The sequence below is a fragment of the Candidatus Thiothrix putei genome (genome assembly GCA_029972225.1).
GTDB lineage: Bacteria > Pseudomonadota > Gammaproteobacteria > Thiotrichales > Thiotrichaceae > Thiothrix > Thiothrix putei.
On sequence record CP124756.1, the window covers coordinates 850001 to 907671 of the forward strand.

Annotated in this window: 54 protein-coding genes, 2 rRNA genes and 2 pseudogenes (2 of these 58 running past the window's edge); 31 read left to right on the forward strand and 27 right to left on the reverse strand. The window is 50.8% G+C overall.

What is annotated here, in order from left to right; all coding sequences use genetic code 11:
- Together QJT81_04405 and rrf are read left to right on the forward strand one after the other, a co-directional pair.
- Nucleotides 1-2261: ribosomal RNA gene (locus QJT81_04405) — 23S ribosomal RNA — on the forward strand (it extends 570 nt beyond the left edge of the window).
- Between the two features lie 122 nt (nt 2262-2383).
- A 5S ribosomal RNA gene (rrf, locus tag QJT81_04410) occupies nt 2384-2499 on the forward strand.
- A 147-nt stretch (nt 2500-2646) separates the two neighbouring features.
- On the opposite strand, the gene lptG is transcribed toward rrf, so the two are convergent.
- From lptG to QJT81_04435, 5 genes are read right to left on the reverse strand one after another with little or no spacing between them, the layout of a single operon-like run.
- Nucleotides 2647-3714, reverse strand: coding sequence for an LPS export ABC transporter permease LptG (gene lptG / locus QJT81_04415; GenBank protein ID WGZ95235.1), 1068 nt, complete (start codon nt 3712-3714; stop codon nt 2647-2649).
- Complete coding sequence (gene lptF, locus QJT81_04420) at nt 3711-4778, reverse strand: LPS export ABC transporter permease LptF (GenBank protein ID WGZ95236.1); 1068 nt, start codon at nt 4776-4778, stop codon at nt 3711-3713. Before lptF ends, lptG begins: the two co-directional genes overlap by 4 nt.
- 6 nt (nt 4779-4784) lie before the next feature.
- The gene (locus QJT81_04425; GenBank protein ID WGZ95237.1) at nt 4785-5540 is read right to left on the reverse strand and encodes a phosphatase PAP2 family protein; all 756 of its coding nucleotides are present in this window, start codon (nt 5538-5540) and stop codon (nt 4785-4787) included.
- A complete protein-coding gene (locus tag QJT81_04430; GenBank protein WGZ95238.1) occupies nt 5537-7075 on the reverse strand; it encodes a glycosyltransferase family 39 protein in 1539 nt (512 codons plus the stop codon). The genes QJT81_04425 and QJT81_04430 overlap by 4 nt, the downstream gene beginning before the upstream one ends.
- 14 nt (nt 7076-7089) lie before the next feature.
- Nucleotides 7090-8094 (reverse strand): glycosyltransferase family 2 protein, encoded by a 1005-nt coding sequence (locus tag QJT81_04435; GenBank protein WGZ95239.1) that lies wholly within the window; start codon nt 8092-8094, stop codon nt 7090-7092.
- A 57-nt stretch (nt 8095-8151) separates the two neighbouring features.
- Here QJT81_04435 and QJT81_04440 point away from each other — a divergent pair, with 57 nt between their 5' ends.
- The 3 genes from QJT81_04440 to QJT81_04450 are packed head-to-tail and all read left to right on the forward strand — an operon-like array spanning nt 8152 to nt 11197.
- The gene (locus QJT81_04440) at nt 8152-9087 is read left to right on the forward strand and encodes a lysylphosphatidylglycerol synthase domain-containing protein (GenBank protein WGZ95240.1); all 936 of its coding nucleotides are present in this window, start codon (nt 8152-8154) and stop codon (nt 9085-9087) included.
- Nucleotides 9084-10514 (forward strand): glycosyltransferase family 39 protein, encoded by a 1431-nt coding sequence (locus QJT81_04445; GenBank protein ID WGZ95241.1) that lies wholly within the window; start codon nt 9084-9086, stop codon nt 10512-10514. Before QJT81_04440 ends, QJT81_04445 begins: the two co-directional genes overlap by 4 nt.
- Nucleotides 10511-11197 (forward strand): phosphatase PAP2 family protein, encoded by a 687-nt coding sequence (locus QJT81_04450; protein WGZ95242.1) that lies wholly within the window; start codon nt 10511-10513, stop codon nt 11195-11197. Before QJT81_04445 ends, QJT81_04450 begins: the two co-directional genes overlap by 4 nt.
- 2 nt (nt 11198-11199) lie before the next feature.
- Here QJT81_04450 and QJT81_04455 read toward each other — a convergent pair whose 3' ends face one another.
- From QJT81_04455 to QJT81_04475, 5 genes are all read right to left on the reverse strand, one after another.
- Nucleotides 11200-11397 (reverse strand): CPXCG motif-containing cysteine-rich protein, encoded by a 198-nt coding sequence (locus QJT81_04455; GenBank protein ID WGZ95243.1) that lies wholly within the window; start codon nt 11395-11397, stop codon nt 11200-11202.
- A 5-nt stretch (nt 11398-11402) separates the two neighbouring features.
- Complete coding sequence (gene hemW / locus QJT81_04460) at nt 11403-12551, reverse strand: radical SAM family heme chaperone HemW (protein ID WGZ95244.1); 1149 nt, start codon at nt 12549-12551, stop codon at nt 11403-11405.
- Between the two features lie 12 nt (nt 12552-12563).
- Nucleotides 12564-13196: an ATP-binding protein gene (locus QJT81_04465; GenBank protein WGZ95245.1), complete on the reverse strand. Its 633-nt coding sequence runs from the start codon at nt 13194-13196 to the stop codon at nt 12564-12566.
- 3 nt (nt 13197-13199) lie between these two features.
- Nucleotides 13200-13763 carry a Uma2 family endonuclease gene (locus tag QJT81_04470; GenBank protein WGZ95246.1) on the reverse strand — a complete coding sequence of 188 codons (564 nt, stop codon included), beginning with the start codon at nt 13761-13763 and terminating at the stop codon, nt 13200-13202.
- A 70-nt stretch (nt 13764-13833) separates the two neighbouring features.
- Complete coding sequence (locus QJT81_04475; GenBank protein ID WGZ95247.1) at nt 13834-15921, reverse strand: molybdopterin-dependent oxidoreductase; 2088 nt, start codon at nt 15919-15921, stop codon at nt 13834-13836.
- Nucleotides 15922-16042: 121 nt separating this feature from the next.
- On the opposite strand from QJT81_04475, the gene msrB reads away from it, so the two are divergent.
- Genes msrB through QJT81_04490 form a run of 3 tightly spaced genes read left to right on the forward strand, consistent with a single transcriptional unit; the run spans nt 16043 to nt 18234 of the window.
- Complete coding sequence (gene msrB, locus QJT81_04480) at nt 16043-16492, forward strand: peptide-methionine (R)-S-oxide reductase MsrB (protein ID WGZ95248.1); 450 nt, start codon at nt 16043-16045, stop codon at nt 16490-16492.
- Nucleotides 16493-16495: 3 nt separating this feature from the next.
- Nucleotides 16496-17269 (forward strand): EcsC family protein, encoded by a 774-nt coding sequence (locus QJT81_04485; GenBank protein ID WGZ95249.1) that lies wholly within the window; start codon nt 16496-16498, stop codon nt 17267-17269.
- Between the two features lie 20 nt (nt 17270-17289).
- Nucleotides 17290-18234, forward strand: coding sequence for a pseudouridine synthase (locus QJT81_04490; protein ID WGZ95250.1), 945 nt, complete (start codon nt 17290-17292; stop codon nt 18232-18234).
- A 586-nt stretch (nt 18235-18820) separates the two neighbouring features.
- Here the strand turns inward: QJT81_04490 and QJT81_04495 are convergent.
- The gene (locus QJT81_04495) at nt 18821-19327 is read right to left on the reverse strand and encodes a PaaI family thioesterase (GenBank protein ID WGZ95251.1); all 507 of its coding nucleotides are present in this window, start codon (nt 19325-19327) and stop codon (nt 18821-18823) included.
- On the reverse strand, nt 19327-19947 hold the full coding sequence (gene gmk / locus QJT81_04500; protein WGZ95252.1) for a guanylate kinase: 621 nt from the start codon (nt 19945-19947) through the stop codon (nt 19327-19329). The genes QJT81_04495 and gmk overlap by 1 nt, the downstream gene beginning before the upstream one ends.
- Before the next feature lie 94 nt (nt 19948-20041).
- Here gmk and gloB point away from each other — a divergent pair, with 94 nt between their 5' ends.
- Nucleotides 20042-20821, forward strand: coding sequence for a hydroxyacylglutathione hydrolase (gene gloB / locus QJT81_04505; protein WGZ95253.1), 780 nt, complete (start codon nt 20042-20044; stop codon nt 20819-20821).
- Here gloB and yjgA read toward each other — a convergent pair.
- Nucleotides 20818-21336 (reverse strand): ribosome biogenesis factor YjgA, encoded by a 519-nt coding sequence (gene yjgA, locus QJT81_04510; protein WGZ95254.1) that lies wholly within the window; start codon nt 21334-21336, stop codon nt 20818-20820. The two genes, gloB and yjgA, sit on opposite strands and share 4 nt — an antisense overlap.
- 7 nt (nt 21337-21343) lie before the next feature.
- The gene (locus tag QJT81_04515) at nt 21344-22219 is read right to left on the reverse strand and encodes an SDR family oxidoreductase (protein ID WGZ95255.1); all 876 of its coding nucleotides are present in this window, start codon (nt 22217-22219) and stop codon (nt 21344-21346) included.
- Here QJT81_04515 and QJT81_04520 point away from each other — a divergent pair.
- The 5 genes from QJT81_04520 (at nt 22218) to QJT81_04540 (ending at nt 25581) form a co-directional block, all read left to right on the forward strand.
- Complete coding sequence (locus QJT81_04520) at nt 22218-22532, forward strand: non-heme iron oxygenase ferredoxin subunit (GenBank protein WGZ95256.1); 315 nt, start codon at nt 22218-22220, stop codon at nt 22530-22532. The two genes, QJT81_04515 and QJT81_04520, sit on opposite strands and share 2 nt — an antisense overlap.
- Nucleotides 22533-22539: 7 nt before the next feature.
- On the forward strand, nt 22540-23265 hold the full coding sequence (locus tag QJT81_04525) for a DUF1287 domain-containing protein (protein ID WGZ95257.1): 726 nt from the start codon (nt 22540-22542) through the stop codon (nt 23263-23265).
- 47 nt (nt 23266-23312) lie between these two features.
- The gene (locus tag QJT81_04530; protein WGZ95258.1) at nt 23313-23567 is read left to right on the forward strand and encodes a hypothetical protein; all 255 of its coding nucleotides are present in this window, start codon (nt 23313-23315) and stop codon (nt 23565-23567) included.
- 148 nt (nt 23568-23715) lie between these two features.
- Nucleotides 23716-24924 carry an RNA-guided endonuclease TnpB family protein gene (locus QJT81_04535; protein ID WGZ95259.1) on the forward strand — a complete coding sequence of 403 codons (1209 nt, stop codon included), beginning with the start codon at nt 23716-23718 and terminating at the stop codon, nt 24922-24924.
- Nucleotides 24925-24966: 42 nt separating this feature from the next.
- A complete protein-coding gene (locus QJT81_04540; GenBank protein WGZ95260.1) occupies nt 24967-25581 on the forward strand; it encodes a hypothetical protein in 615 nt (204 codons plus the stop codon).
- 20 nt (nt 25582-25601) lie between these two features.
- Here QJT81_04540 and QJT81_04545 read toward each other — a convergent pair whose 3' ends face one another.
- The 3 genes from QJT81_04545 to QJT81_04555 form a co-directional block, all read right to left on the reverse strand.
- Entirely contained in the window at nt 25602-26297 is a 696-nt protein-coding gene (locus tag QJT81_04545; GenBank protein WGZ95261.1) for a hypothetical protein, read from the reverse strand.
- Between the two features lie 293 nt (nt 26298-26590).
- Nucleotides 26591-27532 carry an ISAzo13 family transposase gene (locus QJT81_04550; GenBank protein ID WGZ95262.1) on the reverse strand — a complete coding sequence of 314 codons (942 nt, stop codon included), beginning with the start codon at nt 27530-27532 and terminating at the stop codon, nt 26591-26593.
- A gap of 17 nt (nt 27533-27549) precedes the next feature.
- A complete protein-coding gene (locus QJT81_04555) occupies nt 27550-27822 on the reverse strand; it encodes a hypothetical protein (GenBank protein WGZ95263.1) in 273 nt (90 codons plus the stop codon).
- A 312-nt stretch (nt 27823-28134) separates the two neighbouring features.
- On the opposite strand from QJT81_04555, the gene QJT81_04560 reads away from it, so the two are divergent.
- The gene (locus QJT81_04560; protein WGZ95264.1) at nt 28135-29190 is read left to right on the forward strand and encodes a transposase; all 1056 of its coding nucleotides are present in this window, start codon (nt 28135-28137) and stop codon (nt 29188-29190) included.
- A gap of 220 nt (nt 29191-29410) precedes the next feature.
- Here QJT81_04560 and QJT81_04565 read toward each other — a convergent pair whose 3' ends face one another.
- Nucleotides 29411-29920 carry an anti-sigma factor gene (locus QJT81_04565; protein ID WGZ95265.1) on the reverse strand — a complete coding sequence of 170 codons (510 nt, stop codon included), beginning with the start codon at nt 29918-29920 and terminating at the stop codon, nt 29411-29413.
- 154 nt (nt 29921-30074) lie between these two features.
- On the opposite strand from QJT81_04565, the gene ycaO reads away from it, so the two are divergent.
- A complete protein-coding gene (gene ycaO / locus QJT81_04570; protein WGZ95266.1) occupies nt 30075-31802 on the forward strand; it encodes a 30S ribosomal protein S12 methylthiotransferase accessory factor YcaO in 1728 nt (575 codons plus the stop codon).
- A 1-nt stretch (nt 31803) separates the two neighbouring features.
- Here ycaO and QJT81_04575 read toward each other — a convergent pair whose 3' ends face one another.
- Nucleotides 31804-32232: a CBS domain-containing protein gene (locus QJT81_04575; GenBank protein WGZ95267.1), complete on the reverse strand. Its 429-nt coding sequence runs from the start codon at nt 32230-32232 to the stop codon at nt 31804-31806.
- 93 nt (nt 32233-32325) lie between these two features.
- On the opposite strand from QJT81_04575, the gene truC reads away from it, so the two are divergent.
- Both truC and QJT81_04585 read left to right on the forward strand, forming a co-directional pair.
- Nucleotides 32326-33120, forward strand: a complete 795-nt coding sequence (gene truC / locus QJT81_04580; protein ID WGZ95268.1) for a tRNA pseudouridine(65) synthase TruC — start codon at nt 32326-32328, stop codon at nt 33118-33120.
- Complete coding sequence (locus tag QJT81_04585; GenBank protein WGZ95269.1) at nt 33104-33496, forward strand: DUF4388 domain-containing protein; 393 nt, start codon at nt 33104-33106, stop codon at nt 33494-33496. The genes truC and QJT81_04585 overlap by 17 nt, the downstream gene beginning before the upstream one ends.
- On the opposite strand, the gene QJT81_04590 is transcribed toward QJT81_04585, so the two are convergent.
- Nucleotides 33465-34385 (reverse strand): ROK family protein, encoded by a 921-nt coding sequence (locus QJT81_04590; protein ID WGZ95270.1) that lies wholly within the window; start codon nt 34383-34385, stop codon nt 33465-33467. The genes QJT81_04585 and QJT81_04590 overlap by 32 nt on opposite strands.
- A 111-nt stretch (nt 34386-34496) precedes the next feature.
- Here QJT81_04590 and QJT81_04595 point away from each other — a divergent pair, with 111 nt between their 5' ends.
- From QJT81_04595 to QJT81_04615, 5 genes and pseudogenes are all read left to right on the forward strand, one after another.
- Nucleotides 34497-35444, forward strand: coding sequence for a sigma 54-interacting transcriptional regulator (locus QJT81_04595; protein WGZ95271.1), 948 nt, complete (start codon nt 34497-34499; stop codon nt 35442-35444).
- 121 nt (nt 35445-35565) lie between these two features.
- Nucleotides 35566-36015 carry an NlpC/P60 family protein gene (locus tag QJT81_04600; GenBank protein WGZ95272.1) on the forward strand — a complete coding sequence of 150 codons (450 nt, stop codon included), beginning with the start codon at nt 35566-35568 and terminating at the stop codon, nt 36013-36015.
- 65 nt (nt 36016-36080) lie between these two features.
- Nucleotides 36081-37406 (forward strand): annotated as a pseudogene (locus QJT81_04605) (UPF0236 family protein).
- Between the two features lie 37 nt (nt 37407-37443).
- On the forward strand, nt 37444-37620 hold the full coding sequence (locus tag QJT81_04610) for an NlpC/P60 family protein (GenBank protein WGZ95273.1): 177 nt from the start codon (nt 37444-37446) through the stop codon (nt 37618-37620).
- A gap of 43 nt (nt 37621-37663) precedes the next feature.
- Nucleotides 37664-38988, forward strand: a pseudogene (locus QJT81_04615) (UPF0236 family protein).
- Nucleotides 38989-39150: 162 nt separating this feature from the next.
- Here the strand turns inward: QJT81_04615 and QJT81_04620 are convergent.
- Nucleotides 39151-39672 carry a copper chaperone PCu(A)C gene (locus QJT81_04620; protein ID WGZ95274.1) on the reverse strand — a complete coding sequence of 174 codons (522 nt, stop codon included), beginning with the start codon at nt 39670-39672 and terminating at the stop codon, nt 39151-39153.
- A gap of 19 nt (nt 39673-39691) precedes the next feature.
- On the reverse strand, nt 39692-41728 hold the full coding sequence (locus QJT81_04625) for a TonB-dependent copper receptor (protein ID WGZ95275.1): 2037 nt from the start codon (nt 41726-41728) through the stop codon (nt 39692-39694).
- 186 nt (nt 41729-41914) lie between these two features.
- Here QJT81_04625 and QJT81_04630 point away from each other — a divergent pair, with 186 nt between their 5' ends.
- A complete protein-coding gene (locus tag QJT81_04630; protein WGZ96447.1) occupies nt 41915-43693 on the forward strand; it encodes an ABC transporter ATP-binding protein/permease in 1779 nt (592 codons plus the stop codon).
- A 10-nt stretch (nt 43694-43703) separates the two neighbouring features.
- Here the strand turns inward: QJT81_04630 and QJT81_04635 are convergent, their stop codons facing one another.
- Together QJT81_04635 and QJT81_04640 are read right to left on the reverse strand one after the other, a co-directional pair.
- Nucleotides 43704-44945, reverse strand: coding sequence for a hypothetical protein (locus tag QJT81_04635; protein ID WGZ95276.1), 1242 nt, complete (start codon nt 44943-44945; stop codon nt 43704-43706).
- Between the two features lie 206 nt (nt 44946-45151).
- Nucleotides 45152-46294 (reverse strand): MltA domain-containing protein, encoded by a 1143-nt coding sequence (locus QJT81_04640; GenBank protein ID WGZ95277.1) that lies wholly within the window; start codon nt 46292-46294, stop codon nt 45152-45154.
- 216 nt (nt 46295-46510) lie between these two features.
- Between QJT81_04640 and QJT81_04645 the strand changes: the two genes are divergently transcribed.
- From QJT81_04645 to QJT81_04675, 7 genes are all read left to right on the forward strand, one after another.
- Nucleotides 46511-49522: a choice-of-anchor L domain-containing protein gene (locus tag QJT81_04645; GenBank protein WGZ95278.1), complete on the forward strand. Its 3012-nt coding sequence runs from the start codon at nt 46511-46513 to the stop codon at nt 49520-49522.
- An 82-nt stretch (nt 49523-49604) separates the two neighbouring features.
- Nucleotides 49605-51083 (forward strand): Asp-tRNA(Asn)/Glu-tRNA(Gln) amidotransferase subunit GatA, encoded by a 1479-nt coding sequence (gene gatA / locus QJT81_04650; GenBank protein ID WGZ95279.1) that lies wholly within the window; start codon nt 49605-49607, stop codon nt 51081-51083.
- A gap of 12 nt (nt 51084-51095) precedes the next feature.
- On the forward strand, nt 51096-52526 hold the full coding sequence (gatB, locus tag QJT81_04655; GenBank protein ID WGZ95280.1) for an Asp-tRNA(Asn)/Glu-tRNA(Gln) amidotransferase subunit GatB: 1431 nt from the start codon (nt 51096-51098) through the stop codon (nt 52524-52526).
- A 2-nt stretch (nt 52527-52528) separates the two neighbouring features.
- Complete coding sequence (gatC, locus tag QJT81_04660) at nt 52529-52816, forward strand: Asp-tRNA(Asn)/Glu-tRNA(Gln) amidotransferase subunit GatC (protein ID WGZ95281.1); 288 nt, start codon at nt 52529-52531, stop codon at nt 52814-52816.
- A gap of 50 nt (nt 52817-52866) precedes the next feature.
- Nucleotides 52867-53646, forward strand: a complete 780-nt coding sequence (locus QJT81_04665; GenBank protein ID WGZ95282.1) for a BPSS1780 family membrane protein — start codon at nt 52867-52869, stop codon at nt 53644-53646.
- Nucleotides 53647-53814: 168 nt separating this feature from the next.
- Nucleotides 53815-54798, forward strand: coding sequence for a hypothetical protein (locus QJT81_04670; GenBank protein WGZ95283.1), 984 nt, complete (start codon nt 53815-53817; stop codon nt 54796-54798).
- A gap of 93 nt (nt 54799-54891) precedes the next feature.
- Nucleotides 54892-55848 carry a hypothetical protein gene (locus tag QJT81_04675; protein WGZ95284.1) on the forward strand — a complete coding sequence of 319 codons (957 nt, stop codon included), beginning with the start codon at nt 54892-54894 and terminating at the stop codon, nt 55846-55848.
- On the opposite strand, the gene QJT81_04680 is transcribed toward QJT81_04675, so the two are convergent.
- The 3 genes in view from QJT81_04680 to hslO are tightly spaced (at most 44 nt apart) and all read right to left on the reverse strand, a layout consistent with a single transcriptional unit that may run on beyond the window.
- Nucleotides 55845-56561, reverse strand: coding sequence for an alpha/beta fold hydrolase (locus tag QJT81_04680; protein ID WGZ96448.1), 717 nt, complete (start codon nt 56559-56561; stop codon nt 55845-55847). The genes QJT81_04675 and QJT81_04680 overlap by 4 nt on opposite strands.
- A 44-nt stretch (nt 56562-56605) precedes the next feature.
- A complete protein-coding gene (locus tag QJT81_04685; protein ID WGZ95285.1) occupies nt 56606-57190 on the reverse strand; it encodes an NAD(P)H-dependent oxidoreductase in 585 nt (194 codons plus the stop codon).
- 30 nt (nt 57191-57220) lie between these two features.
- Nucleotides 57221-57671, reverse strand: partial view of an Hsp33 family molecular chaperone HslO gene (gene hslO, locus QJT81_04690; protein WGZ95286.1) — the 3' portion only. Its footprint extends 386 nt past the window's final position; only the last 451 of its 837 coding nucleotides appear in the window; the start codon falls outside the window, past its right edge; the stop codon is at nt 57221-57223.

Consider the following 57671-nt stretch of genomic DNA (forward strand, 5'->3'; position numbering starts at 1 on the left):
AACCGATAGGGGAGGCGTAGCGAAAGCGAGTCTGAACAGGGCGTTCAGTCGCTGGGAGTAGACCCGAAACCGAGCGATCTATCCATGGCCAGGTTGAAGGTGCCGTAACAGGTACTGGAGGACCGAACCCACTCCCGTTGAAAAGGTAGGGGATGAGCTGTGGATAGGAGTGAAAGGCTAATCAAGCTCGGAGATAGCTGGTTCTCCTCGAAAGCTATTTAGGTAGCGCCTCGTGTATCACTCCTAGGGGTAGAGCACTGTTATGGCTAGGGGGCCCTGACCGGCTTACCAACCCATTGCAAACTCCGAATACTAGGAAGTGCGAGCACGGGAGACAGACAGCGGGTGCTAACGTCCGTTGTCAAAAGGGAAACAACCCAGACCGCCAGCTAAGGTCCCCAAATGGTGGCTCAGTGGGAAACGATGTGGGAAGGCACAGACAGCCAGGAGGTTGGCTTAGAAGCAGCCATCCTTTAAAGAAAGCGTAATAGCTCACTGGTCGAGTCGGCCTGCGCGGAAGATTCAACGGGGCTTAAGCCACCTACCGAAGCTGCGGACTTGAATTTATTCAAGTGGTAGAGGAGCGTTCTGTACGCCTGTGAAGGTGAACTGGAAAGTTTGCTGGAGGTATCAGAAGTGCGAATGCTGACATAAGTAACGACAAGACGGGTGAAAAACCCGTCCGCCGAAAGCCCAAGGTTTCCTGCGCAACGTTAATCGGCGCAGGGTTAGTCGGCCCCTAAGGCGAGGCAGAAATGCGTAGTCGATGGGAAACAGGTCAATATTCCTGTACTAATTTATACTGCGATGGGGGGACGGAGAAGGCTAGGACAGCAACCTATTGGATGGTTGTTTAAGCGTTTAGGTGGAATTCTTAGGCAAATCCGGGAATTCTTAACACTGAGGCGTAATGACGAAGTACCACGGTACTGAAGTGTTCGATGCCCTGCTTCCAAGAAAAGCCTCTAAGCTTCAGGTATAAATTAACCGTACCCCAAACCGACACAGGTGGGCTGGATGAGAATTCCAAGGCGCTTGAGAGAACTCGGATGAAGGAACTAGGCAAAATGGTACCGTAACTTCGGGAGAAGGTACGCCCACGCAAGTGGGCCGCAGAGACCAGGCCGCTGCGACTGTTTATCAAAAACACAGCACTCTGCAAACTCGAAAGAGGACGTATAGGGTGTGACGCCTGCCCGGTGCCGGAAGGTTAATTGATGGGGTTAGCGCAAGCGAAGCTCTTGATCGAAGCCCCGGTAAACGGCGGCCGTAACTATAACGGTCCTAAGGTAGCGAAATTCCTTGTCGGGTAAGTTCCGACCTGCACGAATGGCGTAACGATGGCGGCACTGTCTCCATCCGAGACTCAGTGAAATTGAAATCGCTGTGAAGATGCAGTGTACCCGCGGCTAGACGGAAAGACCCCGTGAACCTTTACTATAGCTTTGTATTGAACTTTGAACCTACTTGTGTAGGATAGGTGGGAGACTATGAAACCGGAACGCCAGTTCTGGTGGAGTCGTCCTTGAAATACCACCCTGGTATGTTCGGAGTTCTAACCCAGGCATCACAATGCCGGGGACAATACATGGTGGGTAGTTTGACTGGGGCGGTCTCCTCCTAAAGAGTAACGGAGGAGCGCGAAGGTGTGCTAATCACGGTCGGAAATCGTGAGGTTTGTGTAAAGGCATAAGCACGCTTGACTGCGAGACAGACAAGTCGAGCAGGTACGAAAGTAGGTCTTAGTGATCCGGTGGCTCTGAATGGAAGGGCCATCGCTCAACGGATAAAAGGTACTCCGGGGATAACAGGCTGATTCCTCCCAAGAGTCCATATCGACGGGGGAGTTTGGCACCTCGATGTCGGCTCATCACATCCTGGGGCTGAAGCAGGTCCCAAGGGTATGGCTGTTCGCCATTTAAAGTGGTACGCGAGCTGGGTTCAGAACGTCGTGAGACAGTTCGGTCCCTATCTGCCGTGGGCGTTGGAGATTTGAGGGAAGCTGACCTTAGTACGAGAGGACCGGGTTGGACGAACCTCTGGTGTTCCTGTTGTCACGCCAGTGGCATTGCAGGGTAGCTATGTTCGGACGGGATAACCGCTGAAAGCATCTAAGCGGGAAGCCCCTCCCAAGATGAGATCTCCCTGACCCCTTGAGGGTCCTAAAGGGCCGTTGGAGACTACGACGTTGATAGGCTGGGTGTGGAAGTGCAGTAATGTATGTAGCTAACCAGTACTAATTGCCCGTGAGGCTTGATCCTATAACCCAAAACGGTCTACGAGAGATATAAAATTAGACCTCAGTTATTAAGTATCCCTGATATTTTTCCAGATTAGGTCGAGAAGGCAGCCTAGGCATTCCCTTCTCAACCTTGCCAGTTTGCTTGGTGTCCATAGAGCTGTGGAACCACCTGATCCCATCCCGAACTCAGAAGTGAAACGCAGCATCGCCGATGGTAGTGTGGGGTCTCCCCATGTGAGAGTAGGTCAACGCCAAGCATCAATCCTAAAAGCCCCGTTAACGGTTTCCGTTGCGGGGCTTTTTTTATGCCTAATTTTGGGATTTTATCCGTTTCGTTGCCGTTATCCACTACCAGTGAACAGTTTAGAGCTACGAATATGATTGGTTATATGGTTTTGCAATGTTTAACGTAAACGCTGCAACATCCACACCCCACCTACTAGAAATACTAACAATGGTAAAGCGGCTGAAAGCAAAGGTGGAATACCGTAAACAATGCCTACGCTTCCAAACATACGGTTAAACAAGAAGAAGACGATACCAATGAGAATGCCAATAAATATGCGTTGCCCTGCACCCGCATTGCGCTGAAAGCTGAAGACGAAAGGCGCTGCAATGATCAGCATAACCAGTGTTGAGAGTGGCGTAGTGAAGTGCTGCCAGAATGCTTGCTCGAAGCGTTTGCTGTTTAACTCGTTGTCACGCTGATGCTTAATGAAATCCGCCAACTCACTTGCCGCCAACTGATTGGGTTTTACTGCTGCAATGCTCAGTACTTGTTCTGGAATGAGTTTGTCTTCATGGACTTGAGCTAATGTTTCTTGCCGAACGCCATCAGTTTGAATCACTTTACGAGTTAGCTCGTATAAGACCCAACCTGTTGCATCGCGTTCAGCACGAGCAGCGTGAGTGATGGTGTCAATGCGTCCTGCTTCCGGGTTGATTGTGTAGATAGCCAGCCCTTCCATTTTCTTTTCTGACCATAATTTAGAAATATTGATAATGCGGTTGCCATCTTTAATCCAGATCCCTTGATTACCGATCGCTAACTGCTTTTGCTGCATTCGTAATTTAAAGCTACTGGCTGCCAGTTCAGTATGGGGAGCAACCCATTCACCTAATACAAAAACCATTACTACTAGTACCAGCCCCAGTTTTAGTGTCATTCCCACAATTTGGTGTATGGAAATACCGGCTGCCCGCATGGCAGTAAGTTCGCTGTTAGCAGCAAGATTGCCCAATCCTAGCAAGCTGCCAATCAACGTAGCCGTTGGAAAGTAATCGTAGAGAAGTTTAGGCGTTCCCATGAGGATGTAATAAAGTGCTTGCACATTACCGTATTGCGTATCAGGGCTGACATCCCCTAGTTCAGCGAGAAACGCAAAAAACCTATCGAGCAGAGTCAGTGACAACCAAGTGAGTAAAATGCTCGAAAGGACGCTTTTCCACAAATAGCGTTCTAAATGATTCATGCAGGTTTTCCGTAATATTTGTGCAGCAGCCAGAAGGCTAATCCCAGTACTAACAGGTGTATCCACCACAGACCGGGCAATAAGGGGAAATCCCCGCGTTCCATCATGCCCCGCACGGTGGCTAACAAACTGGCATAGAGGGCGTAGATAAGAATAGCCACTGCAATTTTGCCGTAACGCCCTTGACGAGGCGCGGTATAACTCAATGGAAATGCCAATAAAGCCAACAACGGTGCTGAAATGATTACCGCAACACGCCATTGCAATTCTGCTTGCGATGCATTATCCGTTTGTGGCCACAATTCCAAAATAGGAACGGCTGCCAAGCTGTTACTGGCGCTGTAATTGCGTAAGGGAATGCGGATGCTGTGTTCGCCGAAACGGATAATCGTCATGCCGCCTTGTTCTGGATCCGATTCATAACGGTAGCCATCACTGATTTGTAAAACACGCTCACCACTACCGGAATCAATGAATAACACCGCCGATTTAGCCCAGATCAGCACCTCTTTAGCACCATCTTGAGCGCGGATGAAAAAGCGTTCCATGACCGTGCGGCTGGGGTCAATGCTTTCAGCGAGTGCAGTATAATTGCGTTCAGCCGTGCCAGAGCTGACAAATTCACCGGGGGGAATACCGGCTGCTTCTGGACGCTCATTAATTTCACGACGTAAGTCAGCATTATTGCTTTCTAGCCAAGGCGATACCACGATAACTAGCACGGCTAACAACAGTGTTAAGGGCAATACAAAACTAAAAATAGCACGGTAAAAATGCCGGGGAGCAAACCCAGCAGCCCGCAATGCCGCCATTTCTGAATCGCGGTACAAGCGACTGAATGCCAGCATCATACCGATCAGCAGCGCAACCGGAATCAAGCGAATCAGTTGTTTCAACGAGCCAAACCACAACAAATTACCCACCAAATCCGCCGGTAAGTTGCCGCTGCTGGCATCCGCTAACAACCGTACAAAGGTGTTACCCACAATAATCAACGTTAACACCAGCAGGGTGGCAGCAAAGCTGAGTGCAATTTCTTTGAACAGGTAACGGTTAATAATCATGTTGGTTTAGGCCGTGTTGTGGAAGGTTCGCCACAGGGTTACGAGGCTCATCGCTGTCATGAGACTGGCAATACTCATTTGCAACCAGAATGCTTGTGGGTAGCGGGTATTCAATAGAAAAAGCAGCAGAGAAAATAACAAAAATAATAAAGCCAGTGTGCGTTGCCCCAGCGATGACTGACTCCAGCGCCAGTACAAAGCCAGCCTCCAACCCGCCCAAGCCGAAAACCAGCCGAATGCCGCACCTGCCAATACATCCATTGGCCAGTGTGCTCCCACAGCAATGCGGCTGAATCCCACCAGCAAGGCTAAGCAAAACAGTACCGCAGTCAGGCGTTCGCGTTGCAGGATCAGTGCATATACCCCCGCCAAGACGAAAGCGGCAGTGGTATGACCAGAGGGGAAACTAAAATTTTGTAAATCAACGCCGATCACCTGCACTTGTGCACCTAACACGCTCAATGGGCGCTCAATTTCTAACAAGGTTTTCAAGCTGCGGGTCAACAAGGTGGCGATTAGCCCTGCCAATAATCCAGCAGGCAGCAATAGGGGGTAACGCCATGCCAGCCCATTCAGTAGCACTAGTGCAACCAGCGCATCCCCCAAAATGGTCAAATTTGCCCAAAGTGTGTCAGGTAGTAATGCCGTGAAATGCTGTATTGCCAGAAACAGTTCGGTGTTCAAACCGCTCGCACCGACGATAGCAGTTAATAGCAACAGCAATAAAATCGGCACACCACTGGTTTCTGCTGCATCTCTCATGGGGGATTAACCTTTTTCGCCAAGACTAAACCACCTTGCTTGAACACAATCACGTAATGTTCGGGCGGTTGCAAATGATCCGCTTTGGAAAACACGTATTCGCCGATTTCAGGGGGGCGACGTGGTGTAAGCGCTTGGCGGTAAGTGGTGAAACTCGGCATGTTCACGCCATCCATCACGATAACCGAATCAACAAGGTGGTGACGTGCAAACCGTGCGGCTTCTTTCACCGCCGCTTGTTGGGTGAAGGCCACCACAGGAATCAGCACACTTGTTAAAAACACCGTTTGCAACGCTGCCACAGCGATCAAACGCAGGTGATTTTGTACCTTAGGCCACAGCAGTAAGGCCAACAATGCCAGCAAATAAATAAACGTGGCAGCCCGGTAATAAAGCCCCGTCACTTTTTTCGTTTGCTCTAGTAAGCCTTGGAAGTACAAGCTGGGATTCTGTTCTAGCGATTTTGCCAGTAATTCCGGCAAGAATAGCAAGAGTAGTGCAACTAATACCGCCGGAACGACCGCCAACCAGCGTTGAGGATTCTCCCCGCAGTACTTTGCCAGCAATAACAGCAATGGCGTAATGCCATACAATAAATAGTGCGGTAATTGCGTGTTGGAAAGCGAAAAGAACACAAACACAAACGCAAACCAAAACCATAAAAACTGGTCAATGCTCTCGCGTCCTGCTTGCTTTACCAACTGCACCAACAAGCCGCCAAAGGGCATAATGATAAACGGCAAAGCCACTAGGTAATACCAGACATGTCCGCCGTGACCTTCCATCGTATCGGAGAAGCGGTTGACATTGTGCTTAAAGAAAAAACCGTCGATAAAAGCTTGCCCTTGTGCCATGTATTCCAACACATACCAAGGTGCTGCAACGGCAAGAAACACCACTAGGCCATAAGGGTGGAACACGGTTTGTAGCCATGTTTTCCATTGTTTGTTGCTGATGTATAAAAATGCACTGACGACGAAGGGAATGGCGACGGCTACTGGCCCTTTACACAAAAAACCCAAACCTAACCACAAAAATACCCGAAACAACACCATACGTTTGGGTTGCTCCCAATACCGCCAAATATCAAATAGGGTGAGTGTCATCAGTACGTTGAGCACCGCATCCGCTGTTGCTGCCCGCCCAATCACAATAATCATCGCGGAAGTTGCCACCATCACCGCCGCAAGCATGGCGTTTTGCCGGGGCATTCGCGGTTTCGCGAAATAATACGTTGCCATCACCCAAATACTCGCGGCTAATGCCGACGGCAAGCGCAAGCTCCATTCACTGATCCCGAATGCCGACACACTCAGTGCCTGCAACCAGTAAATCAGGATAGGTTTGTCAAAGCGCGGCTCACCGTTGAGGAAGGTGGTAATGAAATCGCCGCGTTGCAGCATTTCCCACGTTGCCGCGCTGAATGCCCCTTCGTCGAGATCAAACAGCGCCGGTGTGCCGAGCTGCCAGAAAAACGCCAGTATCACCAGCGGTAGCAGGAAACCATCCCCGCTGTGCAGTAACCAGTACCGCAAACCAGATGCTACTCTCATGCGCTAGGGGTGTGCCAATGGTGTTCAGGCTCTTCCTCATCGCGAGGAGGACGAATAACGTAAGCATTGCGGCTGGAGGATTCAAAATAAATCCGCGATAACATTTCCGCGATAATGCCGGTGGTCAGGAATTGAATGGAGGTTATCACCAGCATTACCCCCGCCAACAATAAGGGGCGGCCACCAATATCATTGCCCAGAATGAATTTGTCGATACCCAGCCAGGTTAAAATCAGTGAACCAATCAAACCAAACGCCAAGCCAATCGTGCCAAACAAATGCCCAGGACGCGCCCGATACCGCATAAAGAACCACATGAACAGTAAATCGATAATCACGCGGAAGGTGCGGGAAATACCGTATTTGGATTCGCCGCTCAAGCGTTCATTGTGGTTAACCACGGTTTCGCCGATGCGTGATGGTGGTACAGCGGTTGCGACCCACGCCGGAATGAAGCGGTGCATTTCACCATACAAGCGTACCCGTTTCATGACCGAGGCGCGGTAGACTTTGAGGCTGCAACCGTAATCATGCAAATTGACGCCGGTGACTTTGCGGATCAGGCGGTTGGCAATGCGCGAGGGAATCTTGCGCATGATCAGCGTGTCTTTGCGATTTTTACGCCAACCGACTAGCAGATCAAGGTCGCGTTCCTGCAATTCTTTGATCATGGCGGGAATATCGGCAGGGTCGTTTTGCAAATCGCCATCCAGCGTTACCAGCAGGCTGCCGCGTGCCTGATCAATACCGGCCTGCATGGCAGCGGTTTGCCCGAAATTGCGTTGCAGTTCAACGATATGAATATGTGTTCCAAATTGCGCAGCGGCTTCGTACAGGCGTTTTAGGGTGTGGTCGGAACTGCCATCGTCCACCAGTACCAGTTCCCATTGGCATTCAAAGTGTGCCAATGCTTCGCTGACACGCTTGACTAGCGGCAGGACGTTACCTTCTTCGTTATAGAAGGGCACTATGATACTGACGGTATCAGGAGAATTTGTCATTAAATCAATGTCCGGTTCGGTTACAATCAGCCCCAGATTATACGTTAAAGCGGGTGAATGATGACAGAACAGAGCAATACATCGACGGCACGCTGGAAATTAGCAATTTCGTGGCTAATTCTCATCCTGTTTATCGCAGGTGTTGAGTACTGGTTGGGTTGGAAAACGGTATTAGCACCGTGGGCAACGTTTGGCTGGGCGCAAGGGGCGATTGCCTTGGCGCTATTGATACTGAGTTATGCGCTGCGAGCATGGCGCATGTATGATTATTTTCCGCAACAGTTAGGTGGGCAGTGGTTGCAAACCTGGCGGCTAATGTTGCTGCATAATGCGCTGAATAATCTGTTGCCTGCACGCACCGGTGAGCTGAGTTTTCCGGTCATGATGAAGCGCTATTTTGGTGTGGGCTATGCACATTCGGTGTCTGCGCTAGTGTGGTTCCGCTTTTTGGATTTACACACGATTTTAGCGTTTGCGATTTACCCCTTATTGGTGGTGACACCGTTGAAGCGGGTGGCTATTCCCTTGGTTGTGTTGTGGATGCTATTACCTATGGTTGTATATCTATTGCGCAATCGGATTGAGGTGGCATTTGCGGGTAAAGATGGCAAGTTCAGTCAATTAGCACAACAGGCTATGTACGGTTTGCCGGATAACTGGGGCGAATTCTGGCGTAGCTGGGTCATGACTTGGGCCAACTGGGTGGTGAAATTGGTAACGCTAGCGTGGTTGTTGGGGCAGTTTGTGCCGAATGTTAGTTGGAATATGTTGTTAGCTGGCGTGGTTGGTGGTGAGTTGACCAGTGTCTTGCCGATTCATGCACCGGGCGGATTTGGGACGTATGAAGCCGGGGTCATGGCAGCACTATCACCAGTGACGAGTCTGCAAGTGGCAACAGTCGGGGCAGTGAATGTGCATGTGTTTGTGCTGGGGTCTTCTTTGGTGGGGGCTTTGGTGGGATGGTTGATCCCATTGAAAGCTAAATCAGCATGAGTGAACGGCATACAGGGCTTGCATTGCTGTTGATTTTGCTGGGAATCACGGCTTACCGGGCGTGGATTGTGGCAAACAATGGCTTGAATTTGTACGTCGATGAGGCGCAATACTGGTATTGGGCGCAAGAGTTGGCGTGGGGCTACTATTCTAAGCCGCCGGTGATTGCAGCGGTTATTGCCGCAACTACCAGCCTGTGTGGTGATAGTGAATTTTGTGTACGTGCAGGCAGTTTGCTGCTGTACCCCTTGAGCACCTGGCTGTTGTTTTTGGTGGCACGGAAGTTGTTTGATCACCAGGTGGGGTTGCTGGCAGCCGTATTATTTATTACTTTGCCTGCGGTGAGTTTGTCGTCGACGCTGATTTCGACGGATGTGGCGCTGTTCTTTTGCTGGACATTGGCACTGTATGCGTTCGTGTTTGCGTTGGATAGCGATGCGTGGGATGACTGGCTACTGCTGGGTGTGGCGCTGGGGTTGGGAGTGTTGAGCAAGTACACCATGGGGATTTTTCTGGTTTCTGCACTGGTGTATGTGTTAGCGGCAGGGCGTTTTGATTTGTTGCGTAATCCGCGTGCTTGGGTTGCCATCCTGGTGATGTTGCTGATTGTCTCCCCCAACGTGTGGTGGAATTGGCAACACGGTTTTCCGACGTTTCAGCATACCGCTGATATTGCCGCCGGTAGTACGCAAGGTGTTTTGCATTGGGATGAGCTGGGGGAGTTTCTCGGTGGGCAGTTCGGCGTATTCGGTTTACTGTTGTTTCCATTGTCGGTATGGGTGGTGTGGAAAGGACAAGTGGCGCATAAAACGCTGCTATTGAGTTTTGCGTTACCATTTTTGCTGATCATTACGGCGCAAGCATTATTTGGGCGGGCGAATGCGAATTGGGCTGCCCCCACGTATGTGGCGGCAACGTTGCTAATGGCGGCGTGGTTGTATGCAAAGTGGAAAACGCTCGCCGTGGTACTGGTGTTGAATATCGTGCTGGGTTTGTTGGTTTACCACCCCGCACCGCTGAATCAGGTGTTGGGGGGGGATTTGCATAAACGCCTGAAAGGGTGGGATGCTCTCGGTGCGCAATACTTGGCGTTGCAACAACAATACCCTCACGCGCTCTTGTTGGCTGATGGACGAGACGTGCTGAGCGAGTTAGCCTATTACGCTCGCCCTCATGGTTTGCAAGGGGTGAGTTGGAACCCACGGCAGCAGCAGCGCCACCATTATGATTTGGTGACAACGTTGCATGATAAGGTAGGGCAGGACTTTTTACTGGTAACGGCTAACAGCACCTTGCCGGTTGGGATTGAAGGGTATTTTACAGCGGTGCGGGCGCTTGCACCGTTGCACGTTGAGGTTCATTCTACCTATAAGCTGAATTACCATACGTTTTTGCTGACAGGTTTTAAGGGGCTGGTGTTGCAATGAAATTAGGGGAGCAATACCCACAACTGTGGTTGTGGTTCAATGTTGTGGCTGCGTCTACGCTAGTGTTTTGGTTGTCTGACTGGGATTTGACCGTTGCGGCGCTGTTTCAGCAAGCGGGGCATTGGCTTTTGGATGACTTCCCGCTGTGGAAGGCGTTGTTCTACGATGGTGTGCCCTATATTGCGGGCAGCGTGCTAATCGTTAGTGTGTTGATGATAGTGTCTAGTACCGTCTTGCGGCGTTGGTACCGTATGCGTTTGTATGCGGCTTATGTGATTTTGGTCTTTCTGATTGGCCCCGGTTTATTGGTTAATAGTGTGTTTAAGGATAATTGGGGTAGGCCGCGCCCGGTGCAGGTGGTGCAGTTGGGCGGCGAGGAAGCGTATGTACCGCCGGGGTATTTCGTGGCGAATGGCAATGGGCGCTCCTTTCCCAGTGGGCATAGTTCGATTGGATTTGCGTTTGTGGCGTTCTGGTTTTTGTGGCGTAAACGTAAACCGCAGTGGGCAAGGGTTGCTTTGGTGTTCGCGTTATTGTTAGGTGGCGCTATTGGCGTGACGCGCATGGCAGCGGGGGGGCATTTCCTCTCTGACGTGATGTGGTCAGGGTGGGTGGTGCTATTCGCTGCGTGGTTGTTGTACTACCCTCTCATGCGCATTGCCGAACGTGAGGCGCGTTATTAGGTTTAGCTATTCCCCGGTTGCACATCAATGCGGGTCACTTCACCGTCTGCGTCGATTTCAATGGAAAGCTGAATCGGGTTGCAACAGACTTGGCAGTCTTCGATATAGTCTTGGCTACCTGCGATAATGTCAATTTCGATGGGGGATGCGGAATGGCAATAAGGGCAGGTGATGTCAGTGTGTGTTAGAACCTGCGACATGGTGATTAATCCTCCAAAAACAGTTGAATAACCTTATTCAGAAATTGCCAGCCGGTTGCCGTTGGGCGCACATAGCCGCCCTCAACGTCTAGCAAACCGCGCTGTAATGCCTGTTCTAGCCCCGCCTTGATATAATCGCTTGCCAGTCCTGTGCGTTCTGTAAACAGAGCGACTGGAAAACCGTCCCGTAAGCGCAATGCATTGAGCATGAATTCAAAACCCAGATCGGCAGCAGCCAAGCGCTCTGTGCCGCTGCGTGCTGTGCCTTGCAGCGCTTGCTGCATGTACTCAGCGGGTTGGCGGTAGTTGTGGTAACGGGTAATACTGCCATCAGCGGGGTTGCTCAGTTTGCCATGCGCACCAGCACCAATTGCCACATAATCACCGAATTCCCAGTAGTTCCGGTTATGCCTGCACTCAAAACCTTGTCTGGCATAGGCGGAGACTTCATATTGAGCATAGCATGAACGTTTGATGAAATGTTGCCCGTTTAACTGCATGTCTGCGACTAAATCATCATCCGGTAGCGGCGGCGGTGTTTTGTAAAACAGTGTATTGGGTTCAAGGGTAAGCTGATACCAAGACAGGTGGGTGGGGTTGAGCGCGATGGCTTGCTGCAAATCCTGCATCGCTTGTTCTAAGGTTTGTTGCGGTAGACCAAACATCAGGTCAAGGTTGAAATTATCGAATCCGGCAGTACGGGCAATGTCAGCGGCGCGTAACGCTTCCTCACGGTCATGTACCCGTCCCAACGCTTGCAAATGTTCTGGGTTGAAACTTTGGATACCCATTGACAGGCGGTTAATGCCAGCTTCACGGAAACCCCGAAATTTATCCTGCTCGAATGTGCCGGGGTTGGCTTCGAGGGTGATTTCAATGTTAGGGCGAAACGGCAAGAGGGCACGGATACCGCACAGCAGTTCGTCGATGCTTTCCGCTGAGAAGAGGCTGGGTGTGCCGCCGCCGATGAAGATGGATTCCAGTTTGCGTCCCCAGATGTGGGGAAGTTCGTGGGTAAGGTTGGTGAGCAGGGCTTGCACGTAGGCTTTTTCGGGCAAGCCACTCGGAGCCGCATGAGAATTGAAGTCGCAGTAGGGGCATTTGCGGATGCACCAAGGGATGTGAATGTAGAGGGAGAGGGGAATGTGGGTCATACGTTATCTTGCTTAGGGCGTTGCATAATCACCGAATTGGATGAATGCGTAGCTTTCCAATGCGCGTGGAATGCCGCTGCCTAACCCGCGATAGGGCATTTGGCGGGTAGCGTGCGAGGCGATGATGGGATTACGCATATTCGACAAGCCGAAGCGGATTTGTTCAATGGTCAAATGGTTGGGCAAATGACCGGGGCTGATAATTTCCACGCGATCCGTGAACATGAGGATGCGGATAGGCGCGGAAATGAAGTAATCACGGTGAGTCAGCGCGTTGACTAGTACTTCTTGCAAGGCGATTTCGGGGATTTCGAGTTTGCCGAGGCTGTTTACGCCTTGCCCTGCTTGTACGCGGTGCAGGTTGCGGGTGATGAAGGAGAGGGCGCGTTCGTATTGGTTGATGAGAGAGCCTTCGATGTCTTCGCTAAGGGTTTTGCCGTAGCGGTGCTGGATGTAGTTGCCCAATAACAGGCTGTGTAAATCTTTGCTGCTGTCGGGTATCAACGTTTCTTCGGCATACACCAAGCCACCTGCTTGAAACATACGCTGAATTTCTTCGCGACTTAATTCGGTGATGTTGCGCTTGAACTGGTTCTGGCTGTCTTCGCCTTGGGCTAGGATGGTTTCAAGTTGTTGGATGTCCATAGTTTAACTATAAATCTCACTGACCTTCAGGCTAAAACCGGGCAAGAATGCCATTTCAGGCAAACGATCTTCACCCCGCAACAACACCGAATCGGTCACAGACGTAAATACTTGCAAGGTCTTATTACGTGGATTGGCAAACCACACTTGTAGTACACCAATAGCAAAATACTCTTCCAGCTTTTCAGCCATATCGACCCACGAATCATGCGGTGACAAGACTTCCACAACCAGTTCAGGCGCAACATCCAGATACGATTTGGATTGCACTTGCTGCAAGCGTTCGTGTGAGATGAACAGCACATCAGCCGCACGGATGCTGTCAGGGTTACGGCGGATGAATATACCGACTTCACCCGTCATCACTTTGCCCAGTTTATGCTGGCGTAAAAAACTTTTGAGGTGAAAGGCAATGTCGCTTTCAGTTTCGCCGTGTTCATAGCCAGTGGGGGGCATATCGCGTAATTTTCCTTTGACTAATTCCACGCCGGGTTTATCGCCCATTGCGTAAAGTTCATCCGCAGTAATGCGTTTGTCTTCAAGTTCCAGCAGTGTCGCGGTAGACATGGTATCAACTCGCCGTAGTGGTGTGCTTTGATTGTAGCGGATAGCGTTTGCTTTGACACCTTGGTGCGTTTTATGTCGCTTTGCGCACCTCACACAACAACGACTTAAACGGCGGAAACCCACTGATCGGGTCAAGCTGACGATCATCCGTCAACTCATTGATATTCGCCTCATTCCAACCGTGGAAACAATGCACCACACCCGGTTTCATTATGTCTGTCACTGCTGCCCGAAACGTCACCGCACCACGTCGTGAACGGATTTCGACTGAATCACCGTCTGCAATACCTCGCGCTGCCGCATCATCGGGGTGAATTTGCACCCGTGGATACGGGTCATGCGCCAACATCGCTGCAATATTATGCTGCTGAGAATGCGTGAAAAACTTCTGCCGCCCGCCGGACGTTAGCACCAGCGGATAATCCGCTAACAATTCCGGCGTAGACAACGGGCTTTCCATCGGTTCGCGGTAAGTCGGCAAGCCGTCGTAGCCGTGCGCTTTCAGTTCCACCGAATCGAACTCGATCTTGCCGGTGGCAGTGCGGAAGCCGTTGATGCGCCATTGCCGATCCGCATCTAAAAAGCCCATTTCCACCAATTCTTCGATCACGGGGCTGTAAACGGTCACGCCTGCGGGGTTTTCCCACGCCTCTTTGCGGATGTCGGGCGGCAAGCCCTCGCCCATTTCTTCCCACGATGCCGCAAGGTTGCCGTGCCAGAATTGTTCCGCCATGCCGAGTTTGACACCCAGTTCGAGGAAGATTTGCCCGTCGGGTTTGGCTTCGCCGCGTGGGGGCAGGGCTTGGTGACGGTATTTCACTTCGCCCTGATAAGCGCAACCAGGGTAGGCGATCAGCGCGGTGCGTTCCAAACTGGTTGCGGCTGGCAATACGATGTCGGCTTGTAAAGTGGCGGGGTTGTGGAAAAAGTCGGAGACGGCGAAAAATTCCAGTTCGCCCAAGGCGCGTTCCATGCGTTTGGAATTCGCCCACATCGCGGTATTAATGCCCATTGCGAGCAAGGCTTTGAGCGGTTGCGGCTTGCCTTCGAGGATGCAGTCCGACATCAACATGCTTTGCGCGGCAGGCCAGTATTTTGTCCAAATCGGGAATACTTCATCGCCAATGCGCGGCGGCAATTCGTTTTTGCACACGTCAAATAGCTCAATCGGCTTGGGCAATACTTTGTCGTTGAAGAAGCGGTTGCCGCCTTCGCGGTCAATATTGCCCGTGACGGCGGAGAGCAAAATCATCGCGCGGTGATTTTGAAAGCCGTTGCTGTGTTGCACGGTGGAGGTGGGCGACATGGCAATTTGCGCGGGCTTGGTGGTGGCAAAGAGTTCTACCGCTGCACGTAAATCGGCTTCGCTAATGCCGCAAATGGCTGCAACCCGTTGCGGTGGAAATTCCTGGATGTAGTCGCGGAAAGCGTCCAGCCCGTTTGCCCATTCATCCAGAAACGCCTGATCTTGCCAGCCATTCGCAAAAATCAGGTGGTGGAAACCGAGGGCGAGTGCGCCATCCGTACCGGGGCGGATTTGCAGGTGAATATCCGCCAGTTCCGCTGTTTCGGTGCGACGCGGGTCAACCACGATCATCTTGCGCCCTTTTTTACGGCTGGCAAGGTGGTGATTTTCAAACGGTGGAATCGAGCCGGAGGCGTTGGTTGACCACACCAACACGCATTGGGTTTTCGGCGATTCGACGGTGGAAGTGGTTTTGAGCTTGTAACCGTAGGTGAGTTTTTCCGCGACCATCGTTGCCGAGAAGCAGCAGCCCGACTCGGTGAGGTAGTTGGGGCTGCCGAAAGCGTGTGCAAGGCGTTGCAATTGCGGGCGAGCTTCTTTGGTGTAGCCCGCGAAAAAGCCCACTGCGGGTGCGCCGTGCTGCGCTTTGGTTTTTTTCAGTGCGGCGGTGATGGTGTCGAGGGCTTCTTCCCAACTGATGCGCTCGAATTCGCCAGAGCCTTTGGCACCGACGCGCTTGAGCGGGTAGAGCAGGCGGTCGGGGTGATATTGGCGCTCTAACTGCAATTGTCCGCGTGGGCAATTGGGCAAGCCTTCAACCTTAATGGCGCGGCCGCTGGGGTCGATGGTGACATCGAACAGGCAATTGGCATCGCATTCGTAACAGGTGGTGCTTTTGACGACGTTAGTCATGGCGAATCTCGTGATAATCGAATCACGCGAGTGTAGTGTAGATTGGCAAGGCGTTTGGAATGACCACCTAACGCACTAGGGAATTTGCTATGATACGTTTAATCTAACGAGGAGAGTGAGTATGTTGAATTGGAACATGATTTTGCAGTTTGCCTACCAGGGCAACCCCGTGCCTGAGCGTACCGTGACTAAAACGGATGCCGAATGGCAAAAACAATTGAGTGATGACCAATATTACGTAACCCGCCGCAAAGGCACAGAACGTCCGTTCAGCTCCGCCATGTGCAGCTTGTTCGAGCCGGGGCTGTACGGGTGTTTGTGTTGCGATACGTTGCTGTTTGATGCGTCGGAAAAGTTTGATTCGGGTACGGGCTGGCCATCGTTTGCCCAGCCGGTCAAGGAAAATGCGATTGCCTACCATGCGGATCGTTCCCACGGCATGACGCGGGTGGAAACCACCTGCAATACCTGCGGTGCACACTTGGGGCATGTGTTTCCCGATGGTCCTGCTCCCAGTGGTTTGCGTTATTGCATGAATGCGGTGGCGTTGAAAAAAATGAAAGGAAGTTGAGCTATGTTGACCCAAGCAGACCTTGCTGACCTGCAATACGCTAAAACGCTGCTGGAAAACCCCGGTCTGGCGGCACGTATCAGCAATGCGGTGGGTACGCCCATTGAAAAAGGCTTGGCGATGTTGCCTGAAGGCGCAAACGAGATGATTGTCACCACCACCCGCAAGGCGTTGGAGACGGCTTTGGATTTCGCCCTGTATACGCTTGATGAAGAACCACGGCATTCCACTAATTGGCTGCACAAAACCTTTGCGGGCTTGAGTGGTGCGGCGGGTGGGGCGTTTGGTTTGCCAGCCTTGGCGATTGAATTGCCGGTTTCTACGGCGATTATTCTGCGCTCGATTGCCGATATTGCGCGGAGTGAGGGTGAGTCTATCAAGTCGCCCGAAGCGCGTCTGGCGTGTTTGGAAGTGTTTGCGTTGGGCGGTTCTGCCGCTAACGATGATGCGGTGGAGTCAGGGTATTTCACCGTGCGGGCGGTGTTGGCGAAATCCTTGACGGAGGCGGCGCAATACATGGCGGCGAATGGTGTTGCGCAAAAAACTGCACCGCCCTTGGTGCGATTACTGACACAAATTGCCGCGCGGTTCGGGATTCCGGTGACGCAAAAAGCGATGGCGCAGTCTTTACCCGTGGTGGGTGCGGCGGGTGGGGCGTTGATTAATACCCTGTTTGTTGATCATTTCCAGAACATGAGTCGCGGGCATTTCATTGTGCGGCGTTTGGAGCGTGTTTACGGTACAGAAACCGTTAAGTTAGCTTATCTGAAACTGTAGGGCGTGCTAGTATCCCTGCCATGAAAGAACGCATTCAAAAACTCCTCTCCCGCGCTGGTTACGGCTCACGTCGTGAAATCGAGCGCATGGTCAACGCTGGCGAAATTCTGGTGAACGGTCAACGTGCCGAATCCGGTCAGGCCATTGACGAAAACGATCAAGTGACCTTGCGCGGGCAACGTTTGCACTTGAGTTCCCGCGTCAATGCCACCCAGAAAGTGCTGATGTATCACAAGCCTGCGGGCGAAGTGTGTACCTTGAGTGACCCGGAAGGTCGCCCGACGGTCTTTGACAGCCTGCCGAAAATCCGCGCCGGGCGTTGGATTATGGTGGGGCGTCTCGACATCAATACCGATGGCTTATTGCTGTTCACTACAGATGGCGAGTTGGCGAATAAGCTCATGCACCCGTCGTCTGAGATCGAGCGCGAATACGCTTGCCGCGTGTTGGGCGAAGTTAACAATGAAATGCTGATCCGTTTGCAGGAAGGCGTGGAATTGGAAGACGGCAAAGCCAACTTCATGCGCATCAAAGACGCTGGCGGCGAAGGGGTTAACCACTGGTATCACGTCGTGCTTGCCGAAGGTCGCAACCGCGAAGTACGCCGCTTGTGGGAATCGCAAGGCGTGAAAATCAGCCGTTTGATTCGGGTGCGTTACGGCAATATCATGCTGCCGCGTTACTTGCGCAGCGGGCATCACAAAGAGCTGGAAGTGCGTGAATTGCGCAAACTTTATGGCTTGGTGAACATGGCGTTTGAAGACGGTTCGGACTTTACCGCCGAACGCCCGGAACGCCGTTCCGGGGCAAGGCCGGGGATGAAATCGGTAGACAGTGGGCGCACGGCGATTGGCGGGAGTCATCCATCGGCACGGCGGTCGAGTTTGGCACGCCCGGCTCGTCCGAGTGTCGCCAGTCGCCCTAGCGGTGCAGGCAAGCGTCCGCCACCGCGTGGACGTGGCTAAGACGCTTAACTCTGTTGAGGGTTCTCCCAGAATTGATGGCGACATTGGCGGCAAAAACAGAGTGTTTTGTTGCCACGCAAGAAGCGCTGCCACCATGTGCTATTCCGTTCGACTAATAGCACGCTACCACAACTAGGGCAGGGGCTTTTTGTCCAATAGGTGGCGTTTGTGTGAGTATGGGGTGAGTACATTCCTTGGTAGGTCAATGGCCTGTTCACGATTTACCTCTTGGACTGTCCTTGTCGCTGGTGTTGATCATCTCTTGAAGTGTAGACCAGCCTATGCAAAAGTATGTTTGAGTAATTACGAAAATTGTTACAAATAGTGACAAAATGTTCCTTAAGACAATCCATTTCCGTTATTATTCGTATCTATCAAGACTTCTTTTAGACGTGGGCTAGTGGGCTAAGGAAATCGTTTATAAAATGGCAATCATAAATGTTTGTACATGTTCGCATTGTTTGTCGGCGGCACGGCGCGTCCGTGTTGGTTGGTGGCGTCGCTTGTTTGCAGGAGGGAAGACGTATTACCGCTGCTACAACTGTGAAAATCGCTTTTGGACAAGAGGTTAGCGATGGTTCAGCAGCTATTCCGCCGCTGACCCTACGCCTTTCAAATAATCCGGCGGACGTATCGCTACTACGCACACGACCTTGGTACACAGCCGCCCGTTGCTGTCGTGCAAACCGTATTCAAAACTCGGCGTAGCCCGTCCTCGCCGCAGCAATTCCGCCCGAATTTCTGCTTCTTTGTCTGCGGGGAAATCGAAGCGCAATTCCATGTCAGTAATACCGGGGCGAACAAAATCCACGCTCAAATGCCGCGTCCACACATGGTAGTCAGGGAAGACTTTTGAGCAAGCCAACGGCGCAATGGGGTCAGCCAGCGAGGCTTGAAAGCCACCGAACATACTGCCTCCCATATTGCGGGAAGCCCATGTTAACGGCAGCCGGATACGAATATGCCGCCACTCATTTTCTAACGCAAGTACCTTAATGCGCATCATCCACCAGGGTGGGTAGAGTTCCAGCCGCCGACTGTCGGGCAAAAACTTTAGCCAGCGGCGCGAGAATTTGACAACATTAAATGCCATCAGCCGACCAGTGCATCCAGCAATGTTTTGTGCTGCTGGATTTGGGGAGCGAGTTTCAGGCGTGCGCTATAAAAAATACAGGTGAGTTCTGCCAGCGCAGTGTCAAAATCGTCGTTGATGATCAGGTAGTCGTATTCAGGGTAGTGCGACATTTCGCTTCGCGCATCCCGCATCCGCCGTTGGATAGTTTCCTCGCTATCTTGCCCACGCCCATGCAGGCGCTGATTTAAGGCTGCTACACTGGGAGGCAGAATGAAAATGCTGGTGACAGCTTCCGCACATTCACGGACTTGTTGTGCGCCTTGCCAGTCGATTTCGAGGATCACGTCTTTGCCTGCATCGCGTAACGCATCCACTGACAAGCGTGACGTGCCGTAGTAATTGTCGAATACTTGTGCGTATTCAAGAAAGTTACCGTCTGCGACTTGCTGGCGGAATACGTCAATTGGGGTGAAGTGATAGTGCACGCCGTCTTGTTCGCCGGGGCGGGGTTGGCGCGTGGTGTGCGATACTGACACCACTAGATTATCCACGCGCTCAAGCAAGGCATTCAGTAAACTGGATTTGCCAGCGCCAGAAGGGGCTGAAACGATGTAAAGCTGACCTGTGCGTGTGTTCATCTGAAAATCCGCCCGATGTGCTGATAAAAATGCGATTATAGAGCAGTATGCACTATAGTCGAGTAGCAGAAATCAAGAGTTAAGGTGGTGTGCCATGATACAAGTAACCCCAGTACCCGCATTTACGGATAATTACATCTGGTTGATTGGTAATACCGATAGCCAGGATGTTGCGATTGTTGACCCCGGTGATGCTGCTCCTGTGCTGGAGGCGCTGCAACGTATGGCAAAGCAGCCCGTGGCTATTCTGATTACACACCACCACCGTGACCATGTGGGTGGTCTTGATAAACTGTTGCAAGCCTACCCCGGTTTACCGGTCTATGGGCCAGCCAATGAAACGATTCCATTCCTCAACCGACCCCTCACGGAAGGTCAGGAAGTGTATCTTGAATCATTGGGTTTGACCTTCCACGTGATGGAGTTGCCGGGGCATACCGCTGGGCATATTGTGTATTACGGCGAAGGCAGTCTGTTTTGTGGGGATACGTTGTTTGCCAATGGTTGTGGGCGGGTGTTCGACGGTACCTTGCATGACCTGTACCATTCGCTGCAACGCATTGCCACGCTACCGGCGGCGACCCAAGTGTATTGCACTCATGAATACACCGTGGATAACATCGGTTTTGCCAAGTGGGTTGAGCCAGATAATGCGGCCCTGGATGCACGTTTGGAAGAATCCTGGGCGTTGTTGGATGCAGGACACCCGACTGTGCCTTTTGAATTAGGGCGAGAATTTGAAACTAACCCCTTTTTGCGCACGCATATTCCTGAAGTTATTGCCAAAGCCGAAGAAATTGCAGGGCGCGAAACGCAAACACCGGATGATGTGTTCGCGGTGTTGCGTATTTGGAAAGATACCGAATACGATTAACGCAGGGATTCGTCTGCGGTTATCTCTCGCAGTAATTTGAATAATTCCCGGCTGCTTTTCGGTGGTTTATTTTGCTCTTTTTCTTTGTGAGCGTTGCGAATCAGGCTGCGAAAATGCTGTACGTCGGTTTCGGGGTATTCTTTCAACCACTCACCTAACATGTTTTCATCGTTGATCAAGCGATCACGCCAGCGTTCCAAACGGTGCAAACGCGCCGTTTCGGCTTTGCCACCCCGATCCCATTCGGCAAGTTTGGCCTCGATGGGTTCGAGAACTTCAGTGCGCATCAGTTTGCCGATGAACTGACGTTGGCGGCGAATTGCGCCATTAGCCGTCAAACGTTGTGCGAGCAAAATAGCGTCGTAGAGCTTTTCCGATAAATCCAGTTGATCAAGCTGTTCTTTGCGTAGGGTAATCAGGCGTTCGCCCAAATCTTGCGCGGCTTCTGCTTCACGCTTGAAGTGGCTTTTGCTGATGTAATCATCTTCTTCATCGTCGTTTTGGTAATCAATCACGGGTGTTCTATCCTTTCAACATGCCCAGACCCACGGTCAGGGAGGGGTACTGTAACCGGATGCCTAATTCAGTCAATAGTTTGTCATTACGAATACGCCGGGATTCTTGCAAATACGAGAGCATTCCGGCACTCATCGCCGCTTGTGCTTCTGCCATGCTGACTTGTGGGGGGCGGGGGAGTCCGGCGTAATCCGCTACTTGGTTAAAATAGTCGGTCATGGTGGATGGATGCCCATCCGTCGCATTGTAAATCGCACCGGAAGGAGCCATTTCCATCGCCCGCTTGCATACCATGGCTAAATCATCGGCGTGAATCCGGTTTGTCCAAGGGGCTTCGGCTTCATACAACACCGGTTCGCCGCGTTGGAGGCGTTCCAACGGCAGGCGGTCGGGGGCGTAAATACCAGGGACGCGCAAAATCACGCTTTCGCCGCCGAAACGCGCCACCCATTCTTGCACGGCATGTTCCGCATCGACGCGGCGTTTGGCACGGGCGGCAATGGGTTTCAGCGGTTCGGATTCGTCAATCCAGCGCCCGCCGCAATCCCCATACACGCCGGTAGTGCTGATTAATACCACGCGCTGGGGTGCTGCATCCATGCCTTTGAGGAAACGGCGTAAGCGGTCATCGCTTTCCCCGTTCGGTGGCGGTGGCATGAACCAGTACACTAATGCTTCATCCAATGCAAAAATGGAAAAGTAGCTGCCTTTATCCACGTCACCTTTACGCATGGCGATACCTTGTGCCAAGCCTAATTGCAAGGATTCCTCGCTGCGAACCCAACCTATAGCCTTCGTACCCTCGTTTTGGTATAACCGTGCGACACGGCGACCAATATCGCCACAGCCCATAATCCACACATTTTGGTTAGATGCACTCATGAATAACTCCCGACTCGATGCTGGCAGTATAAACGAAATCAAGCCCGGAAAGATGAAGCGTGTTGACGCTGGCAACGGCAAGCGCATTCTGATCTGTCACGTAGACGGCGAATTTTACGCAGTAGATGATATGTGTACCCACGAAGATGCTTCCTTGTATCTTGGTTGTTTGCACGGTGATCGGGTGCAATGTTCCCTGCATGGCGCGGAATTCAGCGTCAAAACGGGGGAGCCAATGGCTGAACCTGCTGAGATTCCCTTGAAAACCTATGCGGTTAGTATCGAAGACGGGCGTATTTGGGTAAAGGTGTAAGTACCTTATGCGCCATGTGATGCGGTATTTCGTCTGGCTGTTTTTGTTATGCCTGATTCTTTATCTGGGGTGGGATGGGTATCAGCGTTTTATTAAATCCCCCGCATCCCTGATATCTCCTCCTGTTACGATTATTCCGCCGCCAGTGCTTAAGCCCCCAGTGTCACCACCGCTGCTAGAGCCAAAACCGCCAGCGCATGTCAGGTCGTTGCTGGATTCGGTATACCAACAGGTGAAAGTAACCCGTTCTTATGATCCAGCTTATGTGAATCTGAAATATCCTGGCGGCGATGTGCCGGAATCCACAGGTGTGTGTGCTGACGTAGTGGTACGGGCGTTCCGTGCTCAGGGTATTGATTTGCAACGTGAATTGCATGAGGATATGCGCAAAGCCTTCCATGAATACCCACGTAAATGGGGGATGAAGCGTCCCGATACTAACATCGACCATCGCCGAGTCTATAACCTGATGCGTTTTTTTGAGCGTAGGGGCGCATCCTTGCCGATTACCCAGAATTCAGCCGATTACCAACCGGGTGATGTGGTGGCGTGGGACTTGGGTAAAGGGCAAGCACACATTGGCATTGTGACCCATTATGTCACCCCAGAGGGGCGACCCTTGATTGGGCATAACGTGGCCTATGGCACAAATATCGAAGATGCCTTGTTCTTCTGGCCGGTCATCGGACATTACCGCTACTTCAACCAGTCAGGACTCCCTGAGGATTTGTAGCCGCACTACTGTTTGCTTTCGTGCAAATCAATATGGTTGGGGTGGTTATGAAAATCGGTGCGGTTATCTGTCAGGTATTATTAATCACTGGCTTATCTGCTTGCGGTGGTGGCAGTACGGGTTTGGGGGGCTATACCGTCGCGAATACAACGAATAATAGTCAAAACACTGCGACGACCAGCTCTGGCAGTGGTGTCACCTTATCCAATATTAGTACGTCAACCAGCACAAGTGGGGGAGTGTCTTTCTTGAATGCCCAAGGGTTGTGGCGCGGTAGCAGCGATACCAATCGGGGGGTTTGAAACAGTTACCATAAAATCTATCTAAATCTATTCAAACTTTATCATTTTGGTTAGGTTTATAAAAGCGTAGTGCCGTTTATCCGTAAAAGATAGCAGCAAAAGCACGGATGACTAGACAACTATCACACCGTGCTGCATTCTGTTTGCCATGATCATCAGCCACAAAATCCGCCTTGACCCCAACCATAAGCAAGCGACGTACTTGGCGAAAGCCGCTGGTACAGCACGGTTCGCCTACAACTGGGCGTTGGCAGAATGGCAAACCCAATACGCAGCATGGAAAGACGACAACACCCAGCCAAAACCCAACCAAATGGGCTTGCGCCGCCAATTGAACGCCATCAAACGCGAACAATTCCCCTGGATGCTGGAAGTCACCAAAAACGCCCCGCAAATGGCGATTATCCAACTCGGTGCAGCCTTCAAAAACTTCTTTGCGGGACGCACCCAGTACCCGCAATTCAAAAAGAAAGGCAAAAGCCGCGACAGTTTCACCCTCACCAACGACCAGTTCAGCCTTGACGGTTGCCGCATCCGCATTCCCAACCTTGGGGTAGTACGGATGCGGGAAACGTTACGCTTTTCCGGCAAAATCCTCTCTGCCACGATTTCCCGCACCGCTGACCAGTGGTTCGCCAGCATCACCGTGGATACCGACCAACATCATCTCCCGCCTGCCAAAAACCAAGGCACGGTAGGGGTGGATTTGGGCGTATCTGCACTGGCAACCCTATCAACGGGGGAAAAAGTGGTTGGGGCAAAGCCGCATAAAGCCTTGCTTTCCCGCCTAAAACGGCTCTCGCGCAGCCTGTCCCGCAAGGTCAAAGGCAGTGCCAACCGTCACAAGGCGAAGCAGAAGCTGGCAACACTTCACGCACGTATTGCCAACATTCGCCAAGACAGTTTGCACCAACTCACTACGGATTTAACCCGCCGTTTTCACACCATCGGCATTGAAGATTTGAACGTGTCGGGTATGGTGAAAAACCGTCATTTATCCCGTGCCATCAGTGACATGGGATTCTTCGAGTTCCGGCGGCAACTGGAATACAAGGCGGAAATGCGCGGTGCGGTGGTCGTGGTGGCTGATCGGTTTTTTGCCTCCAGCAAAACCTGTTCTGCTGCTGGCTGTGGGCATAAAGTGGAGAAGCTGCCACTGTCGGTACGTGAATGGACTTGCCCCGTTTGCGGTGCAGTCCATGACCGTGACGTAAATGCCGCCAAGAATTTAGAAGAATACGCCGTGAGTTACACGGTGTCTGCCTGTGGAGGGGAAGGCTCTGGTCTTGGGCGCAAGCCGAAGACGAAACCAGCCCCCGTGAAGCAGGAATTCAACACCATGACTACTTTTAGTTAGCTATAGGTAGATTTGGGTAGGTTTGAAATAACGGTAATCAGCTTGATTTTGGACAATACCTTTTACTGGGTACTTTATTCCGCAGCAGGTGATAATAACAGCCTGGCCGGTGTTGTTGTTGGTAATAGCGTGTCGACTAATGGGGTGGCTACTTCTAGCAATGGAAAAGATTTTAATTTTGAAACTGGCGATTTATTCCCGCTCACATGGCAGGGTAGTTATGTCGCGGGTTCACGGTTGCAGGCTATTCTAACCTACACCGACATCCCTGGTGCGATTGTGACGTTAAATACGGCATACGATAATCACTACAATGCTGCTCCCAATATTGCCAGTCTTAGTGGTCGCTACACAGGGTCTAGCACTAGCTTGACCAACGGGCGTGTAGACACCGCATTTACTATTTTTGCGACTGGGCAAATCAGTGGCAGCCGGGTCGATGGTTGTACCTTCAGCGGGGTTATGTCACCACGTACCAGTGGTAATGCTTACACCGTATCGTTGAGTTACGGCACGGGTTGTTCAGAGCGCAATATAGGCTCAAGTTCTGGCAGTACCGGCTCAGCTTACTTTGACCCAAATAATGGGCAACTGTATAGCGTTACGTTGAACAGTACTGCCAGAGATGTATTGGTGTTTGTGGGTAATAAACAATAAGTACTTATAAAGGTTGATATTTAATGCACGGGTAGACGTGAGCGCAACGCTTCGCGATCGTACCACCATTGGCCTTCTACAATCGCATCAATTACTTGCCCCAAACGTGGCAGAAACACTTTGGGGTCTAGCAAATCTAAGCGATTGAGCCACAAGTTCATCGCTTCTTGCGAATTCACATTGCTGTGGCGTTCGGCAACCTTACCTAGCATGGCACTGGTTAGGAACATCATACTGTCACGTTTTTCACCCTCCAGACGTAAATCGGCAATATAGTGTGCCACGGTGGCGGCTACTGCTGCCCCATCCGCCTTAGGCTGGGTGGCGTCAATCAGATGGTTGAGCATCAGAATTGTCACTTCCGGGGCGATTGGGTAAGTGACCGCCAGCCACAAACCATTGCCCAACGCGGGCACGGAAGCGGGTAGCTCACAGCGGTACAGCACATCGCAGCAACGCACTGCGTCTTCCCAAGATTCGCGATCACGGTAAATCTCGAACGATTCACGGGTCATGCCCCAAGCGGCTTCACGCATCCCCGGTTCTTCCAGTTCCAGCATGATTTCGGCAATCTCGTATTGCACGTTAGCACGTTCCAACGGGTCACTGGCGGGGCTGAGTTGCATCAGTTGTGCCTGGCGTTGCGTGAGTTCGTTTTTCAGCAATTGTCGGGAGTCATTGCTGGCGGTAAATTCAACTGGAGTGCTATCGCTCATGGGAAATGCCTAATTATTTAAAATTGTGTAAGCATAATAGCCTAATGACAGCCATACAATAATTCATTGAAACATTAAGGTAACGTTAAAGTAATCTTAGTTAGGCTGTTTATTATCCAATAATGGGTAGGGTAAGTTGTTTGGCAAGGATCAGCTAAAGGTATTTACATTATGATTTATGAGCTTAATAAAATAATGAAATCGTTAATTGCTAATTTAATGGATTCATTGATGTTTCTGTTAATCGTATTTTTTTATGGGTTAAGGAACTGTCCCGAAATAACTTCCCGAAATCAGGGGGACTGAGGGGTAGCGGTGTAGTTCCATTTTGGCAGGAAATCATCGAACTGGATGGTCATGTTATCCTTAAACGCTTGGGTATACTTGCGCCCGGTTTCAAAAACTTTACTGATGATGCGGACAGCGACCTTCAAGCCAGTGGTGGTTTCCGTTTTTGCCATGTAGTGTTTGGCGGTTTCGACCGTTTCCAACGGCACACCCCGGCAGGCACGGGTCACATGGGGGAACAGTCGGTGTTCAATCGGGTTGTATTTGGAGCAATAGGGCGGGTAGTGGGCGATGCGTATTGTCAGGTTCAGGCTGTCCGCCAATGCCTGCAAGTCTTGCTTGAACAGGTACGCAGAGGAACTGTTGCTGCCACCACCGTCACATAAGACCAACAGCTCGTCAGCTTCGGGGTAGTTGGGTTTCCCTTGCTCACGCCACCATAAGCCAAGGCTTTCGCAGGCAAACTCGGTGGTGTCGTGGCTGGTGTTCAGGTGCAGTGCCGCTTCGTTGCGGGCAAGGTCGTAGATGCCGTGGGGGATCACCTGACCATTGCCATAGCTGGGGAAGTCATGGTCATTGACCTCCGTGGGTTCGACGGCATCCGTTACCCCTTCACGGTAAAAGTTGCCCAGCAGTTCCTTCTTTTTGGTGTCAATGCTGATCACGGGTTTGCCTGCTTGCAGGTAGGTTTGTTTGAGTTGGGCAATCTTTTCAAACTGGGCATTACGGTCAGCGTGTTGCCCCATGGTGCGTTTCTTCTGGGGCTTGCGGCGGCGGTAGCCGTGCTCCCGCAATAGGCGCGACACCACGTTTTTCCCAGCCGATGTCCCCAATGCCTGCATCCGCCGGGCAATCTGCCGACGTGACAGGTTCGTCCATTTCACCGCCTCCCGCATGGGGTCGCCTGCCGTATGATCCTTTAAAACTTGGCGAAAATGCTCATCCAATTGCAGGTGCGTAGCGTTCAGCCGTTTGCGCCCGCCCCTTTTTTTCGCTGCCTTACGGTGGGCAAGCCATCTTCCGATTCCAACTCCGTCAACCCGTGGCGGATGGTTTTGGGGTCACAGTCCAATAACCGGGAAATGTAGTCCTGCCCCCCGTGCCCAAGCCGGACGGCTTCCACGGCGGCGTAGCGGCGGCGGTCACGCTCATTGAGCGATTGGTAGAACCGCTGCATTTGTTTTTCTATGGCTGATGGGTAAACATCCATTGGCTCATCCTCGGTGTTGATTGGCATTACAAGGGGCTATCTTCCCCCTTTCGCTGTTAGCAGAAAAGAGGGAAGTTATTTCGGGACAGTTCCTAAGCGTACTGCAATTACCAATACCAGAGCTTGCTCATATGTTTTTACTGTTAATAGTATTTTCTATCGTTATTAATATGATTTTGTCATCAGGCGGCAAACACCTTCCTTTATCACATTAATATGAGAGCCACTTGCAAAATTACATTTTCAGCGTGAACCTTCCTTCATCTGAAGGAAAAAAGAAGTGTGGGCTGCCGTTTTCGGCGATAATAGAAGCGTCAAAACAACCATTAAGCCCACGCTATGAATTCTACCGAACGCGCCCTGATTGCACAACGCTGGAGTTTGCTGCAAATTGAAATACTACCTTGCTTCAATGATGCCTTTGGCACATTGACCCCCAAGCTTGAAAAACTCATTCACGTACTGGAGCTGACGCGCATTGAAGATTTTGTGCGCTCTTTTCGTGATGGGTCTGGACGGCCAGCGACGGAGCGATCTTGGTTTGCCAATGCTTTTGTCGCCAAAAGCGTGCTCAATATTGTCAATACGCGAGCACTCATTGACCGGCTGCAAAACGATCGCTCCCTGCGACGCATCTGCGGGTTTCCCCTGACCAAGAAACTGCCTTCCGAATCCACCTTTTCACGTGCCTTCGCTGAATTTGCTGAACAGCGTTTAGCGGAACGTGTGCATGAAACGTTGGTGAAAACGTATTTGGGCGATGCGCTGATCGGCCACCTGTGTCGGGATTCAACAGCCATTGAGGCACGTGAACGGCCTGTTGCCGAGGAAAAGCCAAAGAAAAAACAAGGGCAAACACGGATTCAGCGCCAACGGGAACAGTCACTTCAGCAAGCACTCGATGAGATACCGGTTCAGTGTAACCGGGGGACGAAGAAGAATGCCCAAGGCTACAAGCACAGTTGGAACGGCTACAAACTGCATATCGATACCGCCGATTGTGGTGTCCCGATAGCAGCCATTCTGTCTTCCGCCTCGTTTCACGACAGCGGGGCAGCCATCCCACTCTCTCAAATCAGTGCCCAACGTGTCACCAGTCTCTACGACCTGATGGATGCAGCCTATTGCAGTGCTGATTTGCACGAATACAGCCGTCATCTGGGGCATGTCCCTCTGATTGATCACAATCCTCGCGGCGGACAGAAAGAAGCGTTTGAACCTGCTGATGCCGAGCGTTACAAAATTCGCAGCACCGTAGAACGAACCAATGCCCGCCTGAAGGATGAATTTGGTGGTCGGAATGTGTGGGTGCAAGGTGCGCAAAAAGTTTACAGCCACTTGATGTTTGGGATTTTGGTGTTGAGTGCTGATCAACTGATGCGTGTCTTGTTATAAAGCGACTGGGTTTGAAAAAACACGGGAAGACTGACTGAAAAACAGGAGCAGTCGCATCGGTATGGGTGAAATTTAGCAAAAGTTACGGTAAAACTGAAAAAGCTCAGGTTTCGTTGGTCAAATTGAGTAAAAAATCGGCTGAATATGCGGCGTTCGGTCAATGCTGAAAATTGAGCAACTCAGTTTGTCGGATTTTGCAAGTCGCTCATGAATTTCCTTATTACGGTTGTACCATTAATAAAATTTGCCCATTGTGAACGCCTTCAGCCGTTTGCAGCTTGAACTCGAATTTATAAGGCTCTTGTATTAATGTATCGGTTTTAATCAAGGTAAGTAACACTTCTCCTCCCGCACCTTGGTTTACTTTGCCTCCTGAAATGCCTTCTCCAGTATGATTACGCGCATCATATAACCATAACTGATAGAAAGTACCGGCTTTAGGTTTAGGCAAGTCTTGAATGCGCAAAACACCTTGTTGTTGTGTGCTATTCCAAACAACATCACCTTGCACATCTTTCACGATAGGGTTAAGTGTCCGTAACCAGTTACCGCTAACACTGCTGGGGTCAGCTAATAAATTTTCACGCAATACGGCTAAATCCGTTGTCGATTCACTGTCTGCCTGCACCTTACGAAATTGCGGTATGGTGAAAAATAATACGGTTAATAGCGCCATGCTGATAAGCAGGATAATTAACCAATTTGTATGTGAAGTGCCACTCCGTGACATATAAACTCCCTTGTCGCCTGTTTTTATGTCGGGACTACAACAAGTTGCCATAATAATATCCCCTGATTATACCGAATAATAAGACGCCTGTTTGTGCAGTGCGCTAAAATGATCCATTAATGTTTGACGAATGACCACCAACCGAGTTCCCCTCATGCCTGCACAAACCTTTATCCCCGGCAAAGATGCCGCACTGGAAGCCTCTATCGCTGCGATGCAAGAGAAGCTACAGCGTATCGGCTTTCACATCGAGGAAGCCTCATGGCTTAACCCGATTGCGAATGTCTGGTCAGTTCACATCCGTGACCGTGATTGCCCCCTGTTATTCACCAATGGCAAAGGCGCGTCGCAGAAAGCAGCGTTGGCGAGTGCGCTGGGTGAATATTTCGAGCGTCTCAGCACCAATTATTTCTGGGCAGATTTTTATCTGGGTGACGCTATCGCTAATAGCCATTTTGTTCACCACCCTGAGGAAAAATGGTTTGCCTTGGATGGTACCGGTCAATTGCCAGCAGGCTTGTTGGATGAGGCTACCTTGGGTTTTTACGATCCTGAGTCCACCTTAGATGCCACTAAATTGGTTGACTTAAATTCCGGTCATGAGGAACGCGGCATTTGTGCCTTGCCTTATGTACGTCAACAGGATGGGGAAACGGTATGGTTTCCGGTCAATCTCATTGGCAATTTGTATGTTAGTAATGGCATGTCGGCTGGGAATACTAAAACCGAAGCACGTACCCAAGCATTATCGGAAATCTTCGAGCGTCACATCAAATTCCGTATTATTGCGGAAGGAATCTGTCTGCCCGATGTACCGGATGAGGTTATTGCACGTTATCCGCACATTCAGGCGGGTATTGCTGAGCTACGTGAAGCAGGTTTTGGGATTTTGGTGAAGGATGCGTCATTAGGGGGGCAATACCCAGTGATGTGCGTGACCTTGCTGAACCCGGAGGATCAGGGGGTGTATGCCAGTTTCGGGGCGCATCCGCGCTTTGAGGTGGCATTGGAACGCGCCTTGACAGAGTTGTTGCAGGGCAGGGCATTGGATCGTTTGGCGGGCTTTTCCGAACCCAGTTTTGAGCTGGACGACGTTGCCAGCCCACAAAATTTGGAAACGCATTTTATTGATTCGAGTGGGCCGGTTCATTGGGATTTTCTGTGGAATGAGCCTGATTATGAATTCACTGAATGGAATTTTAGTGGTACGACGGAGGCGGAATACCAGTTCTTGCTGGAGCAACTTCATGCGGAAGATTTTGATGTTTACATCATGGATTTTGAGCATTTGGGTGTGTATGCCTGCCGTATTATTGTGCCTGAAATGTCGGAGATTTATCAGGTAGAAGATTTGGAGTGGGACAATAACAGCACAGGAAATGCGGTGCGTGAGGCTATTCTGCATTTGCCGGATTTGGAAGATGAGGAATGTACCGAGTTATTCGACACCATTGAAGAACTCGGCTTGGATGATCATCAACCGGTGGCAGCCTTGATTGGCTTAGCCCCTGACGCGGGTTCGTTGTGGGCAGATTTGCGGGTCGGGGAGTTGAAAACCTTGCTGGCTTTGGTGATGGATGATGAAGAGGCGATCCGTGAGGGCTGTCAGTGGATTCGTCATTTTGAGCAAATCAGTGATGAGCGCCGCCGTGTGTACCGTTGCATCGAAGCCTTGCTGGATATGGATGATGTGGCGGGTTATGCACCAAATATTGGTTTGCTGTACGGCGAGAAAGCGTTACAACAGGCACAAGCCTTGCTGGATGGCAGCTTGCGGTTCTGGGGAATCGAGGCTCCAACCTTAGCGCTAAAGGGGTGCGATATCCACCAACGTTTGCTGGCGGCTTACCGTAAGGTTTTCCCGGCTTTGGCGACGGCGTAGTTTAGCTCTGAATATAGTGCTCTAACTGAGCAATAATATACTGTTGCTCAGAAATGATTTCTTTCACCAAATCACCGATGGAAACCAGCCCGACCAATCCGCCAGCTTGCATCACCGGTAAGTGGCGGATGCGGCGGTCGGTCATGATTGCCATGACTTCATGAATCGACTGGTCGGGTCTGGTGACTACGACCTGCCGGGTCATAATGTCTTGCACCAGCATTTGCTCGGCATTGAGGCAGGTCAGTATGACTTTGCGGGTGTAATCTTGCTCTGAAATAATCCCTTTGAGCTTGCCTGCCTCTAACACGACCAATGCACCGACTTTTTGGTGTGCCATGGCTTTTACAGCATCAATGACGGATGCGGAAGGTGTGATACTAAGCACGTCAGTGCCTTTTTTGGCGAGTATGTCTCTGACCGTTTTCATCATTCTCCTCCTTAGCTTACGTTGTATGTTCTTATAATGTTAGCTTGTTACCTTGCAACTTTTTGATAAAACAGTAAAGAAGACGTGTTTGTTATGTTAGAAATCCTCTACCGCGATGAACATTTGGTGGCAATCAACAAACCCTCAGGCTTGTTGGTGCATCGCAGCCTGATCGACCGCCACGAAACCCGTTTTGCGATTCAGCTCACCCGTGACCAGATCGGGCAAAAAGTTTACCCGGTGCACCGGCTCGACAAACCAACCTCCGGTGTGTTGCTGTTTGCGCTCGATAGTGACACAGCCCGTTTGCTGACCGAACAATTCACCGCAGGGCAAGTGCAAAAAACCTATCTGGCAGTCGTGCGCGGGCATACCGCTGAACAGGGGGTGATTGATTACCCTTTAACTGAAGAACTCGACAAGATTGCCGATGCCAATGCGGATCAACATAAACCTGCACAGGCAGCAATTAGCCATTATTGTCGGGTAATGACATTTGAACTGCCTTATGCAGTAGACCGGTATCCCACCAGTCGCTATTCCTTATTAGAGCTATGCCCCAAAACAGGGCGTAAACATCAATTACGCCGCCACTTGAAACACATTTCCCACCATTTGATTGGCGATACGACACACGGTAACGGCAAGCATAACCGTTTTTTCCGTGAACAATGGGATTGCCAGCGCTTGTTGCTGCACGCCGCCAGCGTAGTGTTTACACACCCTTATACCCATGAAGCCATCACGGTGAATGCAATGCCACCGGAAGATTTCAGTAAAGTGGTACGCTTATTGCTACCTTTCCGGCAACCATCAATAAATAGCGTATTACTACCCAGAGGCTTCTATGGAAAGGCATTCACCATTGACAATGGAGCAAATTCTTAATCGTTTAGCGAATGTTATCGGTTATAAGCAGACCGGAACATTTTATATAGCGACGGATCACAACACCTCTTGCCGTTTTGCCGTTAATAATGGAAAACTCACACATTGCACACATCGGCGCGATCAAGGTCAGGCGGCATTGCTCAGTTTACTGGAAACCGGTGGCGGCTCCTGTTCATTTTCGGAAAATCAGTCGATTCCTTTTCGTGCCGATGCGGCGATTGAGCATCAGGCCAGTCTCACGTTATTGGGGATCACCCCGCTTGTGCCACTGAAGCCGGTGGTGAACGCACTACCAGTGAGAATACCGCCGGAAAAATCTAAGCCAGCACCTGTCTCTACAGTTAATAATCGTTTTTACCGAGGCGGTGGTTAGCACCCAACCATGCTGCACCACGCACGCCGCTCGAATCCCCAAAATGGGGCGCAACCAAACGGGTACTAACCTGATCAGAAAATACGTATTTCCCCCAGCGCTGTGGCACGTTAGTATACAGCCGTTGGATATTCGACATTCCTCCGCCTAAAACAATTACCTCTGGGTCAAGGATATTGATGACGTGAGCAAGGCTTTTCGCCATGCGCTCTTCGTAGGCCTGCATGAGTTGTTCCGCTTGAGCATCACCTTGGGTAGCCAATTGCACAATTGTTGCTGCGTTGTGAGAAATCCCGGTCGCTGTGGCATATTCCGCCTCAAAACCGGAGCCGGAAAGCCAAGTTTCGATGCAGCCGTGTTTGCCGCAATAGCAGGGTTTACCCGGTAATTCTGTTGCCTCAGGCCATGGGAGTGGGTTATGCCCCCATTCGCCTGCAATCGCGTTGGCTCCGGTCAAGACCTTGCCATGTACCACGATTCCCGCGCCGGTGCCGGTGCCGACAATGACCGCGAATACCAGGTTTGCTCCGGCAGCGGCTCCGTCAGTGGCTTCGGAAAGTGCCAGACAATTGGCATCATTTTCAATCCGCACTTGACGTTGCAACAGGTGTTCCAAGTCGCTATGCACGGGTTTGCCATTCAATACCACGGAATTGGCATTTTTCATTAAGCCCGTGGCGGGGGAAATCGCGCCGGGTGTGCCGATACCCACGCTGCATGGTTGCCCCGCGTGTTGTTCTGCGTCAGTGACGAGTTGTTTGATGGTTTGCAATATAGCGTCATACTGACCTTGTGGGGTTGGCAGGCGTTTACGAAAGGCTTCTCGCCCTTGCGCATCCACTAACAGTACTTCAATTTTGGTTCCGCCTAAGTCAATGCCGATATGCACACATTCCTCCGTTAATTCCAGAAAGCTGCGTTAAGTCATGACAAGTGTCCGCAAAATAATGTTAAATTACGCGAAATCCGTTGAACATAAACGAAAATGGCAGGCGTTACCATGCAGTTTGAAGACATTCTTACCCGCTCCCCTTTAATGGAATCGGTCTTGCGTTCCGCGCATTTGATCGCACAAACGGATGCTAGTGTGCTGATTACCGGCGAGTCTGGTACGGGCAAGGAGTTGGTAGCACAAGCTATGCATACCATGAGTCAGCGTCGCCCGCAGGCATTTATAACGGTCAACTGTGCCGCTTTGCCGGAAACTTTGGCTGAATCCTTACTGTTTGGGCATCGCAAGGGCGCTTTCACGGGGGCAGATCAGCACCAGGCTGGGTTAATTGGCGCAGCAGATGGTGGCACGTTGTTTCTGGATGAAATCGGTGAATTGCCGCTGAATTTGCAAGCCAAGTTGCTGCGTTTCCTTGAGTCAGGTGAGGTTCAACCCTTGGGTGACGCGCAACCCAAACGGGTGAATGTGCGGGTACTGGCTGCAACGCACCGCGATTTGTATAACATGGCGCAAGCAGGCGCATTTCGTCACGATTTGTTCTACCGCCTGAATATTGTGCCGGTGGAATTGCCCGCGTTGCGTGAGCGTAAGGAAGATATCGACTTGCTGAGTAAACATTTTTTGCAAAAATTTGCGGCGCAACACAAGTTGCCAGTAGCGACTCTCAACAAAGAAGCTCGGCTACAATTACAACGGCATACTTGGCTTGGCAATGTTAGGGAGTTGCGTAATCTGTGCGAACGCTTAAGTATTTTGTTGGCAGGGCGTGAAATTGCGTTGAGCAATTTGCCGTTGGAGGTTCGCTCTGGCAGTGCTGCAACTACTAGCAAGCCGTTCAGTTTGCCTGAAACGGGTGTGAATCTAGAGGCGCTGGAGCGTGATTTGCTGAGCCAAGCCTTGGAACGCACTCAAAATAACAAGACCCATGCCGCTCGGTTATTGGGAATTAGCCGTGATGCTCTTAACTACCGTTTGAAAAAACAATTACTGGCTTAATGAGAGTATTCCCAAGCGCAGACTAGCGTCTATTTCAAGCCTCCAGTCGGGAATGTTCGGTATATTGCTGTTCGCTGTGCCAAAACCTTTAGGGTGATGAGTGTTTGCGAAGGAGTAGTGTATGTGGAGTCATAACCAGTTAGCGGTAAAATATGCCTTATTGGGTTCAGCCGTATTAACCATGGCGGGTTGTAGCCTGAACCCGCAGGTGGCAGACGTTAGCTCGATACCAAGCATCCAACCCGACAAATCTCCAAAACCTCAGGCTACTCAGGCAGTGCGAACCCCGCACACGGTCGCTGTTAAACCGCAGCGTGTGGCTACCCGCAAACCCAAACCGAGTTCAGCGACGCCATCGCTCGATAAAGTAGCCTTGTGTGCCCTTAAGCAATGCGGTAAAGGTTATTGCTGGGGCGGGAATTCTCCCCTGAAAGGTTTTGATTGTAGCGGTTTGACCCAGTATTCCTTTGGCAAGGGCGCAAGTGTCAACATTCCACGCACTGCTGCGGCTCAGTACGAGGTAGCCATGAAAATTCCACGTGAACAAGCTGGGCGCGGTGATCGGGTGTGAACAAAAGTGCGGTGTCCTGTAGACTAAGATGGCATCCCCTAAAACCAGAGAAAAAGGACTTTCCCATGTTGACAGTTAGCTCCCGCGACCAAAAACTTTTAGAAGCCTTGAACCGCAACCCCGCATTAAAAGCTCGGATGGAAGGGCTAATCGAGGTGGTTGAAAATGCCGGTGATGACATTATCAAAGCAGCAGACGCCGAACAGCGGGTGATAGAAGAACTGCGCCAAATGGGAAATGATGCGATCACTGCATGGGCAAACAAACGTGTAGAAAAATGCACAGCCCCAGCCTGTGAAGAAGGCATTGGGAAGTATGTAAAGAGTGGAAAAAAAACTGTCATTGGCACACGACCTACGGAAAAATCCACATAAGCGAACCGGTCTACCGGATTCCCGGCAAGCGTGTCCGCCCCTTTAGCCAGAGTGCCGAGGTTGTTTGCCGAGGCTGTTCGCTCCCGCTGCAACGGGCGGTGACGGACTTTGGGGCGGACTGTTCATTTGCTCAAGTGCCTGATAAATTAGAAGAACATTACGGGATACGGCTGGCATCCAGCAGCATCCGACACATCACCGAAGGTCACGCCAAACGCATCCATGAATCCCAAGTGTTGATAAAAGACTATCCAAGCACGTTGGGAAAAGCCTATGTCATTGCCGAAATGGACGGCAGCATGATCCCCATCGTCGAGATTGACGAAACAGCCCCCGACAAGCGCAAAGGCAAAAAGGAAAGCTGGAAAGAAGCCCGCCTGTGTCTTGCCCACGCCAAAGGCAGTGCTACGCCAACGTTTGGCGCAATATTCGGTGGCACGGTAGAAGATGCTGGAAAAATCTTATTCGACACCGCCTGCCGTGCTGGATTTGGAAAAAGCACGTTCCTCCATGCGGTGGGTGATGGGGCAAGCTGGATCAACCGTCAAGTGGATGAACAATTTGGCACACAAGGACATTACCTGATTGATTTTTATCATGTTTGTGAATACCTATCAGCAGCATCCGCAAGCTGTTCATGCCTCAAGGACAAGGATAAATGGTTTGCCAAACAGAAAAAAGCCCTACAGGATGGTCAAGCTCAAGCGGTCATCGACACACTGAAACCTTTCCTCGAAGCAGAAACGGTAGAAGACAGTAACGCCCCAGTACGAGCTTGTCACCGTTACCTGAGCAACCGCATTGAGCAACTGGATTACCCGACAGCAAAATCCCTCGGATTGCCCGTGGGGTCGGGCGAAATAGAAAGTGCACACCGTTACAATCATCCAGCAACGCTTAAAAAAATCGGGGGCATGGTGGAAAAGTGATAATGCGGCGGATATGTTGGCGTTGAGGGTCATGCGGGGAAACCAGCAATGGAAGCATTATTGGCGAAACACCGCTGAGGCGGCATGAGGTTTACCGCACTTTTGTTCACACCCGCGGTGATCTGGTGTTTTTTAAAACACGGGGGCAAAAGGTTAGTCATGTGGGGATCTATCTAGGCGAAGATAAGTTTGTTCATGCGCCGCGTACTGGCAAGGCGATTACCATGACGAAGTTGGAAGGTTACTGGAAACGCAAGCTAGTGGGTTTTGGGGGGTGTGAACAAAAGTGCGGTGTCCTGTAGACTAAGATGGCATCCCCTAAAACCAGAGAAAAAGGACTTTCCCATGTTGACAGTTAGCTCCCGCGACCAAAAACTTTTAGAAGCCTTGAACCGCAACCCCGCATTAAAAGCTCGGATGGAAGGGCTAATCGAGGTGGTTGAAAATGCCGGTGATGACATTATCAAAGCAGCAGACGCCGAACAGCGGGTGATAGAAGAACTGCGCCAAATGGGAAATGATGCGATCACTGCATGGGCAAACAAACGTGTAGAAAAATGCACAGCCCCAGCCTGTGAAGAAGGCATTGGGAAGTATGTAAAGAGTGGAAAAAAAACTGTCATTGGCACACGACCTACGGAAAAATCCACATAAGCGAACCGGTCTACCGGATTCCCGGCAAGCGTGTCCGCCCCTTTAGCCAGAGTGCCGAGGTTGTTTGCCGAGGCTGTTCGCTCCCGCTGCAACGGGCGGTGACGGACTTTGGGGCGGACTGTTCATTTGCTCAAGTGCCTGATAAATTAGAAGAACATTACGGGATACGGCTGGCATCCAGCAGCATCCGACACATCACCGAAGGTCACGCCAAACGCATCCATGAATCCCAAGTGTTGATAAAAGACTATCCAAGCACGTTGGGAAAAGCCTATGTCATTGCCGAAATGGACGGCAGCATGATCCCCATCGTCGAGATTGACGAAACAGCCCCCGACAAGCGCAAAGGCAAAAAGGAAAGCTGGAAAGAAGCCCGCCTGTGTCTTGCCCACGCCAAAGGCAGTGCTACGCCAACGTTTGGCGCAATATTCGGTGGCACGGTAGAAGATGCTGGAAAAATCTTATTCGACACCGCCTGCCGTGCTGGATTTGGAAAAAGCACGTTCCTCCATGCGGTGGGTGATGGGGCAAGCTGGATCAACCGTCAAGTGGATGAACAATTTGGCACACAAGGACATTACCTGATTGATTTTTATCATGTTTGTGAATACCTATCAGCAGCATCCGCAAGCTGTTCATGCCTCAAGGACAAGGATAAATGGTTTGCCAAACAGAAAAAAGCCCTACAGGATGGTCAAGCTCAAGCGGTCATCGACACACTGAAACCTTTCCTCGAAGCAGAAACGGTAGAAGACAGTAACGCCCCAGTACGAGCTTGTCACCGTTACCTGAGCAACCGCATTGAGCAACTGGATTACCCGACAGCAAAATCCCTCGGATTGCCCGTGGGGTCGGGCGAAATAGAAAGTGCACACCGTTACATCATCCAGCAACGCTTAAAAAAATCGGGGGCATGGTGGAAAAGTGATAATGCGGCGGATATGTTGGCGTTGAGGGTCATGCGGGGAAACCAGCAATGGAAGCATTATTGGCGAAACACCGCTGAGGCGGCATGAGGTTTACCGCACTTTTGTTCACACCCGGTTTTGGGCGGATTCCGGGAGCAGCGCAGCCTATTATGCCCAAAAGCGTGGTTTAACGCGTTTCAGCGCTAAAAATAGGGGCGCACTGTTACAGAGCGCCCCGCGAAAAGACAGGCTAAGCGATATTGGGGGAGATCAGTGGGCTTGTTGGTTCATGCTGCCCATGTGACCACTGCCGCTAGGTGGGGTTACATCCTGAATGGGAGCCTCCACAGTTGTAGTACTGCCATCTTCAAAGGTTAGGGTAAGTTGTGCTGTTTCGCCCACTTTCAGATCTTTTGTCAAGCCGATCAACATCACATGTAAGCCGCCTGGTTTCAATTCGGTACGCCCTTTGGCTGGTACATCAATTTGCGGTACTTGACGCATTTCCATCACACCGTTGTTATTGGTGTGAGTATGCAATTCTACTGTAGTAGCAACTGGGCTGGCAGCCGACTTGATGCTATGGTCACTATCAGAACTGTTGACTAACGTCATGAATGAGGCACTGTTTGGCTGGCCCGGAGGTACGGCGCGAGCAAAGGCGTTTTCCACTTGTACGCTGTCAGCGGCTGTTTTACTGGTGTTTTGTTCAGCAGCTTTATTTTCCGCTTGGCAAGCTGCGGTGACGGAAATGAACAGGCCGAGAATGGCAGCATTTAATAAACGTTTCATGGTGTTTTCCTGTACGAGATCAAAATTCAGTTTCGAGTTTCAGCCATGCACTGCGTCCGGCTTCGTTCACCCGTTCAATCGTGCCACCTAAGTCTAAGTTGCGGCGGCTAACGTGTTCAGCATAAGTTTTGTCGAGGAGGTTATCTACCCCGAAGCGTACTTTAGTCGTTTTGTTTAGGCTATAACGTCCGTAAGCGTCAATCACGCCGTAACCTGCACTTTCGCCCACTTCGGTTGCACCGACCATTTTGGTGTCAATGCGGTCTTGCCCAGCAGCAAAGCGTACCCGTGTGCCACCGCTCCATTTGCCTGCATTGTAGTCCAATTGTACTTTACCGTTGACGGGCGGGGTTTGCGCAATCGGGCGATCATCGGTGGTGTTGGTGCGCTTGACGTAAGCCACATCAGCGGCAAGGCGGAGTTTGTCGGTTAATTTGGTTTCTGCACCAAGTTCTGCACCGAGGATTTCAGCATCGACGTTGCGGTAGATTTGTGCACCGGTTTGTGCGCCCGTGGCTACTTTGTCCCGTAGGATGTAATCGTCTACTTTATCGGCGAAGACTGTGCCTGTCCAGCGCACTTTGCCTTGTTGCTGGCTGACGCCGAGGTCAAGTTGGGTGTGTTTTTCGGGGTTGATATTGGGGTTGCCGACCCAGCGATCCGGTGCGGTCATGCCCCATTTGTTGATGAAGCGTTCGGTTTCATCGGCGGTGCGCACGGTGCGGCTGACGCCCGCAAACGCGGTGGTGGTTTCATTGAGGGCTTTGTCGTAGCGCAATAAGCCGCTGACATTGGTTTCTGTTTTGTCGGTTGCGCCATAGCCATAAACGGCGGTGTAGTTTTGGTTGGCAGTGCGCCCGCCTGCGACTACGCCTGCTTTGGCGGCGGCAGCGTCCACTCGGTCAACGCGCACCCCGTACTTCAATTTATCGCCGCTGGCGAATTTGCGCGTGGCTTCGGCGAAAATGCCGGTTTGGTCGGTGCTGGCTTCTGGCCACATTAAACCCGTGATGATGCCACCGGCGCTGATGTTTTTATTTTCAGCATTGCGTTCACGGTTTTGCACGTTCAGCCCGTAAGTGACATCGGTATCGCCAATGCTGGAGGTGAGTGCCAGTTTGCCGCCCACGGTATCCGATGTGGTGGGAACAGCCATTTTTGTGCCGGTCTGGGGGCGCAGGCTGTAATTGTCCATCAAATGGTCAATATTGCTGCTGTATACGTCGGCTTCAATGGTATTGATTTTGCCGTCCAGCTTGTCTTTGTACTTGAGGCGTTGGATAGAGCCGGATTCTTCGGGGCTATCCATGCTCGCGCCGGGGTAAAGCGCGTCAGAAAAATCGTTATTTTCGTAACTGTATTCGAGCAAACGGTCTTCGGTTGGGGTAAGACCCAACACGACACCGGCTTGTTTGTGCTGATAAGAGGAGCGTACTTCCTTGCCATCGCCGTCTTCGTAATTGTCAGCTTCTCTATCCTGTGTGAAAACACGCGCATAGCCTTGTTGGAAAGCTTTGGTGACATCGGCGGAGACATCGTGTTTCACGCCATTGCTCATGGTGGTGGCGGAGGCTTTGCCACTCCAACCGTCTTCAGGGTCAAGGATGCTGCGGGTATCGCGCTCGAATAGCACCGTGCCGCCACTGCCGCCGGAGCCGTGTTGCAGGGTTTGCACGCCTTTTTCTACTGTCACTTTTTCATAAGTTTCCATGGCTGCCCAACTCGCGGGCGGATCCATGCGATTGGGGCAACCGCCATGCACGTAAGCGCCGTCCAGCAATACGTTGAGCTGGGTTTGGGATTGCCCGCGAATGATGGGTTCGATGCCGCGCCCGCCAAAGCGACTGCCCGATACGCCATTCAATTGCTTGAGGAAATCGCCGCCATCGGCGGGCAATACCGCGCTGCGTTCGGCTGACAGCGGGGTGATGGCGTTGGGGGAGGGAGCCTGTTTCTTGGCCTTGATGTCAACCGTCAAGGTATCAGCGGCAAATGGAGTAGTGCTCAAAATTAGCAAAGAGCTGAGTAGTGTCAGGCGGGCTAGGCTGGGTTGCATGGTTAAACCTTTCAAAATCTGTTACTTATATAGAGGTATAGCAATTAGCGTACCAGTTAATAAGCATTTGATTTACAATGTTATTATGTGGTTATTTGCTTATAAATCCGTGTGAAATCACACACTTGTTGTGTAATTTCACGCTATCATTCGCGCCAACGTGTAACCGGATACCGATGCCTCATGATGCCTAATCGTACTGAACGCCCTGATAAAAACCGCCGTGACTGGCACAACTTGAAATCGGTATTGCCCTTTCTGTGGGAATACCGAGGGCGGGCGTTGTTTGCGCTTGCCTGTCTGATTGCCTCGAAAGTGGCGAATGTGGGTGTGCCGCTGTTCCTCAAGGATATTGTGGACAGCTTGCAAGGTAAGCCGGAGCAGGTGTTGGTATTGCCGGTGATATTGCTGCTGGGGTATGGGGTGTTGCGGTTGGCGAGTGCGCTGTTCAATGAATTGCGCGATACGGTGTTTGCGCGAGTGCGTTACCACGCGATGCGTAAAATGTCGGTGCGGGTGTTGGAGCATTTGCACAATTTGTCGTTGCGCTTTCATCTGGAACGCAAAACCGGCGCGATCAGCCGCGATTTGGAACGTGGCACGGCGTCGGTCAGTACCTTAATGAATTTCATGGTGTTTAGCATTATTCCGATTGCGGTGGAATTTACCTTGGTGGCGGTGATTTTGCTGGGGAATTACGCGCCTGCCTTTGCCTTGGTGACGTTTGCAACCGTGGCGGTGTACGTGATTTTTACCATCAAAATTACCGAGTGGCGCATGGATCATCGCCATGAAATGAACCGTTTGGATTCGCAATCCAGCAATCAAGCGGTGGACAGTTTGATCAATTACGAAACGGTTAAGTATTTTAATAATGAAAAATTGGAAATGAGCCGCTACGACCACACGCTGGCGCAATGGGAAGATGTGGCGGTGAAAAGCCAAACCTCGATGTCATTGTTGAATTTCGGGCAGTCTTCGATTATTGCGATTGGCGTCACGATCATTATGTTTTTGGCGGCGAATAGCGTGGTCAACGGCACGATGAGCATTGGCGATCTGGTGATGGTGAATGCGTTTATGCTGCAATTGTTTTTACCGTTGGGGTCGCTGGGGATTGTGTATCGGCAAGTAAAATACACGCTGGCGGATATGGACATGGTATTTCGCTTGCTGGAAACCCCGCAGGAGGTGCGTGATGTGCCAAACGCGAGCGCATTGCAGGTGACGCTGGGTGAAATCCGTTTTGAGCAAGTCGATTTCGGTTATCAGGCGGAACGCCAAATTTTGCGCGGGGTAAGTTTTAGCGTGCCTGCGGGAACAAAACTTGCGGTGGTCGGGCATAGCGGCGCGGGGAAATCCACTTTATCACGCTTGATTTACCGTTTTTACGACGTGACGGGTGGGCGCGTGCTGATTGACGGGCAGGATATTGCGCAGGTTTCGCAAGCCAGTTTGCGCAAAGCGATTGGAATTGTGCCGCAAGATACCGTGCTGTTTAACGATACGATTCGTTACAACCTGCAATACGGCAACCCACAAGCGACGCAGGCAGAGATTGAACGCGCCGCTGACATGGCGCACATCCGCACTTTCATTGAGAGTTTGCCGGATGGCTGGGAAACGGTGGTCGGTGAGCGTGGTTTGAAATTATCCGGCGGGGAAAAGCAACGCGTGGCGATTGCGCGGGCGATTCTGAAACAGCCACCGATTCTGATTTTCGATGAAGCGACGTCTTCGTTGGACAGTGCAACGGAGCAGGCAATTCAGCAAACTTTGCATGAAGTGGCGGGGCGGCATACCACGTTGATGATTGCGCACCGGCTTTCAACAATTGTGGATGCGGATCGGATTCTGGTGCTGGATAAAGGGCAGGTGGTGGAGCAGGGGACTCACGCGGAGTTGCTGGCACTGCATGGGCAGTACCAGCGGATGTGGGAATTACAATTGCATGAAGAGAATTAGCAAACCCAGTTTAGCGGTACGCCCGCAGAGCCAACAGGTTATGCGGCGTTGGTTCTTCTTCTCCGGTTTTGATTGGTTTCAGGTTGCCAATTTCAGCCAGTTTGGTGACTTCGGCTTCTTGAATGGGAGCGGTGATGTCATTGGCTTCGTCGGTATTGGAGGCATCCAGCGGCTCTTGTACCAGTTTGATTAGGTTGGATTCGTCTTCGTGTTGGGGGGCTGGTGCATCGGTCGTGGGTTGTTTGCTTTCCAAACTAGCCGTTACGTGTTGTACGGCAACTTCCAGCGAGAACAACAGGTCACGGGCATTTTCCATGCCTTTGTGTAAATCGGTCGACATCTGTTCGGTCAGATCCAGCGTTTTGGCAATACGTTCCACGCGAATGTGGTCGATTTGCTCAAATTGCTGATGAATGCGGCGGCTTAGGTCGTTGCTTTGCTCTTCGCGGCGGCGCATGGTTTCAAGGTGCTTACGGCTTTCTTCCATACCAGAGGTTAGCTCGTGGCGTGCCAAGTCAGTGGTTTGGAACAAGGTGCTGAAGTGTTCACTGGCTTGCGATTCCAAGCCTTCCATTTCGGTGTTGAATTTCAAGAACACAGTATCAGCGTCTTGTTGGTAGCGTTGCATTTGTTCCAGTAAGTGACTGGATTCTTTGAGCATGGTTTCCAAACGGTTGTGAACTTCGGCGGAAAGGCGGGCATTTTCCTGCTGGTTGTGTGCTTGTTCGTGGTGATGTTCGATTAGACGGCGGGTAAAACCTTGCGCCATTTTTTCTTGTTCACGCAAGCGGGTCAGGCTGTCATCCACTTGGGTGAGACCTTCGTGTAACTTGCTGCGGATGCGTTTGACGCTTTCCACCGAGTCACCGAGTTGTTCGTCCCAATAGGTTTGCAGGTGTTGTAAACGATCACCCAGTTGGCTGGATATATCACGGATTTCCTGTTCTGCGGTAGTTACCCGTTCGATGATACGTTCGGCCTGTTCGGCGCGTGCTTGGCTGGCTTCGTAGCTACGTGTCGTCTGTTCTACTTGGGATTTGAGCTTGCTTAACAGTGAATCGGCATCTTGTGCACCATGTTGCGTAATTTCTAGTACATCTGCTACCCGCTTGCGATCTGCTTCGGCCTGTAGACGGATAACCCGCAGCTCTTGGGTTTCCTGGCTGGTGGTTTGTGGCAATAGCAGTAACACTGCACCGATGGCAGCTAAGAGTGCAACCAAAATGATAATCCAGTCAATATAACCCAACATAAGCAAAAACCCTGTGTCTAAATCGATAATTTATTCTGTTTAGTATAGCTTTGGATGTCAAAATTGCCTGTGCAGTTCAACCCCTTGAAAAAAATTATAGTCTATGGCGAAAAGATAAATAACCCATGCCGAAACAATAAATATTTTTCATCTTGCATGATTTTACTGCACTTGTCACGTATTGCCCGTCCCGTTAAGTGTTAGTCTTAGCCAGACTTACTTACCAGTAAGAAAGTACGATGAGAACCTGATACCGAGTAAGTGGCTGATTCAGCATGATCACCGATACCTGTGTATACGTCGAAACGTCCATTGCCTTGAATAGCACGTCCATGGTCTTGCGCGAAGAGTAGACGCCATTCGGTTTCCCCAGTGCGTTGACCTTGTGCATTAACACGCGGCAGTTCTGCCAGTAATACCGATCCATGTGGGATATAGCGGCTATCCACAGCAATGGTATGCCAAGGGACTACTGATGCACCTGATGCCGTTTTAGGTAAGCCTTTTGTTTCGCGAAAAAAGATGTAACGCGGATTGTGTAACAGCGCTTCGCGCATGATGGCGGGGCGCTCATTTAACCAGCGTCCAATATTATCATGTGTGAGGCGGCCAACATTGTATCCTTTGGCTTTCAAGTAATCGGAAACAGGCTGGAATGCTTTACCATTATTACCGGCATAGTCCAAAGTGCTGACTGTGCCATCAGTAAAATGGATCTGCGCTGAACCTTGCACTTGTGCAATGTATAACAGATAAGGGTCATCTACCCAGGCGACCTCTAGATTTTTTGACGCCAATGCTCCTTGTGCAATCTGGGCGTGGCTTAACTGACTGGCTTTGCCTTTGGGCATACGGTAAACCGGTATAGTAAAACGTTCGGTACGTGTGCGGCTTCCCACCAAAGAAGGTGTGTAGTAGCCGGTGAAGTCACCTGCCTGTGGGTGTTTCTGTGAGGCAATAGGGATGAGATCAAAGCGTTGTCGGAGGGAGTTGGGAGATAAGTCGCCTTGCCAATATAGGAGTTGTTCAATGGTATCTTGCAATGTTTTATTGGCAATATTAGCGCCTAAAGGTGCTTGGCGTTCCCAACGTTTTTTGTTTCTCAGCGAGTTGGCTAAGTCACGCAAGCCTGCTTGAACGGGGCTGTTGCTGTTAGCGATGGCGGGTGCAGAATACGTTGCTAATTGTATACGTGGTTGCATAAAACCCGTGCGACTAGGCGCAAACTCCCCCCGTTGTGTCTGTGGTTGCGCCCAAGATTCCCAGATAGGCGTGTCCGCAAATGACGGCGCATTAACGCTGGTGAGCGTGCTCATGAGAATAGTAGTCGCTAAACGACGTGGTTGCATATTGACACCCTGGATTATTGTTATGGTTATTTGGGTCAGAAAACTGTCAACATTATGGGACTGGTCAACAGGTGCGTGAAGGCGTGAACGGTAGATTCAGATGGGCGGATAGCAAATGATAGAATTGATTTTACTTATTATGTATAATTGCTCACATAAGCTACGTATCAAACGTAAGTTGATCAAAAAATAAAGATAACAATGCTGGGACTGGTGATGAAAAAACTGTGGGGCAATAGACTGAAGTCATTGAGCATCTTGTTGATTACTCTGTGTAATATCACGGTAGTTCAGGCTGCTCCAGCGTATAACCCGAATGCAAGTCCTTCAGATATGGCGGCAATCTTGGATGGGCCGGGCTTGTCAGTTAGTAATTTATCCATCACACGCGGTGTCACGCAACAATACGGTGTGTTTACGCAGGGTGGCTCGGTGTGGGGAACTGACACTGGTGTTTTTCTGAACACAGGTAATTTAGGGAGTATCCAAGCGCCTAACAGTGGCTCAGCGTATTCTCACAATACCAAAGGGCAGTATCTTGACCCTGATTTGAGCAGAATCAGTGCTAAAGCCAAATATGACCCTGTTCTTATGGAGTTTGACATTAACCCTCAAGGGGATCGTGTTAACTTTGTCTTCGCATTTGGCTCAGATGAATATCCTGAATATGTGTGTAGCAGTTTCAATGACGCATTTGGCCTGTTTGTGTCAGGGCCGGGGTTGAATGGGGTTAGAAATGCAGCATTTGTGCCGGGTACTGGCGATGCCATTGCGGTGAATAATGTGAATGCAGGCAGTCCTGGCATAAATGCTGACGGTGCCGCTTGTAATTTGAATAATGCTACTTACTTTGTGAACAATGGGAATAGCAGTGCTGCGACACAATTAGATGGCTATACCCGCCCAATGACAGCCTCCTTAGAGGGGTTAATACCGGGTCAGACTTACCACGTTAAGTTGGCTTTGGCGGATGCGGGTGATCCGGCCTATGACTCAGGAGCTTTTTTCAAATGGTTAAGTAGTACGAAATCACAGCCAGTGGATCTTTCGTTAAACATATCCACAAATCAGGTTGCTCCTGCTTGGAACAGTGAAGTGGAAATCAGTTATACAGTTGAGAATACTTCGGCAAATGCGACGAGTTTGGTGCAGGTGGGGTTGGTATGGCCTGCTGGCCTTGTTTGGGTGGGTGATGATTCGGCGGGAAGTTATAATCCAGCAACAGGTATTTGGGATGCCGATGTGATTCCTGCCAATGCGTCCAAGACACTTAAAATACGTGCTCGTGTAGGTACTGCCAGCAATTATCGGCTCGATGGTGAAATTCACTTTGCGTTTAATCAAGACCCTGATTCAACACCGTTTAATCGCAGCAGCCACCCGTATGAAGATGATACTGCTGCGTTGATGCTATACCCTATTGATAAACCGGTTAATAGTGCACCAATGATTACGAGTTATGGGGGGGCGGCAAGTGCGAATATCAGTACGCCAGAAAACTCTCAGGCAGTGACTACGATTACTGCGGAAGATGCCGATGGTGATGCTGTTACTTATCGTCTTGGAACGGAGGTCGATGAGCACTTATTTCAGATCAATACCAATAGTGGTAAATTGGCGTTCATCAAGCCTCCCGATTATGAAGATCCTAAGGATTCCAATCAGGATAATTTATATATTCTGACCGTGATTGCTACCGATGGTGTGAACGAAACCACGCAACTGCTGTTTGTTACCGTAACAAATGTGCTTGAGAATTCACCTCCGAAAATCGTTAGCGAGGCAGGGGAACCTGGTACTACTTTGAGCATGTTAGAAAATCTGCAAGTTGCTGCCACAATAACAGCAGAAGATGCAGATGGAGACCCTATTGCCTATAGCATTAGTGGTGGAGAAGATGCTGCTTTGTTCCAGATCAGCAATAGCGGTATCTTGAGCTTTATGGTGGCACCGGATTATGAGAAACCACTGGATGAGAATAAAGATAATATTTACGTTGTTATTGTGACAGCTAACGATGGTTTTTATAGCGTTTCCCAGACGATGAATATCAGGGTGTCAGATGTGTTTGAGAATTTAGCGCCAGAGATCAACAGTTATTCAGGTGTCGCTGCTGTAAACGTGTCAACACCAGAAAATAAAAAAGAGGCAGGCGTGGTGACGGCGATTGACCCTAATGCCGAAAGCCTGATTTACAGCATCAGTGGTGGCGCAGATGCAGCGCTATTTAGTATCAATTCTGCAACGGGAGTCTTGGATTTCGTGACTGCGCCTGATTACGAAAATCCTAAAGACAGTAATCGTGATAACAGTTATGTGGTGGTGGTTAGTGCTACGGATGTGGGGGGGCTAAGTGCAAGCCAAACGCTAACGATACAGGTGACGGATGTGGATGATCTGCCCTTCGTTAATCTGAATTTGCGTGTCTTTTTGCAAGGTGCTTACAGTGCGTCGAGCAAGGTGATGCGTGGTGATTTGCACCGTCTGGGAATACTGCCCGTTTTGCAGCCCTATGGTGAGTTGAAAACGGCTTTCGGTTATGCGTCTTCTTCTGACATGGTGTCACCATTCGATTATAAGGGTAAGGAAACGGCTAGTGCTGCGGTGCTGGCTGCTGAGGGTGGCAATGCGCCAGTCGATTGGGTATTGGTGGAAGTACGCGATGCTTCTGACCCCAGTAAACGTATCGGAGTAGCGGCTGGACTTTTACAGCGTGATGGCGATATTGTGGATGCTAAGACGGGTACAAATGTGTTATCCGTTTGGAATGTGATTGAAGATGCTCCTTATTACGTTATGGTGCGTCACCGTAATCATTTGGCGATTATGACGACAGCACCGTTAACACTGAGTCGCAGCCCCACTATGGTCGATTTTACGTTGCCTTCCACCCCAGTGTATGGCGGCTCTAGAGCGCGTTTAGAAAGTGGTGACACTGCTTTGATGTGGACGGGTGATGCTAACAATAGCAATACCGTTATTGCCAATGGGCCGGGTAGTGACAGTAATGTGTTATTGGGTGCAGTATTAGTTGCCCCAGAAAATACTAAAGTCAATGCCGCATTTAGGCTGCCTGGTTATTATTCCACTGATTTCAATCTGGATGGTGCAACGCTGTATACCGGTCCAAGCAATGACATCAACTTGATGTTGGGCAATATTTTGATGCACCCCGGCAATACCAGTTTCAGCGGTAATTACATCATTCGCGGTAACGCGCCTATCTGACGTGGGGGTTCAGGTTGCCAGCGGCAAGCGGCTTGACTATAGTAAGTCGTTCATAGATTACCCCGGCAATAACGGAGAAACCATGTCGCAGGCTGATTCCATCCATACCCTGTCCTTGAAGGGCATTCACGACGGGGTGCATACGGGCAAATTTTCTGTCATGGAAGCGACCGATGCGTATCTTGATCGCATCGAACGCTTCAACCCTGAATTAAACGCCTACATTACCGTCACCCGCGAGTCTGCGACAGCGCAAGCCGTGGACATCGACAATCGCATCCGCAAGGGCGAGTTGACGGGGGCAATGGCGGGTGTACCGTATGCGCTCAAAGATTTGTTCTGCTCGGAAGGCGTGCGGACTACCTGCGCCTCCAATATGCTGTCGAATTTCATTTCACCGTATGACGCGCACGTCGCGGAAAAGCTTAAGGCGGCAGGCGGCGTATTGCTCGGCAAGAACAATATGGATGAGTTCGCGATGGGGTCTTCCAACGAAACCTCGGCGTTTGGGAATGTGCGTAACCCGTGGGATACCACCAAAGTACCCGGTGGTAGCTCTGGTGGCGGTGCAGCAACGATTGCAGCACGGCTTGCGCCGATGACGTTGGGAACGGATACGGGTGGTTCGATTCGCCAACCCGCTTCATTCTGCAATATCACCGGGATTAAACCGACTTACGGGCGGATTTCGCGCTACGGCATGATTGCGTTTGCGTCCAGCCTTGACCAGTGTGGGCCGATGGCGCCGTCGGCGGAAGATTGCGCGATTACGATGAATGTTATTGCGGGCTTGGATAGCCGCGATTCCACCAGCGTCGATTTGCCTGTGCCGGATTACACTGCCAACCTCAATGGTTCGCTGGAAGGTTTGCGGATTGGATTGCCGAAAGAATTCTTCGCCGAAGGGCTGGATGTGCAAGTCGGTGCAGTGATTGACCGTGCCATTAAAGAATTCCAAGCCAAGGGCGCGATCATCAAGGAAGTGACCTTGCCGAATAGCCACCTTGCCGTACCCGTGTATTACGTGGTTGCTCCGGCGGAATGTTCCTCGAATCTGTCGCGTTTTGATGGGGTACGTTTCGGGCATCGTTGCGAGAATCCGAAAGATTTGATGGATTTGTACGAGCGCAGCCGCTGGGAAGGTTTCGGCGATGAGGTAAAACGCCGCATTATGATCGGCACTTACGCACTTTCCGCAGGGTATTACGATGCCTATTATCTGAAAGCCCAGCAGGTTCGTCGGCTGATCAAACAGGATTTTGAAGCCGCATTCAAGGATGTGGATGTGATCATGGGGCCTTCTTGCCCGACCACCGCCTTCGGTATCGGCGCGAAAAAAGATGACCCGATTGCGATGTACCTCGAAGATTTGTACACCATTCCGGTCAGTTTGGCAGGGTTGCCGGGGATGACCTTCCCCATCGGCTTTGCGGCGGACGGTTTACCCGTCGGGATGCAATTGGTCGGCAATTATTTTGAGGAAGCGCGGATGTTGAACATTGCGCATCAGTACCAACAATGGACGGACTGGCACACGCAAGTGCCAGCCCAGTTCGCGTAAGGAGGACAGCGCATGGAATGGGAAACCGTTATTGGTCTGGAAATTCACGCCCAGCTTGCCACCAATTCAAAGATATTTTCGGGTTCATCGACCGCTTATGGCGCAGAGCCGAACACGCAGGCCAATCTGGTCGATTTGGGGATGCCAGGTGTTTTGCCCGTGCTCAACAAAAAAGCCGTGGAATTGGCGATTCGCTTAGGCTTGGCGATTGATGCCGAGATTGCACCACGTTCGATTTTTGCGCGTAAAAATTACTTCTACCCCGATTCGCCCAAAGGCTATCAGATTAGCCAGTATGAGCTGCCGATAGTTGCTAATGGTCACATGGACATTCAATTGGAAAACGGCGACACCAAGCGGATTGGCATTACCCGCGCCCATCTGGAAGAAGATGCGGGCAAATCGCTGCACGAAGATTTCCAAGGGCAAACCGGGATTGACTTGAACCGTGCGGGTACGCCGTTGCTGGAAATCGTCTCCGAGCCGGATATGCGCAACGCCAAAGAAGCGGTGGCGTACATGAAAAAGTTGCACGCATTGGTGCGCTACCTCGGCGTGGGTGATGGCAATATGCAGGAAGGCTCGTTCCGCTGCGATGCCAACGTGTCGGTACGTCGCCCCGGTGCAGAGTTTGGCACACGTGCCGAAATCAAGAACTTGAACTCGTTTAAGTTCATTGAACGCGCCATCAATCACGAAGTGGAACGCCAAATCGACATTATCGAATCCGGTGGCAAAGTGGTGCAGGAAACGCGCTTGTACGACCCTGACAAGGACGAAACCCGTTCGATGCGCAGCAAGGAAGACGCTAACGACTACCGTTACTTCCCCGACCCTGACTTGCTGCCGGTGGAAATTACGCCTGCGGATATTGAAGCGGTACGCGCTACGATGCCGGAATTGCCGGATGCGAAAAAGCAGCGTTTCATGAGTGAGTTCGGCTTGACCGCTTACGATGCCAGCCTGCTGACGCTTAGCCGTGAAGTGGCGGATTATTTTGAAGCGGCCGCGCAAGGTTGCGGGGATGCGAAACTCGCGGCGAACTGGGTGAACGGTGAAGTCAGCAAAACCTTGGCAGACAACGAGATGGAGATTGCTGCCATTCCAGTGAGCAGTGCGGCACTGGTCGAATTGCTCAAGCGCATTCAAGACAATACCGTGTCCAACAAAATTGCCCGCGATGTGTTCGCGGCAATGTGGAACGGCGAAGGCTCTGCCGATGCGATCATCGACAAAAAAGGCTTGAAGCAAATCACGGATACCAGTGCGATTGAAGCGGTGATTGATGAAATCATTGCGAACAATCCAGGGCAGGTGGCGGAATACCGCAGCGGTAAAGACAAGCTGTTCGGCTTCTTTGTGGGGCAAGCGATGCGGGCTTCTAAAGGCAAAGCCAACCCCAATACCTTGAACGATATTCTGAAGCAGAAGCTGGAGGGCTGAGCATGGCAATTTCGGAAGCTGAAGTGAAAAAAGTGGCACGTTTGGCACGTCTGGCAGTGCCGGATGAGCGGCTGGAAGCGTATACGCAAAACTTGTCCAACATCCTGAGTTTGGTGGATCAATTGAGCGCGGTGGATACCACGGGTGTCGAGCCAATGGCGCATCCGCTGGATATGATGCAGCGTTTGCGTGAGGATGTGGTGACGGAAACCAATCATCGGGAAAAATACCAAGCGATTGCGCCGGAAGTGGAAAATGGGCTGTACCTCGTGCCCAAAGTCATTGAGTAGAGGTATACCGTGAGTCCATTTTCATTATAAAAAATCAGGAGTTATTCCTTATGAATGATAAGAATCCCTACCAACCGCCGCAGTCAGATGTGACGCCCCCGCCGATAAATGTCGGTAATCTGACGTTACTGGCTGAGCCGCGTGCGCTGTCAGCGGGTGCTGGCCTGAGCTGGCTTGCTGATAGTTGGGCATTGGTGAAAAGTAACCTCGTCGTCTGGGTGCTGATCACGCTGGTACTGTTTGTGATTCAGTTTGTGCTGGGTATTGTGCCGGTGGTGGGCGATATTGTTTCCAGTCTGATTGGGCCGGTATTGACGGGTGGTATTTTGATGGGCGCTAGAGCGATTGCTGCGGGTGATACTTTGCGCTTCGAGCATTTGTTTGCAGGTTTTAAAGAAAACCTTGTGCCCTTGTTAGGTTTGGGCGCATTGACGCTGGGGATTGTTATTCTGTTCGGGATTATTATTGGCGGCGCATTTGTCGGCATGAATATGGATCTCGTGCAGAGTGAGATGCGCAGACCTGAAGATTTACTGAGCGGTGTTAACACGGGCTTGATCGCGGTTGGGGTGATTTTGTTGCTGTTGGTGATGATGTTGTTCTGGTTTGCGACGCAACTGGTGGCGTTGAATAATGTTCCGGTGTTTCAGGCGTTGAGCATGAGTTTTAAGGCGTGTTTGCGTAACCCGTTGGCTTTGATTGTGTATTCGTTGCTAATGGTGTTGTTGCTGATTTTGGGAATGATTCCGTTGTTACTAGGGTTGCTGGTGGTAGTGCCGTGGATGTTTGCGAGCATGTATGTTTCCTACCGGCAAATTTTCCTCAAGTAATGCCTTTTACGGCCTGACGTATTTTTGTTGAGAAACCCGCCATTGTGCGGGTTTTTTATGCCCTAAAATGATAAAAATAACTGATTAAGGATGGGTAAAGTTACTCTAGTCTATTAATAGCGTTAATTATTCAAAATTAAGATGCTGTTTACACGAGGGGCTTAGGACATGCGCATTCGAGCGTGGGGAACACTTTTTGCACTGGCGGTTGCTATTGGCACGTCAGGGTGCAGCCAAACTATCCATACGGCTAAAGAGGATGACAGTGATGATTTACTGTTTGGGTATAATAAATCCACTGTAGCTAAAAAAAATACCAAGATCCAAAAAGCTCAAGGTTCACAAGGTGGTCGCAAACAAGCGGCAACTCAACGTCAGACTTATGCTGCGGTTAATGAGGTTTCTGAGTCAGGAATGCCACGATTGTCCAGTAACGAGTTACTGTTGATTGCGGATCGTATTTTTAAAAATGAAAGCGGTGGTGATCCTGATAAGTTAGTGCATTGGAATGATGGGGAGAACTTTGCCTCGATGGGGCTAGGGCATTTTACCTGGTATCCTGCTGGTCGTGCTGCGCGTTTTGGCAATACGTTCCCGGACTTGCTTGGGCATTTGCAGTCGAATGGGGTGCAGTTACCCGTATGGGTACAGCAAGCCCGTTACCAAGGTGCACCGTGGCGTACCAAGGCTGAGTTGATGCAGGCTAAGCACACCGGGCAAGTACGTGAGTTACAAGACTTGTTGTACCAGACTCGCTTATTGCAAGCTGCTTATATTGTGGAACGCACGCGTCGTGCCATGCCTAAGTTGGTGGATGCTGCGCCTGCATATTCGCGTGCTCGCGTTGCCCAAAACTTGAATGCCATTGCCAATACCCCCGGTGGTTGGTACGTGCTGGTGGATTACGTTAACTTTAAAGGCGAAGGGTTGAATACTTCCGGTGGTTATAAAGGCCAGAACTGGGGGCTGTTGCAAGTATTGGAAGACATGCAGCCTAGCCAGCCGGGGCAGCAGTCATTGCACTTGTTTGCAGATGCTGCTAATCGTGTGTTAGCGCGTCGTGTGCGTAATTCACCGCCTGCGCGTAATGAAGCACGTTGGTTGGCGGGTTGGTCAAATCGGATCAATACCTACCGTTACCCGAACGTTTAATACCCTTGGTTAGCGCTCGTCGGGTAATCTGACACGACGAGTGAAATTACATTATAGTCCCATTAAATAAATAAAAATAAGAGGGATTAATTGATGAAAGCAAAAGCCGTTATGGCGTTGGCAGCTATTGCCAGCATTGGCTTGTCTGCGTGTAGCCCTAGTTCTCAGGCGATCAGAAGTTCTGGTAATGGCGCAATGTCGCAGGGGAATGGAGTAGGATTTACACAAAATACCTTCACCATGAATAATCCGGCAGCACAAAGTACCTCGTATTATAGTTCTCAAAATCTTCAGCGTCCTCGCCAATACACGGGCAATGACATGCCGGAATTGTCTTCGGTTGAGTTGCAGGTGATTGGCGACCAGATTTTTAAAAATGAAGGTGGCGGGGATATTAGTAAGCTCGTGCATTGGAATGATGGTGAAGATTTCGCCTCCATGGGGATCGGGCATTTCACTTGGTATCCGGCGGGGCGTAATGCCCGTTTCGGCAGCACTTTTCCTGAGTTGTTAAGTTATATGCAGTCGCGTGGCGTACAAGTGCCCGCTTGGTTGCCGCGTGAAGGTTCACCTTGGCGTAGCAAAGGGGAGTTGATGCAGGCTAAAAACACGCCACAAGTGCAAGAGCTACAACATTTTCTTTACCAGACCCGTTTATTACAAGTGCAATTCATTGTGGATCGCACTCGCCGTGCAATGCCCAAACTAGTCAACAATACCCCGGATCAGCTTCGCCCGCACGTGGTCAATAACTTGAATGCAGTGGCGAATACGCCGGGTGGTTGGTATGCACTGATCGACTACACTAACTTCAAAGGTGAAGGGTTGAGCCGCAGTGGTGGTTATAACGGTCAAAACTGGGGGCTGTTGCAGGTTTTGGAAGATATGCGCCCTTCACGCCCCGGTGAACAGGCGTTACATGAGTTTGCGGATGCAGCAATGCGGGTATTGGAACGCCGGGTGCGTAACTCACCACCTGCAAATAACGAGCGTCGCTGGTTGGCTGGGTGGTCTAACCGCGTGAATACCTATCGCCGTTTGCTGGTCTAGTCCAGAAAGGCATTCACGGCATCACTGAACTCAGCGGGTGTCTGCACATGTGGCAGATGCCCCGCTGCTGCAATGGTGGTTAATGTAGCCAGCGGGAATATTTGCTGGATACCTTCAATATCGGTGTCTTGCACATAATCCGATTGAGCACCACGCACAAACAATGCAGGCTTAGGGAATACGCCATCGGGTGTTGGGAAACCCGAAATTTTTAAATAATGTTGCGTAATTTCCGGCAGGTTGCATTGCCAATAGAATCTTCCCTCTGCATTGCGCCCCAGATTTTTCAACAGAAAACCCCGCTCGAAAGGGTGCTTAACCGTGGCGCTTAACCATTCATCCGCTTGTTTGCGGCTCGTTAGGGTTGCCAGTGGCATGGCTGACATGGCTTGTAACAACGCTTGATGGCGTGGCGGATACATTTTGGGGGCAATATCGACGACCAGTAAACGCTGAATCCGCTCAGGGTATTGCAGGGCTAGTGCCATGGCTACTTTGCCTCCCATGGAATGCCCGATTAAGTCACAGTGCGGAATAGCCAGTGTGTCTAAGACTTCCACAATATCTGCCACCATTTGCCGATAAGACATGCCTGCAACATGGGGTGAATCACCGTGATTGCGCAGGTCAACGGCCAATACGGTGCGTTTGCCTGCTTGTCCCTTGGCAAATGTTTGCCAGTTATCCAGCGAACCCAATAAGCCGTGTAGCACTAACAAGGGTGGGCTGCTGTCTAATGTTCCAAATAGCCGGTAATTCAGCACGCGAAATCACGCCCCATCCTGGCAATATCTTCCAAAATAGTCGTGCGAGCCTCTGGGGTTAGCGAGGGTATATTGTAGTAAATGCTGTGACGTACATCTTTGATACCACAGAAGGCTAATGTGCCGTCCGTGACCGGGCGGTAGATCAGGTGTTCCGCGTCCGTTTGGCGGAAATAATCTTCTGTGCCACCCGCTGTGATCAGGACGAGGGCGCGTTGGTGTTTCAGCAAGCCTTTCACCCCTTCCTGTGAATATTCAAAGGCCGTGCCATTGGTTAATACGTGATCAAACCAGCCCTTCAGTATGGCGGGGCGGTCAAACCACCACAGGGGGTAAATGAAGACTAAGCCATCCGCCCATAACAAATCTTGTTGCTCGCGACTGATTTTTTCGGGGATAACGCCCGTTTGCAGTACCGCTAAGTCAGTGGCGCGTAATACGGGGTCGAAATCTTCAGCATATAAGTCTTTGATTCGTACTTCATGACCACCTTCCAGCAAGCCTTTACGACAATAATCCAGCATGGCATGGTTAAAGCTGCTGGGGTTGGGATGAGCGTAAACAATCAGAACGCGCATGAGTTTTCCACTTGTAAAATTAGGATTCGGTTAGTGTAGGGTATCATTCGTCGGCATGGCTGACTTGAATAATAACTCAGTGTCGATGGCATCCAGTGTATAATTGGCATTGCAGAATTCACAAATGATCTCAATTTTTCCTTGCTCTTGGAGAATGGTTTCTGCTTCTGCCTGTCCCATGGAGCGCAGCATGGTTTCTACGCGCTCGCGGCTACAGCTACATTGAAAGCGGATATCTTTGGCATCAAATAGGCGTACATCTTCTTCATGGAACAGGCGGTAAAGCAGCTCTTCAGGTTCAAGATGTGCTAATTCTTCAGCCGTCAAGGTATCCAGTAATAGGGAAGCGCGTTGCCAATCGTCTTCGTTGTGTTGGGCTTGGGGCAGGCGTTGCAATAAAATTCCAGCGCTTGTGGTATCGTTTGACAGTAGCCATAAGCGCGTTGGCAATTGTTCAGAACGGGCAAAATAAGCTTCTAAT

Coding starts and splice junctions, on each gene's coding strand:
- QJT81_04595 (WGZ95271.1), top strand. CDS start 34,497: ATGCAGTTTGAAGACATTCTTACCCGCTCCCCTTTAATGGAATCGGTC.
- QJT81_04620 (WGZ95274.1), bottom strand. CDS start 39,672: ATGAAACGTTTATTAAATGCTGCCATTCTCGGCCTGTTCATTTCCGTC.
- QJT81_04470 (WGZ95246.1), bottom strand. CDS start 13,763: ATGTCTACCGCGACACTGCTGGAACTTGAAGACAAACGCATTACTGCG.
- QJT81_04560 (WGZ95264.1), top strand. CDS start 28,135: ATGAATTCTACCGAACGCGCCCTGATTGCACAACGCTGGAGTTTGCTG.
- QJT81_04600 (WGZ95272.1), top strand. CDS start 35,566: ATGTGGAGTCATAACCAGTTAGCGGTAAAATATGCCTTATTGGGTTCA.
- QJT81_04675 (WGZ95284.1), top strand. CDS start 54,892: ATGAAAGCAAAAGCCGTTATGGCGTTGGCAGCTATTGCCAGCATTGGC.
- ycaO (WGZ95266.1), top strand. CDS start 30,075: ATGCCTGCACAAACCTTTATCCCCGGCAAAGATGCCGCACTGGAAGCC.
- QJT81_04665 (WGZ95282.1), top strand. CDS start 52,867: ATGAATGATAAGAATCCCTACCAACCGCCGCAGTCAGATGTGACGCCC.
- QJT81_04625 (WGZ95275.1), bottom strand. CDS start 41,728: ATGCAACCCAGCCTAGCCCGCCTGACACTACTCAGCTCTTTGCTAATT.
- QJT81_04635 (WGZ95276.1), bottom strand. CDS start 44,945: ATGTTGGGTTATATTGACTGGATTATCATTTTGGTTGCACTCTTAGCT.
- lptG (WGZ95235.1), bottom strand. CDS start 3,714: ATGAATCATTTAGAACGCTATTTGTGGAAAAGCGTCCTTTCGAGCATT.
- gatB (WGZ95280.1), top strand. CDS start 51,096: ATGGAATGGGAAACCGTTATTGGTCTGGAAATTCACGCCCAGCTTGCC.
- gloB (WGZ95253.1), top strand. CDS start 20,042: ATGATACAAGTAACCCCAGTACCCGCATTTACGGATAATTACATCTGG.
- truC (WGZ95268.1), top strand. CDS start 32,326: ATGTTAGAAATCCTCTACCGCGATGAACATTTGGTGGCAATCAACAAA.
- QJT81_04425 (WGZ95237.1), bottom strand. CDS start 5,540: ATGAGAGATGCAGCAGAAACCAGTGGTGTGCCGATTTTATTGCTGTTG.
- hemW (WGZ95244.1), bottom strand. CDS start 12,551: ATGACCCACATTCCCCTCTCCCTCTACATTCACATCCCTTGGTGCATC.
- QJT81_04555 (WGZ95263.1), bottom strand. CDS start 27,822: ATGCCAATCAACACCGAGGATGAGCCAATGGATGTTTACCCATCAGCC.
- QJT81_04685 (WGZ95285.1), bottom strand. CDS start 57,190: ATGCGCGTTCTGATTGTTTACGCTCATCCCAACCCCAGCAGCTTTAAC.
- QJT81_04520 (WGZ95256.1), top strand. CDS start 22,218: ATGAATAACTCCCGACTCGATGCTGGCAGTATAAACGAAATCAAGCCC.
- QJT81_04565 (WGZ95265.1), bottom strand. CDS start 29,920: ATGTCACGGAGTGGCACTTCACATACAAATTGGTTAATTATCCTGCTT.
- QJT81_04440 (WGZ95240.1), top strand. CDS start 8,152: ATGATGACAGAACAGAGCAATACATCGACGGCACGCTGGAAATTAGCA.
- QJT81_04640 (WGZ95277.1), bottom strand. CDS start 46,294: ATGCAACCACGTCGTTTAGCGACTACTATTCTCATGAGCACGCTCACC.
- QJT81_04585 (WGZ95269.1), top strand. CDS start 33,104: ATGGAGCAAATTCTTAATCGTTTAGCGAATGTTATCGGTTATAAGCAG.
- QJT81_04475 (WGZ95247.1), bottom strand. CDS start 15,921: ATGACTAACGTCGTCAAAAGCACCACCTGTTACGAATGCGATGCCAAT.
- QJT81_04485 (WGZ95249.1), top strand. CDS start 16,496: ATGTTGACCCAAGCAGACCTTGCTGACCTGCAATACGCTAAAACGCTG.
- QJT81_04465 (WGZ95245.1), bottom strand. CDS start 13,196: ATGGACATCCAACAACTTGAAACCATCCTAGCCCAAGGCGAAGACAGC.
- QJT81_04525 (WGZ95257.1), top strand. CDS start 22,540: ATGCGCCATGTGATGCGGTATTTCGTCTGGCTGTTTTTGTTATGCCTG.
- QJT81_04495 (WGZ95251.1), bottom strand. CDS start 19,327: ATGGCATTTAATGTTGTCAAATTCTCGCGCCGCTGGCTAAAGTTTTTG.
- QJT81_04445 (WGZ95241.1), top strand. CDS start 9,084: ATGAGTGAACGGCATACAGGGCTTGCATTGCTGTTGATTTTGCTGGGA.
- QJT81_04530 (WGZ95258.1), top strand. CDS start 23,313: ATGAAAATCGGTGCGGTTATCTGTCAGGTATTATTAATCACTGGCTTA.
- msrB (WGZ95248.1), top strand. CDS start 16,043: ATGTTGAATTGGAACATGATTTTGCAGTTTGCCTACCAGGGCAACCCC.
- gatC (WGZ95281.1), top strand. CDS start 52,529: ATGGCAATTTCGGAAGCTGAAGTGAAAAAAGTGGCACGTTTGGCACGT.
- QJT81_04545 (WGZ95261.1), bottom strand. CDS start 26,297: ATGAGCGATAGCACTCCAGTTGAATTTACCGCCAGCAATGACTCCCGA.
- QJT81_04630 (WGZ96447.1), top strand. CDS start 41,915: ATGCCTAATCGTACTGAACGCCCTGATAAAAACCGCCGTGACTGGCAC.
- QJT81_04515 (WGZ95255.1), bottom strand. CDS start 22,219: ATGAGTGCATCTAACCAAAATGTGTGGATTATGGGCTGTGGCGATATT.
- gatA (WGZ95279.1), top strand. CDS start 49,605: ATGTCGCAGGCTGATTCCATCCATACCCTGTCCTTGAAGGGCATTCAC.
- gmk (WGZ95252.1), bottom strand. CDS start 19,947: ATGAACACACGCACAGGTCAGCTTTACATCGTTTCAGCCCCTTCTGGC.
- QJT81_04670 (WGZ95283.1), top strand. CDS start 53,815: ATGCGCATTCGAGCGTGGGGAACACTTTTTGCACTGGCGGTTGCTATT.
- QJT81_04435 (WGZ95239.1), bottom strand. CDS start 8,094: ATGACAAATTCTCCTGATACCGTCAGTATCATAGTGCCCTTCTATAAC.
- QJT81_04645 (WGZ95278.1), top strand. CDS start 46,511: ATGAAAAAACTGTGGGGCAATAGACTGAAGTCATTGAGCATCTTGTTG.
- QJT81_04455 (WGZ95243.1), bottom strand. CDS start 11,397: ATGTCGCAGGTTCTAACACACACTGACATCACCTGCCCTTATTGCCAT.
- QJT81_04575 (WGZ95267.1), bottom strand. CDS start 32,232: ATGAAAACGGTCAGAGACATACTCGCCAAAAAAGGCACTGACGTGCTT.
- QJT81_04450 (WGZ95242.1), top strand. CDS start 10,511: ATGAAATTAGGGGAGCAATACCCACAACTGTGGTTGTGGTTCAATGTT.
- QJT81_04535 (WGZ95259.1), top strand. CDS start 23,716: ATGATCATCAGCCACAAAATCCGCCTTGACCCCAACCATAAGCAAGCG.
- QJT81_04490 (WGZ95250.1), top strand. CDS start 17,290: ATGAAAGAACGCATTCAAAAACTCCTCTCCCGCGCTGGTTACGGCTCA.
- lptF (WGZ95236.1), bottom strand. CDS start 4,778: ATGATTATTAACCGTTACCTGTTCAAAGAAATTGCACTCAGCTTTGCT.